Consider the following 57671-nt stretch of genomic DNA (forward strand, 5'->3'; position numbering starts at 1 on the left):
CCGCGCGCTGCCCCCGCCCGGGGGCGGACGGATACTCCTCGCCCGGCTCTCGGTGCTGCGTCAGTAGGCGCGCGCCCGCCGTCCCGTGCCCGCGGGCGCTCCGAAGCGCTCGCGCCCGCGCGGGCAACGGCTGACGCGACGTCCTGCACGCCCACACCACCACCGCACGAGGTGCACTCCGTCATGCGTACACCCACCCGTCGTACCGTCCTCGGCGCCGCGCTCGCCGCCGCCGGGACCGGCCTGCTCACCGCCTGCTCGTCCGACTCGATGAAGGGCATGGACCACGCGTCCATGAACCACGGCGCCACCGGCGCCACGGCCGGTGCGAGCGCCCCGGCCTCCGCCGCCCCCGCCGGATTCGTCGCCCCGAACGGTCCCGAGGTCGCCGCCGCCGAGGCGAAGCGCAACCCCGGCCCGGAGCGGAAGATCATGCTCACCGCCACCGAGACCACCCTCGACCTCGGCGGCCGCACCGTCCGCAGCTGGGCGTACGGCGACCGTCTGCCGGGCCAGGAGGTCCGCGCCACCGTCGGCGACACGCTCGCCGTCACCCTCGCCAACCACCTGCCGCAGCCCACCTCGCTGCACTGGCACGGCCTCGCGCTGCGCAACGACATGGACGGCGTGCCGGGCTTGACCCAGGCCGCCGTCAAGGCCGGCGCCTCCTTCGACTACCGCTTCGCGCTCGCCCAGCCGGGCACGTACTGGTTCCACCCGCACTCCGGCGTCCAGCAGGACCGCGGACTGTACGCGCCGCTGATCGTCGAGGACCCGAAGGAGCCGTTGCGCTACGACAAGGAGTGGGTCGTCGTCCTGGACGACTGGGTGGACGGCATCGACGGCAGCACCCCGGACGCGGTCCTCGCCGAACTCGCCAAGGGCATGGGCGGGATGGACCACTCGGGCGGCTCGGGCAACTCCGGCCACGACATGTCGGGGATGACGGGAATGCCGACGATGCCCGGGACGGACGCGGGCGGTACGGCGGGCGCAGCCGCCGGCCCCGCCCGGATGCTGATGGGCGCCCGGAGCCCCCTGCTCGGCGGCGACGCCGGCGACGTCGCCTACCCGTTCCACCTGGTCAACGGCCGCCTCGCCACCGCGCCCGAGACCTTCACCGCCAAGCCCGGTGACCGGATCCGGATCCGGCTGATCAACGCGGGCGGCGACACCGCCTACCGGGTCGCCCTCGGCGGCCACGAGCTGACCGTCACCCACACCGACGGCTTCCCGGTCGAACCGGCCACCACCCAGGCGCTGCTGCTCGGCATGGGCGAACGCTACGACGTCCTGGTCACCGCCAAGGACGGCGTCTTCCCGCTGACCGCGCTCGCCGAGGGCAAGAACGCCACCGCGCTGGCCGTGCTGCGCACCGGCGGTGGCGCCGCGCCCGACGCCTCGGTGCGCCCGGCCGAGCTGGACGGCCGGCTGGTCACCGCCGGGCAGCTCAAGGCCGACCCGAGTGTCCGACTGCCCGCCAAGTCCCCTGACCGCGCGGTGCAGTTGGAGCTCACCGGCGGCATGGCGAAGGCCGACTGGGCGTTCAACGGCCGCCGGTACGACCCGGCGCAGCGCTACCCGGTGGCCGCGGGCGAGCGGGTGCGGCTGGAGTTCCGCAACAGCACGAGCATGTGGCACCCCGTCCACCTGCACGGACACAGCTTCGCGCTGCCCGGCGACGGCCCGCGCAAGGACACCGCGATCGTGCTGCCGGGCACGACCCTGGCCGTCGACTTCGACGCCGACAACCCGGGGCTGTGGATGGTGCACTGCCACAACGTGTACCACGCGGAGGCGGGCATGATGACCGTCCTCGGCTACCGGGCCTGAGCGCGGGGTCCGCCGGCGCCCCCGCGCCCCGAGCCGCCCCGGCGGACCCCGAGCTGCCCCGATGGACCCCGAGCTGCCCCGATGGACCCCGAGCCGCCCGGCGACTCGGGGTCCGCCCGCTGCGCCGCCGGGTCCCGCACCCGGACCACTGCACCGTGCCACCCACGCCGACCTGCGCCTTCATGACGTTTTCTTAACGCGGGCCGATGACATCTCCTTAACGGTGGTCGCATAGCCTGGCGCACTGCCGTCGCCCGACGGCGCTTTTACGGGGTCTTTAAACAAGAGGTGCAAGGTGGTTTCGTCGGGTTCGACGGGGTCGACTGAGAAGCCGGTGGCGGCGTCTCCGTCGGCGCGAATACGGTTGCGCAGCTGGCTGCTGGAGGACGTGAGCGCGGAGAAGCCCGCGCAGCGGTCCGAGGCGGCCGGCGGCCCGGAGGCGTCGCACGAGGGCGCGGCGGCGGGGGAATCCGCCGCGCACGGTGCGCACGCCGGCCAGCGCTGGTGGCGGGTGATGTGCCTGACCGGCCTGGACTACTTCTCGACGCTCGGCTACCAGCCGGGCATCGCCGCCCTCGCCGCGGGTGTGCTGTCGCCGATCGCCACCATCGTGCTGGTGGTCGTCACCCTGCTGGGCGCGCTGCCGGTCTACCGGCGGGTGGCCCAGGAGAGCCCGCGCGGTGAGGGTTCGATCGCGATGCTGGAGCGGCTGCTGTCGTTCTGGAAGGGCAAGCTGTTCGTCCTCGCGCTGCTCGGCTTCGCGGCGACGGACTTCCTGATCACCATCACGCTGTCCGCCGCCGACGCGAGCGCGCACCTGGTGGAGAACCCGCACCTGACCGGCATGCTCGGCGGCAAGCAGGTGCTGATCACGCTGGTCCTGGTGGCGCTGCTCGGCGCGGTCTTCCTCAAGGGCTTCAGTGAGGCGATCGGCCTGGCGGTGGCCCTGGTCGGGGTGTACCTGGCGCTGAACGTGGTCGTGGTGGCCGTCGGCCTCTGGAAGATCATCGAGGCGCCGCACGTGGTCACCGACTGGACGGACGCGCTGACCGTCCAGCACGGCAACCCGATCGTGATGGTCGGCGTGGCTCTGGTGACCTTCCCGAAGCTGGCGCTCGGCCTGTCCGGCTTCGAGACCGGCGTCGCGGTGATGCCGCACATCGAGGGCGACCCCGACGACACCGAGGAGAAGCCCACCGGCCGGATCCGGGGTGCCCGCAAGCTGCTCACCACGTCTGCCGTGATCATGAGCTGCTTCCTGATCGCCACCAGCTTCATCACCACGCTGCTCATCCCCGCCGACCAGTTCAAGCCCGGCGGCGACGCCAACGGCCGCGCCCTGGCCTACCTGGCGCACCAGTACCTCGGCGGCGCCTTCGGCAGCGTCTACGACCTCTCCACCATCGCGATCCTCTGGTTCGCCGGCGCCTCCGCGATGGCGGGCATGCTCAACCTGCTGCCCCGCTACCTCCCGCGCTACGGCATGGCGCCGCACTGGGCGCGCGCGGTGCGGCCGATGGTGATGGTGCTGACCCTGATCGGCTTCCTGGTCACCTGGATCTTCGACGCCGACGTCGACGCCCAGGGCGGCGCGTACGCGACCGGTGTGCTGGTGCTGATCAGCTCGGCGGCCATCGCCGTCACCATCGCCGCGCACAAGAAGCGCGAGCGGGGCTGGACCGTCGCCTTCGCGGCGATCTCCGCGATCTTCCTCTACACCACCGTGCTGAACTGCATGGAGCGGCCGGACGGTCTGAAGATCGGCGCCTGCTTCATCGCCGGCATCATCCTGGTCTCGCTGCTCTCCCGGCTGCGCCGGGCCTTCGAGCTGCGGGTCACGAACGTGGAGCTGGACGATGTGGCGGAACGTTTCATCAGGGACTACGCGCACCGTCCGCTGCGGCTGATCGCCAACGAGCCGAGCCACCGCGACAACGCCGAGTACCGCGACAAGATCCGCCAGATCCGCGCCGACAACGACATCCCCGGCGAGGACGACCTGGTCTTCGTCGAGGTGACCGTCCGCGACGCCTCCGACTTCGAGTCCGCGCTGACCGTCCGGGGCGAGGTCCTGCACGGGCGCTACCGGGTGCTCACCCTGGAGAGCTCCAGCATCTCCAACGCGATCGCCGCGCTGGCGCTCACCGTCCGGGACCGCACCGGGCAGCGGCCGCACCTCTACTTCGAGTGGACCGAGGGCAACCCCTTCGCCCAGTTCCTGCGGTTCTTCCTGTTCGGACAGGGCGAGGTCGCGCCGGTCACCCGCGAGGTGCTGCGCGAGGCCGAGCCGGACCGCTCGCGCCGCCCGCGCGTACACGTCGGCTGACCGGCAGCCCCTGACCCCCTCGGCCCCCCGGCGCCTGCACCACGGCCCGTCCGCTCCCGGTGAGCGGGCGGGCCGCCGTCGTTCCCGGGGTCGCCGCGGTGCTCGCGGTGGTGCTCCCGGCCGTCTGACGGCGTGACGCCGCCCACGCCCGGGAGGGGAGGGCGTGGGCGGCGGGTCAGGAGGGGTGGGTCAGGACGGGGTCAGGTCAGGACGGGGGCAGGACGGGTCAGGACGGGAGGTCGAGGACCATGCCGGGCTGGATGAGGTCCGGGTCCTCGCCGACGGTGCGGCGGTTCAGGGCGTAGAGGGCGGGCCAGCCGCCGGGCACGTGGAGGCTCTCGGCGAGGTCGGCGAGGTTGTCGTTCTCGCGGACGGTCCAGGTGCCGTCCGTGGAACCGGAACCGGAACCGGAACCGGAGGCGGAGACAGCGGGGGCGGAATGGGAAGGCCGGGCGGCTGCGGGCGGCGGGGTGGTGGCCGGGGGCGGCAGGGCGCCGTCGCGGTCGTGGCGGCGGGTGGCGCGGGCGCCGCAGACCGGCCAGGGGGAGAGGCCGCGGCGGCCGGCGAGGTGCTGGGCGACGGCGATCTGCTGGTCGCGGGTGGCGAGGTCGGGGCGCGGGGCGTAGGCGAGGCCGCCGTTCTCGCGCCAGGTGGGCTGGTCGAACTGGAGGCCGCCGTAGTAGCCGTTGCCGGTGTTGACGCGCCAGTTGCCGCTGCTCTCGCAGGCCGCCACCCTGTCCCAGTCGTACCGGTCGCCGCCCGGCCGGCCGGGGTCGGACCCGGTGGCGCGGCCCGGTGGTGCGGCGTGGGCCGCAGGGGCGGCGAGGGCCACGGTGAGGGCGCAGAGCGCGGTGGGGACGAGGCGACGGAGACAGGCGGTGGCAGGCATCGGCGGCTCTCAGGTTCGGGGACAGGACGTGCGCCGTCCGGAGGCGGCGCACTTCCACCGACGCACGACTGAGGGCGCCGCGCCGCCGACACGTCCGGCAAGTCACCCGCACGGCCGCCCGGGACCACCCCGCCGGCCCGCGGCCAACCGGCCGTACCCCCCTTCACCCGCCGACCCCAGAGTGACCGGGACGTTCCTCGAAGAAGAGTACGAACGATGACGATCGATCAGGGCACCGTACGGGCCGAGTTGGGCGTGATCGGCGGCTCGGGGCTCTACGCGCTGGGTGATCGAGGGGCCGCGCTTCTCCACCCGCGCTGAATCCCGCTGGTCCACCGCCGACGGCTGGTCGGTGGTCGGCATGACCGGACACCCGGAGGCCGTGCCGGCCCGTGAACTCGGCCTCTGCTACACCTCGTTCGCGCTGGTCACCGACCTCGACGCGGGCGTGGAGAGCGGCGAGGGCGTCACCCACGCGGAGGCGCTGAAGGTCTTCTCCGGGAACGTCGACCGGCTGCGCACCGTGCTCTTCAAGGCGCTGGAGAGACTGCCCGCCGAGCGGGACTGCGTCTGCTCGCACGCCCTGGACGGGGTCGCCACCGGCCTGCCGGGCGTGGTCGCCGGCTGAGCGCCGCGTTCGTCGGTCGGTTCGCCGGTCAGTCCGCCTGCCAGTTCGCCCGTGAGGTCGCCCGGCAGGTTGTGTACCGAGGTTTTCCGGCCGACCGGTGTTCAGCTGCCGTTCGCCGTCCGCACGGTCGGGTGTGGTCCGGCCGTGCGGTTCGGCTGGGAGCCTCCTGGGCGATTCCCGGAGCCCTGGAGGCGGCAGTGGTGGCACACTCTTCGACACGTCCTTCCCGTAGAACGGTCCTTCGGACGGGGACGGCGGTCGGCGCGCTCGCCGCGCTGCCCGCGTCCACGCTGCTGTGGACGCAGCCGGCGGTCGCCGGCACCCCCGGTCCGGAGCAGATCCACCTGCAGTGGGGCGCCGAGCCGTCCCGCGAGATGACGGTCTCCTGGGCGACGGCCGTCTCCGTACAGCGCCCCCGGGTGCGGATCGGGACCCCGCGCGAAGGCGCCGGCCGTACGGTGGACGCGCGCACCCGCAGCTACGTCGACGGGCTCAACAAGGTCGAGACCTTCACCCACCACGCCCGACTGACCGGCCTGCGGCCCGACACCACGTACGTCTACGAGGTGCTGCACGACGGCGCCCAGCCGGTGCGCGGCACCTTCCGCACCGCGCCCGCGCGCGGCCGGGCCGCGTTCCGCTTCACCAGCTTCGGCGACCTGGGCACCGGCGACAACGTGTTCAGCAAGTCCTCGATCCACGGCGCGGCCGCCGTCCGGCAGGTCGAGCAGTTCGCACCGCTGTTCCACCTGCTCAACGGCGACCTCGCGTACGCCAACAACAACCCGCAGCGCCAACCGCAGGCGTGGAACGCCTTCATGAACAACATGGCGACGTCGGCCGCCAACCGCCCGTGGATGCCCACGCCCGGCAACCACGAAGTGGAGGCAGGCGGCGGCGACCTCGGGTACGCCTCCTACCTGACCCGCTTCGAACTGCCGGACAACGGCACCCGCGACCACTGCGGCAACTGGTACGGCTTCCAGGTCGGCTCGGTGCTCTTCGTGAGCCTGGACGGCAACGAGATCGCGGTCGAGGACGACGCCAGCATCGACCCGGCCACCGGGCAGTCCATCTACATCAGCGACTACAGCGAGGGCGCCCAACTCCGCTGGCTGGACCGGCTGTTGTCACGCGCCCGGGGCGGGCGCTCGGTGGACTGGATCGTCGTCTACCTGCACCAGTTCGCGATGTCCTCGTCGGCCGCCAGCCACGGCGGCGACATGGGCATCCGCGAGAAGCTGCTGCCGCTGCTCGACCGCCACTGCGTCGACCTCGTCCTCGCCGGCCACGACCACGACTACGAGCGCACCCACCCGGTGCGCGGCACCGAACCGGGCGGCCTGCTCACCCCGGCCGTCGCCGACGACGACCAACGGCAGATCGACACCTCGCAGGGCACCGTCCACCTCATCCTGGGCGGCGGCGGCACCGCCGGCCACGACGACGTCTACCTGCCCGCCGACGAGAACGGCGTCCGCGAGGCGAGCGTGCGCACCCAGCGGCTCACCTTCAAGGCCGACCCGGACGCCAAGGAGAAGGCCCACTGGTCGGCCGTCACCGACCCGGACACCCAATTCCCGTACGGCGTCGCCGTCTTCGACGTCGACCCCGGGCTGGTCCCGGGCGGCCGGACGACCATCACGGTGTCCTACTACCACTCGGTGCCGGCCACCGTCGCGAACCCGGCCCCGACGCCGGTGCTGTTCGACCGCTTCACCCTGTACCGCGACCGCAGCGACGGCTGGGACGGCTGGGACGAGGACGACCAGGGCGAGGACGGGAACGCCCGGGGCGAGCGCGCCGCCGCCCGGCGGTAGCCGTTCTTCCAGGAGGGCCCGCCGCTCAGCCCCGGGGCTGAGCGGCGGGCCCTGTCACGTGCCGGTGGCCCGGACGTAGACGTCGGCGGGCCCCGTCGCCGCCTCCGCCAGTGGACGCGCTGTTCGTCAACACCGGCGTCACTGCGTCCGCGCCGTTCGACTCGACGACGGAGGAGATGTAGGACGAGCTGTTCGGCATCAACGCCGAGGGCCCGTACTTCACGGTGCAGGCGTTGGCGCCGCTGTTGCGCGAGGGAAGCGGTGTGGTTCTCACCACGTCGGTGGTGAACGTCCTGGGCCTCGACGCGCTCAGTGTCCACTCGGCGAGCAAAAAGCAGCCCTGCGGTCGATGTGAGGCAACCTCAGCTACCTGCTGTCATGAGCTCGCAATTCAGCCCTTGTAGGCACTCTGCGGGTACGAAATGATCACCCGATTGGTGCTCTTCGCCCCTCAGGCGGTGCGGAGTGCCCGAAACACCGCCCCGGCACGTGACTTCGCGTTCCGGGATCCTTTGCTGTTGAGGAGTGATGGGCAGCATGCCCGGATCAGGAATGGCGAGAACACGTCCCGGCGGGCGCAGGCGGCAGAGGCGCCTGCGCGGCAATTGCCTCATTGCGTTCACCTTGACGGTGGCGCTGCTGATGGTCGGGTCCGCAGGACCCGCCGTGGCGCAGGGGCCCAGCAAGGGACCTGTCGAGGCGTGCGGCGCGCACGCCACGTCCTTCGCCGTCGAACAGGACGCGCCCGTGACGCTCCGCATGGGCTGCGCCCGTGACGCCGGGACGCTCCGGGAGTTGGGGCAGGCCGATGACGACTTGATCATCGCCCTCGATTTCCACGTTCCCCCCGAGGGCCAGGAGCAGTTGGACAAGGTCAAGTCGAGCTGGGCCGGCTCGATACGTGCCGACCAGGACGCGGGCATGAGCGTGGGCGAGTCGGTGGCCAAGCGGCTCCAGCAGAACAGCGTGGGTATCTACCCCCCGAAGGACTGGAGCCCCACCACCGAACACGACGGGCGGGTGGTCTCCGTTGCGGACAGCCTCGTGTTCGTGGTGGCCAAGGCGGAGGTCGGTACCACGGCGAACTGGTGGCAGAAATTTATCGCCGGTGGTGTCGCCCTCGGTGTCACCATCGTCTCCGGAGCCGTGTGCCTGCTCGCGTTCAACGTGGGGGCTCCGGCGGCGGCCCCGGTGTGCGGAGCGGTGAGCGGGGCGATGGGCGCACTCGTCGGTGAGCTGATGAACGCCTATTACGACAACCGTTCGCTGGGTGATGCCGACGTGTGGAAGGAGGCGCTGTCCGTCGCGATGTGGGGCGGCGTCAGCGGCGGCCTCGGCGGCCAGCTGCTGAAATGGGCTGCCACGGGCACGTCCTCCCTGGTGACGAATGCTCAGAAGAGCCTGCGAGGCTTCGCGACGAAGCTGGGGAACATGGGCAATGTCCTCGGATTCATGGCCGACAGCCTCCACGGTATGGGGCCGAATCTGTACGAGGCCCTGCAAAGGATTTCCCGCGGTGTCGGCCAGTCCACGGTGCCGTTGAAGGTCATGGTGGTGGGCGATTCGATGACTCAGGGCTATGAAGGCGACTGGACCTGGCGCTACCGCCTGTGGGAATGGTTCAAGCAGGAGCACATCGACGTCGATCTCGTCGGCCCGTACGAGGGAACCCGGCCGCAGGCGTCCCCCCAGGCCCCGCCCGTGCCGCCCCTGCAGGGGCAAGCCCCGCAACCGGCTGACAGCGCTCCCGTCACCTCGGGCGGGTACGCCGACGGAGTCGCGGCGGACTTCGACACCGACCACTTCGCGGTCTGGGGACGGCAGGCGGCGCAGGACCAGAAACTGATCGCCGAACAGGTGGCGAAGTACCAGCCCGACCTGCTGCTGGTGGGGCTCGGGTTCAACGACATGGGCTGGTTCGTCAGTGGCCCGGAAGGCACTCTGGACAGCATGCGGGCGCTGGTCGACCGGGCCCGCGCCGTCAAACCGGACCTCAACTTCGCCCTGGCCAACGTTCCGCAGCGGACGTTCATCGGCGGCCGGGACGACCTGCCCGCCAACACCACGACGTACAACAGCATGCTCGCGGACGCGATCCCGTCGTGGAGTACCGGCAAGTCCCGCGTGGCCCTGGTCGACTGGGCGGGAAACTACGGCTGCGACAGGAACAGCTGTCCTGCCGGCTACGACGGGCTGCACCCCAACGCCCTGGGCGAATACCAGATCGCCCAGGCATTCGTGCGCACCTTGCACGACAGCTACGGTCTCGGCAGCCAACTGATCAGCATCCCCGCGCATGTCCCCGACCGGCCGACGCTCGCACCGGGCACGATCCGGGTCGACTCCGGACCGAGCGGAATCACCCTGAAGTGGAAACCGGTCTACGGTGCCCGCGGTTACACCGTCCGGCACCGGATCAAGGGCTCCGGCACCTGGACCGAGACGCCGGTCAAAGCGGCCCGCTTCGACACCACCTGGACCCTCGACGGCTGGGAGTGGGAATACCAGGTCCGCACCGACAACGCCGATGACGGGAAGTCCGGGTGGTCCGAAACGCTCAGTGCTACCGCGCACCCGCAGACCGCCGCGGCGCCTACGGGGATCGTCACCCGCGCCACCGCCACCGGCGTAGACGTGTCCTGGGACACGCCGACCGGCCCGTACACCGACACGATCGACCGGTACGAGATCACCACCTGGGACCGGGACACCCCCGGAGCGTTCATCAACAGCACCGCGGTCAAGGGAAACTCGGTGCACGTCGACGGGTTGAACCCGGGCCACCACTACCTCGTCGCGGTGGCCACGTGGAATGCCGCCGGTGGCGGAATGCCGGGCGTCGCCCGTTCCGTCACCGTCGGCGCCGGGACACCACCGGCCCCCAGCGGCTTGCAGGTCACCTCCACCGACGCCACCACCGTGCAGTTGACCTGGACCGGGTCCAGCCAGGCCGCCGGCTACCGTGTCTGGATCCGTAACATCAACGACGGCAGCCCGTCCAAGGCCGACGAATACGTCACCAACGAAGCCGGCCGGGGCATCGCCTACCTGGCCCCCGGCGTCTGGAACTACGAATTCTGTGTCACCGCCGTCAACGGTGAAGCCGAATCCGGTAAGTCCACCTGCGTGGTCGCCTTGCGGCCTCCGTCGAAAGCCGCGGGCGCGGCTTCGCCGACGGACGCCACGCAGCAGGGCAGCCCGCTTTCTGCCCTGATCCGGGCTCCCCTGGCACCGGCCGCGTCGGCCGGATAGCCCCACCTGACGAGACGGCGGCAGGGAACACGCCCTGCCGCCCCTCGCCTGCCGTGCCTGGGGTTCCCCCGGCGGGCGGGAGGTGCTGATCAGCTGAGGGTCTCCCGGCGACCCGCCCTGAGCGAGGACGAACGCTTGGAGGCGCTCGGCCGACTGCTGACCGACGCGGACACACACCGATGCGCCTCAGTGTCGCCGGCCTCATCGTCCTCCTCTACGCGCAACCCCTTGCCCGGATCGTCCAGTTGACGGTCGAGTGACACCGAGCCGCAGCTGATCAAGGGCGCCCAGGAGGAGCCGGCCCGTGTGGCCCAGTGCCGGTACCGCCCCGGTCAGGATCACCGGTGTGAGGGCCTGGCCTGCGTCGAAGCCGATGCCGAGGAGGCCCTGGTACTGCCGTTGGGCGTTGGGGGCCGGCCGGGGGCAGCCGGTCAGGTGCCATCGGCGACCCGATCGCGAAACAGCGGGTGGCGAAGTCGTCACCACGACCCTCACCGGCCTTACCTGCCTCGCCGCACCCGCCCAGGCCGCCGCACCCGCCCAGGCCGCCGGCCCGGTCCCGGTCACCGGCCCGGTCCCGGCCGCCTCGGGGTCGTCACGCTCGGCGACGCCAAGATCGACGCGAAACTCCCCGGCCGCGTCCGGGTCGACGTCGGCTACCTCTGCTCCGTCGCCACCGAAGCCCGCTCGCTCACCGTCTCCGTCGAACAGAAGGACCCGCAGGACTCCTCCTCGATCGCCTTCGGCTCCAGCCGCACCGCCGAAGCCGACGTCATCTGCGACGGGACGCAGCAGCAACGGCAGATCGTCGTCCAGTCCAAGACCTTCAACTGGATCCCCGGCGCCGATGCCGTCCTCACCGCCACCGTCTCCAACCTCGGCGCCACCCCGCCCGCCGCCGCCGACGCCAAACGCGCCACCCTCACCACCCTCGCCACCACGACCTGAGCCCGGACTGCCCTACGCTCGTTCCCTGCGTGGCCCGATCGAGTTGTCGGAGTTGACGGGGAGCTTGCCCGGAGGATCGGCGACGCCCTGGCCCGGGTGCCCCTGGCCGACCCCTCGTAGGTGTGACCCCGCCGGTGATCAGGGCTGCTGTGGTGCGCCGTGATGTTCTACAGTGCTGTAGAAATAAACGACCGGTGAACGGGGACGCACCATGTACAAGCCGCTTCGGCTGCCGCAGCAGGATCGGGCCGACTTCGAGACGGAGCTCGGGCGGGCGCTCGCCGCGCCGCAGGTGCGGGAGGCGCTGCGGGATGCCGTGGGTGGCGCGCGCGGGGTGGAGTGGTTGCGGGGGGTGGCGCGGGAGAACGCGGAGTTCGTGCTGGCCGCGGCGGCGCCGGAGTACGAGCGTTATGCGGCCCTGCGCGCGGATGTGGACGCGGTGGCGCGGCTGCCGGTGGACGTGCCGGCGCGGGAGCGGGCGTCGGGGTGGTGGGGGGTGCTGGGGGTGATCGTGCCGATCATCGGGGTGGCGGCGGCCCTGGCGTTCCTGCTGCTCGGGTACGCGCTGGGGCTGTCCGAGGACTTGGAGGTGCCGGCCCACGGGCTGCTGACCGCGGGGTGGGTCGCGGCCGGCGTGGCGGCGGTGAGTCTGCTGGTCGGCGGGCTGGGGTTGCTGGGTGCGGCGGCCCGGTCGGCGGAGGCGGCGGACGGGGAGGAGGAAGGGCCGGGGGAAGGGCCGGGGGAGTTGCTGCGGGCGCGCAACGCCTGGCGGGTGGCGTTGGCGGAGCGCGGGCTGGTGCCGTACCTGGTGGCGCAGGCGAATGCCGTGCCCGGTCAGTGACGCCGGTCGAGTTTCGGTGAGCGGGCGGCGTCGACGAGGAGGTGGACGGTGTCGAGGGGGATGCCGAGGCGGCGGGCGATCCAGGGGGCGGGGCGGCCGGCCTTGGCGAGCATCCAGGCGGAGTACAACTGACCGAGCTGGGGCGCGTCTTCGGCGAGCAGGAGGGGGCGGATGGCCTCCATGGGGAAGCCTTCGAGGGCGCGGGCGCTGTACTCGCGCCCGTTGGGTCCGACCGGGGGCAGGGGGAGCGGGCGGCGGGCATCGAGCCAGCGGCTGAAGAGTACGGCGCCGACGACCAGCAGGCCGGCGCCGGAGGCACCGATGAGGATGCCGCCGATGACGGGCCGGTCGTCCTCCTCGGCCATGCCGAGGGCGATCTCCTCCAGAATGAGCAGGCCGAGCACGGCGAGCAGGGCCGCGGTCTCGCCGGGGCGCGGGTGGAGCCGGGACGTCGTCATGCGGAACCTCTTCCTCGGCGGGGTGGCCGGGGCGTTCGGGCGGGCGCGGCGATTCACCTTCCGTACAACGGCGGCGGGCGGCGCGGGGCACGCCCCGACAGGCCTGGTGGTGAACGCCGGATAGATGTTGACGTACCGTCAGAGAGCGTGCACAAGAGGCTGGTTGGCTGAAATCCGGAGGCCGCCTCGGGCCAGAATAGCCCGGACATGACAACTTCGACAGAGTTGTCGAAGTTGCGGAACCCGACCGTACGGCAAGGCGTCGACCCACGTCGGCCTGACCGCCCCGCGTGTGGACCTCCGGTTTCGCGACCGGCACTCCACAGCGCGAGGGGAGGCCGGTACTGATGGGACTCACCGGTCACGCGACGGCGGCAGCGGACCGGCCTCAGCGGGCCAGGAGGGGGAGGGGTGCGCCGGTGCGGGCCGGGAGTTCGAGGCGGGTGAGGAGGGCTGAGGGTGAGACCTCGACGACGCGGCAGCCGGCCCGGTGGCGGCAGTGGCGGGCGACGGAGCCGTGGCGCAGGCGGTCGAAGCGGCGGCGGGTGGCGGCGCCGAGGACGAGCAGGTCGTCGGGGCCGGTGACGGTGCCGATCAGGGCGGCCCCGGGGCCGGCGTTGATCACCAGCGGGCGGATGACCAGGCCGGACGGGTAGCCGCCGTAGGCCTGCTCGAAGGCGACGTCGAGGCGGCGGCGGGCGGCGTGTTCCGGTTCGGAGCGCGGTCGCAGCCCGTCGCGCTCGCCGGCCGTCCACGCGGCGACGGGCACCAGCACAGCTTCGTTCCGGGCCGCCTCGCCGACGGCGTGGTAGAGGGCGGCCAGACTGCTGAGTGATCCGCTCAGGCCGACGATCACTCGGGTGGTCCCGGTCATGGCCGTTCGCCTCCGTCTCTCCGGATCCGCTCTCTGGGGTTCGCTCCAGTGGGGCCGTCCGGTGGGGTTCTCCGGGTTGGTGCTCCTCGCTTCGGACGACTCCAGTGAACCCCGGAACGGCCTCCTCCGTACCGGCGCTGACACGACCATGACGCCGGTCACACGCATCTTGACGACCTCCTGACGACCTTCTGGCGACCTTCTGGCGACCTTTTGCCGGGGCGACGCCGACGTCTGCCTGGGCGAGCGGGGGGCGTTGGTGCCGTCGCCGGTGACCGTCACCGCGCGGATGCCCATCCTGCGCACCACCTCCCTGACAGTGCGTTCGAAGGAGCGTCAGAAGAGTGTCAAGGTCGGCGGCGACGGCGTAGGCGCTGCGTCAATGACGGGTGCGGTCGGTGTGCGGAGGGTCTCCACTGGAGAGGTCCGGCCGTACGGCCACCGCTTGAAGGGATCCCGCCATGACCGACGCCACCCTCGCCGTCGAGCCGCCGCTACGGCGCGTGGTGCGGCTGATCGACCGCCCGGCCGATCCGGAACCGCCGGCCCGGAGGCCGGAACCCGGGCCCGGGGCCGAGCCTGCCCACGACCGTAGCCGCCCGGCCCACTGCCGCATCGCGATGCAGTTCGAAGACTGACCGAGGAGCGCCGCCATGACCCAGCTCATCGCCCCACCCGTTGTCGGTGACGCCCGCGCCGCCGGGCACGCCGCACCCGCCGCCGATGCGCTCGGCGCCCCCTGGCCGGCCTCGGCGCGGCCCGGCCGGGGAGCCGATCTGCTGGTCGGCGGGGTCGGGCTGGCCGAGGCCGCCGAGCGGTTCGCCACCCCGCTGTACGTGCTGGACGAGGGCGAGGTCCGGGCCCGAGCCCGGGCGTACCGGCGGGCGCTGCCGCACGCCGAGGTGCTGTACGCGGCGAAGGCCTTCCTGTGCAGCGCGATGGCCGACTGGGTCGCCGACGAGGGCCTGGGCCTGGACGTGTGCTCCGCCGGTGAGCTGTGGCTGGCGGTCGCGGCCGGATTCCCGGCGCAGCGGATCCTGCTGCACGGCAACGCGAAGTCCCCGGAGGAGCTGCGGCTGGCGCGTCGGCTGCGGGTGGGGCGGATCGTCATCGACGGCCCGGCGGAGATTGCGAGGCTGGCCGCGCTGGTGGCCGCCGACACCCCGCAGAGGGTGCTGGTCCGGGTCGTCCCGGGGATCGCGGCCGGGCACCACGCGGCGGTGCGGACCGGCGTCGGCGGGCAGAAGTTCGGCTTCCCGATCGAGGGCGGTGAGGCGGCCGACGCGATCGCCCGGGTGCTCGATCAGCCGGGGCTCGAACTCGCGGGCCTGCACTGCCACTTGGGCTCGCAGATCACCGAGGTGCAGCCGTACCTGCGGGCGGTGGACGCGCTGGTGCGGCTGCTGGCCGAGGTCCGGGAGCGGCATGGTGGTGTGGAACTGCCCGAGCTGGACCTGGGCGGCGGCCACGGCATCCGCTACCGGTCGGGGGACACGGAGTTGGACCTGGCCGAGTTCGCCGTACGGGTGACCGACCGGCTGGCGGTGCGCTGCGCCGAGGCGGGCCTGGAGGTGCCACGGCTGCTGGTCGAACCCGGTCGCGCGATCGCCGGGCCGGCGGCGGTGGCGGTGTACCGGGTGCTGTCCGTCAAGCACGGAGCGGACGGCCGCTGCTTCGTCGCGGTGGACGGCGGGATGAGCGACAACCCGCGCCCGGCCCTGTACGGATCGCCGTACGCGGTGCGGTTGGTCGGCCGCCGCTCGGAGGCGGGAGAGGCGACGGTGGACGTGGTCGGCCGCCACTGCGAGGCCGGTGACGTGCTGGTCCGGGATGCGGTGTTGCCCGCCGACCTGCGCCCGGGCGACCTGCTGGCGATGCCCGCCGCCGGCGCGTACCAGCTGTCGATGGCGTCCGGCTACAACCTGGTCGGCCGCCCGGCGGTGGTAGCGGTGCGCGACGGCCGGGCCCGCCTGCTGATCCGCCGGGAGACGGTCGAGGACTTCCGCCTGCGCGAAGTCGGCCGCTGAGGAGGCCGGGTGCGCGAGAAGTCGGCCCTGCCGACTTCTCGCGACACGGCACCCGTGTGGGCTTGGATTTCCGGCGGCAGCGCTCGCGAGCTCAGGCGGCGGGCCCTCGGCGGAGCGCGGTCAGGCGGTCTTGAGGGTGCCGCCGTCGATGACGTGGTCGGCGCCGTGGATGTTGGCGGCGCGGGCCGACAGCAGGAAGGCGACCAGGTCCGCCACCTCCTCGGGGGCGGTGAGGCGGCCCGAGGCGATGCCGAACTGCCCGGGCAGGGCCGCGAGCAGGTCGTCGTGGTCCACGCCGGACGCTGCGGCCACCTTGCCGCCGAACCCGGCCGGGTCGGTCCACAGCGGACTGGCGGTGAGGCCCGGAGTGACGGTGTTCACGCGGACACCGCGCGGCGCCAGTTCCTCGCTGAGCCGCTTCCCGAAGTGGGTCAGCGCTGCCTTGGCCTCCCCGTAGCCGACCGGCGAGCCGGTGGGCATGCGGGCGTTGATCGAGGAGATGTTCACGACCGCGCCCTTGCGCTCCAGGATGCTCGGCAGCGCCGCCTTGGTGGTCCACACCGCGCTGAACAGGTTGAGATCGAACATCCGCTGCCACTGTTCGTCGTCGGTGTCCAGGAACCCGCCGAGGGACAGCGAATTCGCGTCGCCCGCGCCGACGTTGTTGACGAGGAAGTCGATCCCGCCGACCGCGGTGAGCGCCTGGTCGACGATCGACCGCGCCCCCTCGCGGGTGCTCAGGTCGACGGACACCGCCGCGGCGGCGACCTTCTCCAACTCGGGTGTGACGGTGCGGGCGGCACCCACCACCCGGACACCCTCCGCAGCCAGGGTCCGAGCGATCGCGAGGCCGATGCCGCGACTCGCGCCGGTGACCAGAGCGGTCCTGCCGTTGATACCGAGGTCCATGACTTCCCCGTTCGTGGATGACGAATTCTTGAACTGCAGGTCTAAAATCAGGGCGCAAAAAAGCGCCGTTGCTTGAGGCGGCGTGGTTCAGAGGCCTTGAGGTGGTGTGCCTCAGAGGCCTGCCAGGGTCGTGTCGATGATCTGGTGCAGGACCGGCCGGTCGAACGTCTTGGCCATGACCCGGAGCCCGGCAAGGGCGGTCTGGAGGAACAGCGCCTGCGCCCTGGCGTCCAGGGCCCGGTCGATGTCACCGTCCCGCTGCCCCTGCTGGAGGCGGGCGGTGAACAGCCCGATCATGCGCTCCTCCATGCGCCGCACCGCGCGGGTGGCCTCCTCGTCCCGTCGGCCGAGCTCCGAAACGGTGTTCTGGGCGAGGCATCCGCGGCGGACCGGGCCGTCCAGGTCCATGTCCACGAGCAGGACGAAGTACGCGCGGATGCGTTCCTTGGTGGTGCCGGGCCGCGCCAGGAACTCCTCGGTCACCTCTGCCGCGGTTCGGTCGTAGAGGTCCAGAGCCCTGGCGAACAGCTCACGCTTGGAACCGAAGGAGTGGTACAGGCTGCCCTTGCCGATGCCGGTCGCCTCGGCGAGGTCGGCGGGGGAGGTGTCGGCGTAGCCCTTGGTCCAGAACGTCTCCATCGCCTGTGCGATGACCACGTCCGGTTCGAAGCTCTTCGGCCTGCCCATGGCACTACCGTAGCGAGTACTTGACCTCCAGGACAAGTACTCGGCGTCGGCGGGACCGCGGGGCGGGGTCGTCGTTATGCGAGAAGTCGGGCCGGCCGACTTCTCGCGCAAGGGCGTTCGGGAGTTGGGAACTCCGCCGCGCTTGATGGCAGTGACGAACCCGCGCCGACCCGTAGCGACGCCATTCGGGTGAACGGTCGCCAGGTTCCTTCGTTCACGCCCGACGGGCACGCCAAGCTGGGCGGCGCAGTTTCCGAACTGCCGATTCCGAACTTCCGAGGAAAGGCCGGCCGATGACCCGTGCGCTGATCGTGGTGGACGTACAGAAGGACTTCTGCGAGGGCGGAAGTGTGCCGGTCGGGGGTGGTGCCGACCGGGCGCGGGCGATCGCCGACCTCGTTCAGGGGCCGGACCGCAACGGGTGGAGTCGGGTGGTCGCCACCCGGGACCACCACATCGACCCGGGCGGTCACTTCTCCCCGAACCCCGACTTCCGCGACTCCTTCCCGGTGCACTGTGTGGCGGGGAGCGAGGGCGGCGAGTTCCATCCGCTGTTCGCGCCGGCCGTCGAGTCCGGCGCCGTGGACGAGGTGTTCTTCAAGGGTGCGCACTCGGCCTCCAAGAGCGGCTTCGAGGGTTTCACCGCCGACGGCACGCCGATGGCCGACTGGTTGCACGACCAGGGCGTGGACGCGGTGGACGTGGTCGGCATCGCCACCGACCACTGTGTGAAGGCCACCGCACTGGACGCCGTCAAGGCCGGGTTCGCCACCCGTGTCCTGCTGGACTACACGGCGGGCGTCGCCGCCGACACCACGGACGCCGCGCTCGGGGAGCTGGGTCGTGCGGGGGTGGACCTGGCGGGCACTCCGGTCGTCCTGGCCGGGTAGTCGCCCTGGCCGGCCGGTCGTGCCGGCCGGATAACAGAACGGTTGCGGAGCCCACCCTTCACGCGTCCAGGGGTTGACGGCGCGGGGAGGGTGGGCGTTTGCTGTGTCCCGCTCGTTGGAACCTGTTTGGTTCTGGTTTGTTTTGTGTGTTTGAACGTTCAAAACGTTGCAAAGCATCACATGGCGAGCGCCACCCACTCCCCTCCCTGCTCTCCAGCGCCGCCCCACCGAGAGGAATGCAATGTCACACCTTTCCCGACGCGACCTGTTCCGCGCCTCCGGAGCCGGCCTGCTGGCCCTCACCGCCGGAGGCGCCCTCACGGCCTGCGGCGGCGGCTCCGGCTCGGGCGGTGCCTCGGGCGGGGACGCCGACACCGGCACCATCACCGTCTGGTCCTGGGCCACCGCCGCCGACGCCCTGCGCGGCATCGTCCCGGCCTTCGAGAAGGACAACCCCGGGATCAAGGTCGACGTCCAGGACATCGGCGAACCCGCCATCTGGGACAAGATCACCGTCGGCCTGGCGGCCGGCGGCCAGGGCCTCGGCGACGTCCTGCACATCGGCTGCGACTACCTGCCGGGGTACATGGAGAAGTTCCCCGGCGGCCTCGCCAACCTCTCCGAGTTCGGCGCCGACGCCCACAAGGACAAGTTCGCCAAGGGCCTGTGGCCGGTCGTCACCGGCAAGGACGGCCACGCCTACGCGCTGCCCTGGGAGGTCAACCCGCTCGGGTTCTACTACCGCAAGGACTACTTCGACCGGGCCGGCATCGACCCCGAGTCCCTCGCCACCTGGGACGACCTGATAGCCGTCGCCGACCGCTTCAAGGCCGCCAACCCCGGCATCGCCATGATCGGCCTCAACAAGGCCGCCAACCCCACCCCCGACCTGGACTTCCTCCAGGGCCTGATGCAGCTCCAGGGCGCCTTCTACTTCGACCTCCAGGGGAAGATCACCGTCGGGTCCGAGCCGGCCGTGCGCGCCCTGACCATCATCAAGCGGCTGGAGGAGGCCGGGATGATCGGCGACACCCCCGGCGTCCAGAGCTGGCCGCCCGTGATGAAGACCGGCAAGCTCGCGGTGGCCGCGATGCCCGCCTGGGCCGCGCACTACCTGGAGAAGAAGTTCCCCGACCAGAGCGGCAACTGGCGCCTCACCAAGCCCCCGGCGGTCACCCCGGGCGGCAAGCGCACCGCCCTGGTGAACTCCACCCACCTGGCCGTCGCCGCCTCCAGCCCGCGCCGCCGCGCCGCCTGGAAGTTCGTCGAGTACGCGCTCACCCGCCCCGTCTCGCTGAACGCCATGTTCAACGCGGGCGGCGTCTTCCCCGCCCTCACCGAGGCCTACACCGACCCGCTGTACTCCGCGCCGAGCGCCTTCTACGGCGGCCAGCCGGTGCTCAAGACCTTCGCCGACCTCGCCACCGACGGCGGCGACCCCACCAACTACTCCGGCGACTACGCCCGCGCCCTCAAGCTCGTCAGCGACGCCCAGACCAAGATCCTGCTCAAGGGCGGCGACCCGGCCGCCGTCCTCCAGGACGCCGCCAAGCAGCTCGCCCAGCAGACCGGGCGCGGTATCGCATGACCGCCGCCACCCCGTCCGTCGCCCTCGCCAAGGAGGCCGCGCGGGCGCACCGCACCTTCCGGTGGCGCCGCACCGCCCTGCCGTACCTGCTGCTCGCCCCCGCCCTGCTCACCTTCGGCGTGTTCAAGGCCTACCCGGTCATCGACTCGCTGCTGCTCTCCTTCACCACCGGCTCCGGGGCCGCCACCCGCAACGCCGGCGTCGCCAACTACCGGCGCCTGCTGGACGATCCGCTGTTCTGGACGGCGCTGCGCAACACCGCCGAGATCCTGATCGTGCAGGTCCCGCTGATGCTCGGCCTGGCCCTGCTGATGGCCGTCGGCATCAACTCCGTCGTGGTGCGCTGGCGCGCCGTGTGGCGGCTCGGCGTCTTCATGCCCTCCGTCACCGGCCTGGTCGCCACGGGCGTGATCTTCGCCTTCCTGCTCAACACCGACAACGGCGCGGTCAACTGGCTGCTGAACGCCGTCGGCCTGCCCGCCGTCGACTGGCTGGGCGACCCGTTCTGGGCCCGGATGTCCGTCGTCCTGGTGCTCACCTGGCACTACACCGGCTACAACGCGGTCATCTACCTGGCCGGCCTGCAGGGCATTCCCAAGGAGCTGTACGAGGCCGCGATGGTCGACGGCGCCGGACCGATCCGTCGCTTCACCGCCATCACCGTCCCCGCGCTGCGCCCGGTGCTGCTGTTCACCGTCGTGCTGTCCACCATCGGCACGCTCCAACTCTTCGACGAGCCCTACGTGCTGACCGGCGGCGGCCCGGACAACGCGACCCTCACCGTCTCGATGTACCTGTACCAGAACGGCTTCCGGTACTTCGACTTCGGCTACGCCTCCGCCATCGCCTACGCGCTCACCCTGCTCGTGTCGGTGCTCGGAGCGGTCCAGATGCGCCTGATGGGAGAGCGTGACCGGTGAACCTCAAGAAACTGCGGGGCTGGCCGCTCACCTTCGCCCTGGCCGCCGTCACGGGCCTGTCCATCGGACCGTTCTACTGGCTGGTGATCTCCTCGACCCGCCAGGACACGGAGATCTTCGACTGGCCGCCCAAGCTGCTGCCCGGCGGCCACCTGGGCGAGAACCTCGACCACCTCCAGCAGAAGATCGGCCTGCTCCGGGTGGTCGGCAACTCGCTGCTGGTGGCCGGGATCCAGACGATCGGCGCGCTGATCGTCGCACTGCTCGCCGGGTACGCCTTCGCCAAGTTCCGCTTCCGGGGCCGTACCGTGCTCTTCGCGCTGCTGTTCTCCACCCTCGTGGTGCCCGAACAGGTCATGCTGGTACCGCTGTTCAAGATGATGACGTCCTTCGGGCTGCTCGACACCTACCAGGCGCTCATCCTGCCCGGGCTCTGCGTGCCGTTCGCCATCTTCCTGATGCGCCAGTCGCTCTCCAGCATGCCGGACGAACTCCTGGACGCCGCCCGGGTCGACGGCGCGGGCGAGTTCCGGGTGCTGTGGAGCGTCGTCGTGCCGGTCATGCGGCCGGTGCTCGCGGCCCTGTCGATCTTCCTGTTCCTGGGCTCCTGGAACCAGTTCGTCTGGCCGCTGGTGGCTCTACGCAGCCCCGAGATGCACACCCTGCCGGTGGCCCTCGCCACCCTGCACGGCAACAAGAGCAACACCGACTACGGCGCGATCCTCTCCGGCACCGCGCTCTCCACCCTGCCGATGATGGTCCTCTTCCTGGTCCTCCAGCGGCAGTTCATCTCCGGCCTGCTGGCCGGCGCCACGAAGGGTTGATCATGACCGAGATCTGGGAACCGCACGCCCCGACGGTCGCCGGCGGCCTGCGCCCGCTGTACGCCGAGGGCGTGGAGCTGCGGGTCAGCGGTGCGGCGACCGCCCGCTCGGTGGGCGACGGGGTGGTGGAGGTGAGCGCCGAGGGCACGGGCGAGGTGCGGATCGAGTGGCGGGTGCCCTGCGTCGACGCCACCTCCCTCTGGACCCCTGAGCCGCGCGGCACCGGCTGGCTGCCCGCCGCCTGGAGCGCCCCGCGCCGCACCGGCCTGGCCATCGGCGCGCCGATCGCCGCCCTGGTCGGCACCGGCGACGTCACGCTGTGCGCCTTCGCCGCCGGGCGCCCCGACGTGCTGGCCGGGGCCGGAGTGGTCGAGGAGACCGGCGAGTTCCGGTTCTGGGCGCAGGCCACCGACCGGCTCACGGTGCGGATCGACACCTCGCGCCGGCACTACGCCCGCAGCCTGGCCGAACTCGCCGCCTGGTGGGGCGAGGACTTCCCGGCCGACATCCCCGAGCCCGCCCGCCGCCCGGCCTACTCCACCTGGTACTCGATGCACCAGGACGTCTCGCCCAAGGGCGTCGAGACCCAGGCCGCGCTCGGCAAGGAGCTCGGCATGGACGTGATCATCGTGGACGACGGCTGGATGACCGCCGACCGTACCCGCGGCTACGCCCACTGCGGCGACTGGGAGCCGGTCTCGCTGCCCGACACCGCCGCCCACGTGCGGCGCGTCCACGAGCTCGGCGTGCGCTACCTGCTCTGGTACGCGCTGCCGTTCATCGGCAAGGACAGTGCGGCGTACGAGCGGATCGGCCGCTACGCGCTCGCCGACGTCGCCCACATGGGCGCCATCGTCGCCGACCCGCGCTACCCCGAGGTCCGCGACTTCCTCACCGACCGGCTCGCCCGCGCCGTCGAGGAGTGGGGCATGGACGGCCTCAAGGTCGACTTCGTCGACTGGTTCGCCCGCGCCGCCGACAGCGCCGACGCTCCGGAGGCCGGCCCCGAGGCGGACTGCGCGAGCGTGGACGAGGGCGTGCAGCGGCTGCTCGCCGCCATCCGGCGCCGGATCACCGCCGCCGACCCGGAGGCGATGATCGAGCACCGCCAGCCGTACGTCAGCCCGGGTCTGTGGCCGTACGTCACCATGGTCCGCGCCACCGACTGCCCGCTCAGCCCGCAGGAGAACCGGCAGCGGACCATCGACGTACGCCTCGCCGCCGGGCCCGTCCCCGTCCACGCCGACATGCTGATGTGGCACCCGGCCGAACCGCCGGAGCAGATCGCCTGCCACCTGATCAACGTCCTGTTCTCCGTCCCGCAGGTCTCCGTCGACCTCACCACGCTGAGCGACGCGCAGCGCGAGGCCATCGCCTTCTGGCTCGGCGTCTTCCGCGACCACACCGCCACCCTGCAGCTCGGCGAACTGCTCCCCGCCCGGCCCGACCTCGGCTACCCGATGGTCACCGCGCGCGGAACCGACACCGTCGCCGTCGCCCGCTACGCCGCGCTGCCGGTGGACGCCTCCGACGACGGCTGGCGCACCCTGCTGGTGGCCAACGCCGACGCCGACCCGGACGTCCGGCTCACCGGCGGCAGCGGGACCGCCGCGATGACGGTGCGGGACGCCCGAGGGCGTATCGTCCGGCAGGGCGAGGTCGAGCTGGACCGGGCGGACACCATTCCTGTGCCGCGCGGCGGGCTGCTGACCCTGCGCCGCTGACCCCGTGCCGCCGCCGGCCGTGCACTGCCGCTGACCGTGTACTGCCGCCGACCGTGCACCGCCGCCGACCATGCCTGGAGGAGACCGCGTGCCCGAGGGACCGCAGCGACCGCGCCGCGGCGCCACCACGATCGAGGAGGTCGCCCGCGCGGCCGGGGTCTCCCGGCAGACCGTCTCCAACGCGCTCAACGCCCCGCACCGGGTCCGCCCGGCGACCCTGGACCGGGTGACCGCCGCGATCCGCGAACTCGGCTACCAGCCCGACCAGTCGGCCCGCTCACTGCGCAGCGGCGCCCGGCGCACCCTCGGCTACCTCGCCCCGGTCGACGACCCGCTCGACCCCAACCCGCTGATGGCCGGCTTCCTGGAGGCCCTGGTCGACGCGGCCGGGGCCGAGGGCCAGCGGGTGCTGCTGTTCCGGGCCGCCCCGCCGGCCGGGAACCCGGCCGCCGCGATCGACGAACTGGTGGCGGCCCGCCAGGTGGACGGGCTGGTGCTGGCCGACGTGCTGGCCGACGACGCCCGGATCGCGCACGTCGCCCGGCTCGGCGTCCCCTTCGTCAGCTTCGGCCGCACCGGCCCGGGGGAGCCGCAGCACTGGGTGGACATCGCCAACGACGCGGCGATGGCGGCGGTGGTGCGGCACCTCGCGGCGCTGGGCCACCGCCGGATCGGCTACCTCGGCGCCGCCGAGGACCTGCCCTGGATGGCGGCACGGCGGGCGGGCTTCCTCGCCGAGGCAGGGCGGCTGGGGCTGTCCGCGGTGACGGTGGGCGCTCCGGAGACGCCGGTCGGTCCGGCCGGGACAGTCGGTCCGGACGGGGCGGGGGCCGTCGGCGGGGCGGGCGCGGCGGGCTCGGCAGGGGTGGATGCCGCGGAAGGCGCCGCGGGTTCGGGCCCGGCGGAGGGCTCGGGGGCGCCTCGGTCGGCGGTCGCCGCCGTCCGGGCGCTGCTGCGCCGCCCCGACCGGCCGACCGCCTTCGCGGCGGGCAGCGACCTGCTGGCGCTGGACGTGTACGAGGCGGTCCGGGCGGAAGGGCTGGTGGTCGGGCCCGGCGGAGTGGCCGTCACCGGCTTCCACGACACCCCGCTCTGCCGCCACCTGCACCCCGCGCTGACCTCCGTCCGGCTGCCGCTGCGGGCGATCGCCGGCGCCCTGGTGGGCCGACTGCTCGGCCAGGTGCGCGGGGAGGCGGGGCCGGTGGCGGGGCTGGAGCTGCCTGCCGAGCTGGTGGCGCGGGGGAGCAGCGGGTAGGCGGACGAGTCCTACTCGGTGGCCGGTGCGACGATCAGTTCGCCGACCAGCCCGGCGGCCGTCGCCCGCTGCTCGGCGGGCAGGGCGTCGTCGGTGACCAGGACGTCCAGCTGCTCCAGGGTGGCGAAGGAGGCCAGGCCGACCGCGTTCCACTTGGTGTGGTCGGCCACCACGACCACCCGGCGGGCCGACTGCAGGAAGGCGCGGTTGGTCTCCGCCTCGGCCAGGTTGGGCGTGGTCAGCCCGGTCTCGGGGGAGAGGCCGTGGCAGCCCAGGATCAGGAGGTTGACGTGCAGGGAGCGGATCGCCTGGTCGGCCACCGGTCCGACCAGCGCGTCCGAGGGCGTCCGGACGCCGCCGGTGAGGATCACCGTCGTGGTGGCGGGGGTGCCGTCCTCGTCGGGCTGTTCGAGGAGGTCGGCGATCCGCAGCGAGTTGGTGACCACGGTGAGGCCCTCGACCGCCCGCAGGTGCCGGGCGACCGCGAAGGTGGTCGTTCCGGCGGCCAGCCCGACCGCCGAGCCGGGCGGCACCAGCGCGGCGGCCGCCCGGGCGATCGCCTCCTTGGCGGGCATTTCCCAGTGCGCCTTGGTCTCGAACCCGGGCTCGCCGCTGGCCGGCGCCTCGATCCGCACCGCGCCGCCGTGCACCTTCTGCACCAGGCCGCGGCGGGCCAGTGCGTCCAGGTCGCGGCGGATCGTCATGTCGGACACCCCGAGGTCCCGGACCAGCTCGGTCACCCGGACCCCGCCACGCGCGCGGACCTGCTCCAGGATCTGCACGCGACGCTGCCCGGCGAGCGGTTGGGCGCTGTCAGCCATCGGGAGGCCTCCTTCGACCACTTCCGGTGAGTGGTCCTGGTGGATAATGTTTGGGAGTGTAGCTTTCTGTTGATTCCAACGGCTTCACTCAGAGGAAGAAGGCCATGCCCGGGACGACCCTGGCTCAGCCCACCGTCAGGACCGCGACCACCCTCGCGGACGGTCGGCAGCTGATCTACTACGACCGCGGCACCGCCGCCCCCCGAACCGCCCCCGACCGGCGCCCGCTGGACCCCCAGGCCCCCGGGTCCGAGGTCCGGCTCGACCCGGCCACCGGCGACTGGGTCACCATCGCCGCCCACCGTCAGGCCCGCACCTACCAGCCACCGGCCGAGGAATGCCCGCTCTGCCCGTCCCGGGACGGGCGGCTCAGCGAGATCCCGGCCGAGGACTACCAGGTGGCCGTCTTCGAGAACCGCTTCCCCTCGCTCGCCGGCCCGCCGGCCGACCCCTCCCCGGACGCCGACGGCCTGTGGACCGGCGGTCCCGGCGCCGGCCGCTGCGAGGTGGTCTGCTTCACCGCCGACCACGACGCCTCCTTCGCCGACCTCACCCCCGAGCGGGCCCGCCTGGTCCTCGACGCGTGGACCGACCGCACCGCCGAACTCTCCGCCCTGCCGGGCGTCCAGCAGGTGTACTGCTTCGAGAACCGCGGCGCCGAGATCGGCGTCACCCTCGCCCACCCGCACGGCCAGATCTACGCCTTCCCCTTCACCACCCCGCGCACCGCCCGGATCGCCGCCCGCGCCGCCGAACACCGCGCCGCCACCGGCCGCAACCTCTTCGACGACCTCCTCGCCGCCGAACGCGCCCACCCCGAAGGCGCCCACCCCGAAGGCGCCCACCCCGAAGGCGCCCACCCCGAAGGCGCCCACGGCGACCGGGTGGTCCTGGCCGGCGAGCACTGGACGGCCTTCGTCCCCTTCGCCGCCCGCTGGCCCTACGAAGTCCACCTCTACCCGCACCGCCGGGTGCCCGACCTGACCGCCCTGGACGAGCCACAGCGCGCCGAGTTCCCCGGCCTCTACCTGGAGCTGCTGCGACGCTTCGACCGCCTCTTCGGAGGCGGCCGCACCCCGTACATCTCCGCCTGGCACCAGGCCCCCGCCGGCCACCGGGACGAACTCGCCCTGCACCTGGAGCTCTTCACCATCCGGCGCACCGCCGACAAGCTCAAGTACCTGGCCGGCGTGGAATCCGGCATGGACGCCTTCGTCAACGACGTCACCCCCGAGGACGCGGCCCGCCGGCTGCGGGAGGTCGCCCCGTGAACACCTTCGCCCAGCCCGACACCTTCACCGAGCCCGACACCTTCACCGAGCTCTACGGCCGCCCCGCCGAAGGGGAGTGGGCCGCCCCCGGCCGGGTCAACCTGATCGGCGAACACACCGACTACAACCTCGGGTTCGTGCTGCCGATCGCCCTCCCGCAGACCGTCCGCGCCCAGGTGGCCCGCCGCGACGACGGACGGCTGCGGCTCTGGTCCGCCCAGGGCCGCGGGCCGGTCACCGTGCTGCGGCTCGCCGACCTCGCCCCCGGCGCGGTGCCCGGCTGGGCCGGCTACCCCGCCGGTGTGGTGTGGGCGCTGCGTGAGGCCGGGCACGAGATCGGCGGCGTGGACCTCCGGCTGGACAGCGACGTCCCCGGCGGCGCCGGACTCTCCTCCTCGGCGGCCCTGGAATGCGCCGTCGCCACCGCGTACAACGACCTGTACGGGCTGGGGCTTTCGGCTGCGGAACTGGCGGTGCTCGCACAGCGCGCCGAGAACGCGTTCGTCGGCGTGCCGTGCGGGATCATGGACCAGATGGCCTCGATGTGCTGCCGCCCGGGTGCCGCGCTGTTCCTGGACAGCCGGGACCTGTCGACGCGTCAGGTGTCCGTCGACCTCGCGGGCGCGGGCCTCGCCCTGCTGGTCCTCGACACCAGGGTCAAGCACGACCTCGGGGACGGCGCGTACGCCGCCCTGCGAGCCGGCTGCGAACGGGCCGCGAAACTGCTCGGGCTGCCCGCACTGCGCTCGCTGCAGCCCTCGGGGCTCGCTGCCGCCCTGGGTGAACTCCCGTCGGAACTGCGCCGGTTGGTGCGCCACGTGGTCACCGAGAACGCGCGGGTGGAGGCCGCCGTCGCCCACCTGGACGCCGGCGACCTCGCCGCGCTCGGCCCGATCCTCACCGCCGGCCACGCCTCGCTGCGCGACGACTACCGGGTCTCCTGCCCGGAGACCGACCTCGCCGTCGAGGCGGCCCTCGCCGCCGGCGCCCACGGCGCCCGGATGACCGGCGGCGGCTTCGGCGGCTCCGTCATCGCCCTGGTCGACGCGGCCGAGGCCCAGCGCGTCGCCGCCCGGGTGACCGCCGCCTTCCGCACCGCCGGGTACGCCGAGCCGCGCACCCTCACCGCCGTCCCGGCCGAGGGGGCGCGCCGGCTCGCCTGACCCCTACTACGGCCGCCCGGTGGGCCTGCTACGCCCGGTGGGCCGCCGGGCGCTCGCGGGGCGCCTCCGCGAGCGCCCGGGTCACGGCCTCGACCCCGCCGCGCAGCCCGTACACCGGCGTGGCCGGCTGCTGGCGCCAGGAATCGTCGATGCCGCCCGCGTCCACCGAGTCGAAGCCCAGCTCGTCGACCAGCGCCCGGACGACCCGCTTGGCCGCCTCGTCGTCCCCCGCGACCGGCACGGCGATCCGCTCCGGGTCGCCCGCCGGAAGCGGCCGCTCCAGCAGGTCCTGCGCGTACGTGCCGTTGAACACCTTCACCACCGGGTGCCCGAGGTGCTGCTCCGTCCACCGGCTCTCGGTGAGCCCGTCGTCCTCGATCGCGTCGATCCGGCCGTCGCGCTCCTTCGGGTAGTAGTTGCCGGTGTCGATCACCGCCACACCCTCGGCCGCCCCGTCGAACAGCCCGGCGGGCAGGTCCGGCACGTTCTTCAGCGGCACGGTCACGACCACGACCTGCGCACCCCGCGCCGCCTCGGCCACCGTCACCGCCTTCGCGCCGGTCTCCTCGACCAGCGCCTTCAGCGTCTCCGGGCCGCGCGAGTTCGCCACCGAGACCTCGTGCCCCAGCGCGGCCAGCCGCCGGGTCAGGTTGCCGCCGATGTTGCCCGCACCGATGATGCCGATCTTCATGGGAAACCCCTCGTCTGCGAGTGCCGCAATTGGCTCGTCGCCCTGCCCCAACCCCACGGTGACCGCGGCGATTCCCCACCCGGGCGCCGGCCACCCGCACCGCCGACCCGGACACCCCGTCCGACGACGCCCCGCGGCTGCTGCTCTCCTCGGCCGCCTCGCGCCGAAGCCACGTGCTCAGCGGCGCTTCCGCTTGCCGTGGGCGGCGGCCGGTGGCACGGGTTCGGGGTCGTTCAGCAAGCGCGACACCGTCCCCCGGAAGGCGGCGGTGGCCGGGTGGTCGGGCCCGAGGACGCGCTCGTGGTCGGTCAGTGTCGCCCGCAGCAGCCACCGCGACTGCGCCCGCCGCCCGGTGTACCAGTAGAGGGTGGCGAGGCCGGCCCGTGCGAGGAGGAGGTGCGGGTGGTCGCGGCCGAGGAGACGCTCGGTCTTCCTGTCGACGTGTTCCAGCACCGTGATCGCGTCCTGGAGGCGTCCGAGGCCGTGGTAGCCGGTGGCGAGGTTGAGCCGGGTGATCAGGGTGTTCGGGTGGTGCGGGCCCAGCACGCGCACGCGGTCGGCCAGGAGCCGCTCCTCGATGGCGACGGCATCGTGGTCGCGTCCCGCGATCCGGTAGCAGTTGGCGAGGTTGCCGAGAGTGCTGAGGGTGGCCGGGTGGTCGCCGCCGAGGAGGCGCTCCTGGTCGGCGAGCACGCGCTCGTGGAGGTCCGTGGCCGCCTCGACGCGTCCTGCGTACAGGTAGCCGTTCGCGAGGTTCGACCGGGTGACGAGGGTCGCGGGGTGCTCGGGGCCGAGCAGGCGTTCGCGGTCGGCGAGGACGCGCTTGTTGAGGCCGATGCCCTCGCGGATGCGGTCCGCCTCCAGATAGGCCTCGCCGAGTTCGGCGCAGATCCGGACGGTCTGGAGGTGGCCGGGACCGAGGACGCGTTCGGCGTCGGCCCGAGTGCGCTCCAGCAGGGTGACGGCCTCCGCGACGCGTCCCGCCGGCCGGTAGGAGGCGGCGAGGATCGTCCGGGCCGTGAGGGTCTGCGGGTGGTCGCTGCCGAGGGCGCGCTCGGTGTCGGCCAGGACCTGCTCCTTGATGCGGACCGCGTCACTGAGGCGTCCGGCCTGTGCGTAGGAGACGGCCAGGTCGGCATGGGTGAGGAGGGTTTCGGGGTGGCCGGGGCCGAGTAGGCGTCCGCGGCCGGCGAGGACGCTCTCGCGCAGCCGGATGGCCTCCTCGGTGCGGCCGGCCTCGTGGTAGGCGCCCGCGAGGTTGGAGCGGGTGGTGAGGGCCTTGCGGCTGTCGGCCCCGAAGAGGCGCTCGGTGTCGGCGAGCACCCCCTCGAGCAGGGTGATGGCCTCCTCGGTGCGTCCCACCTGCGCGTAGTCGACGGCGAGGTTGGCCCGGTACTGCAGGGTGGCCGGGTGGTCGGCACCGAGGACGCGCTGGGAGTCGGCGACGATCCGCTCCAGGAGGTGCAGGGCCTCGAGGTAGCGTCCTTCGGCGTGGTAGCCGACTCCGAGGTTGTTGCGGGCGGCGAGGGTGTCGGAGTGTTCGGTGCCGAGGACGCGTTCACAGGAGGAGACGAGCCGGGTCCAGTGCCGGATGGCGGGCGTGTGGAGCCCCGCCGCGATCAGGCTGAGGCCGATGACGTGCAGCAGGGAGTGGGCCCCGTCGGCCGGTTCCATCAGCTCGTCCCCCGCGTACTCGGCCAGGGTGGCGCCATTGCTGCGGAGCACGGCCGCGAGTTCCCGATCGGTGTGGTCCTCCTCGGGCCACAGCTCGACCAGGGCGTCGGCGGCCGCCCGGTGCGGACGCTCGTCCTCGGGCGTGGCGTCGCGCGCGGCCCGGGAGGTGAGCGCGTGGACGCTCACCTCCCGGTGCGGGGCCTCGCTGAGGGTGAGCAGGTTGTAGGCGTGCAGGACGGCGAGCGCGTCCCGGGCGTCGTCCGCTTCGATCCGCGTGCCGGCCGCGTCGCCGAGGTGGTCCAGCACCGGCTGCGTCGCCCACAGGTCCTGCGGGTGGCCCGCCGGGTCGAGCAGGGCGGCGAGCCGCAGGGCAGGGAGGGCGAGCCCGACCGGCTCCTCCTGCTGGGCGGCGTCCACCGACAGCAGCAGCGCCGCCGTCACCGGGCCCCGGTAGCCGTCGGCGCCGGACCGGGACGGCAGGACCTGGTCCAGGGTGCGGCTGCGGTTACGGAACAGCTGGAGGTAACGGCCGCTGCTGCGCTGCTTGTTGACCATGTAGGCGGCGGCGTGGGCGAGTGCCAGCGGGAGGTGGCCGAGGGCGGCGGCGAGTTCGGCGGCGTGCTCGTCGAGGAAGTGGGCGCAGCCGGCGCGGTCCATCCGCTCCCGCAGGTAGGCGACGGACTCGGCGGGGGAGTAGGTGCCGATGTCGACCAGGGCCCGGTCGCTGCCGGTGGTGGCGGCGCCCCGGTGCCGGGTGGTGGCGATGACCCGCCCGTGCCCGCCCCGGGAGGTGGTCGGCCACAGGACGTCGGGGGTCGCCTCGGTGGTGTTGTCGAGGACGATCAGCCACCGGCGATCGGTGGTCGCCAGCCACTCCAGGAAGCGCTCCGCATCCTGTTCGGCCTCACCGGTCGTTCCCGCGACCCGGACCGCCGCAGCGGCCCTCGCGTAGACGTCCGTCACGGTGGCGGGTTCGGTCGCATCGGCCCACAGCACCAGGTCCGTCCGGGCGTCGACGGCCGCGCGCGCGTAGTCGGCGGCGAGCTGGGACTTCCCGACGCCGCCACCGCCCGCCAGCACCTGGCTGAGCACGACCGTCCCGTGCTGCCCCCGGGCCTCGTCGATGGCCTGCCGCAGCTCCTCCCGAGCCTGGAAGGCACTCGCCTTCGGCGGGATCCGGCCGATCACCATCGGCCACCGCACCTCGACGGCCGGCGCCGCGTACTGGTGGACCGTCAGCTCGCCCGCCTGGAAGGCGTTGCCGTTGACCGTGCCGCCGTCGATGCCGTTCCTGACCTGCCAGCCCTGCACCCGCTCGCCCCCGCCGCCCGGTGTGTCGAATGGCCTCCATTCTCACCGATCCGTGGTGCGGTCGGGGCTCCGCGGTGTGCCCGGGCCGTCACTCGAAGCGCGTGGGGTCACCGGCTCCCCGCCGGGTGATCTCCGGTTCGCCGCCGGAAAAGTCGACGACGGTCGTCGGTTCCGTGCCGCAGTCGCCCGAATCCACCACGGCGTCCAGCACGTGGTCGAGGCGCTCCTTGATCTCCCACCCCTGGGTCATCGGTTCGTCGTCGCCGGGGAGGACCAGGGTGCTGGAGAGCAGGGGCTCTCCGAGCTCGGCGAGCAGCGCCCTGGTGACGGTGTGGTCGGGGATCCTGACGCCCACCGTCTTCTTCTTCGGGTGCATCAGGCGGCGGGGGACCTCCTTGGTGGCAGGGAGGATGAAGGTGTAGCTGCCCGGCGTCGCGGCCTTGATGGCGCGGAAGACGTTGTTGTCGAGTTGGACGAACTGCCCGAGCTGCGCGAAGTCCACGCACATCAGCGTGAAGTGGTGGCGCTCGTCGAGCCGCCGGATCGACCGGATCCGTTCGAGGCCCTCGCGGTTGTCCAGTTGGCAGCCCAGGGCGAAACAGGAGTCGGTCGGGTACGCGATGAGTGACCCGGACCGGAGACTGGCGGCCACGGTGCTGATGGTGCGCGGCTGGGGAGACTCTGAATGCACGTCGAAGTACTTCGCCATTGGCCGACCCTACGGGATTCCGGCGACCGATGGGCGCAACCGCGACATTCCGCTCCGCGAGCGCCCGTGAAAGGCGGGGGCGCGGGCGAATCGGGCCGGACGCTGGTCGGCCGCCGGGTGGTGGCGTACGGTCGGTCGGCATGGGCTTCGACCAGGCGCGGGTGAACCGGATCTTCCTTCCCGAGACCTACGCCGACGGCGTGCCGTACGACCTGTTCCGCGAGTTGCGGGCGGAGGCGCCGGTCTGCTGGGTGGAGGAGCCGGCGGTGGGGGACTGGCCGGGCGGGAGCGGCTACTGGGCGGTGCTGCGGCACGCGGACGTGAAGCACGTGCTGCGCAGTCCCGAGCTGTTCTCCTCCCACCTGGGCGCGACCCAGATCCGCGACCCCGACACCCCGGCCGACCTGGAGTTCGCCCGGGCGATGATGCTCAACCAGGACCCGCCCGACCACTCCCGGCTGCGCCGGGCCGTCGCCGCGGCGTTCACCCCGCGGGCGCTGCGCGAGCTGACCGCCGCCATCGAGCGGCGCGCAGCCGAACTCGTGGCGGCGATGCGCCCGTTGGGCCGGGTCGACTTCGTGCCGGTGGCCGCCGAGCTGCCCGTGTGGACGCTGGCCCGGATCCTGGGGGTGCCGGAGCAGGACCAGCAGCTGCTGGTCGACTGGTCGAATCGGGTGATCGGTTACCAGGATCCCGACTACGCCCGGTCCAGCACCGCCGACCCGTCCCGCCTGACCGAGCTGGGTCGGGCCGCGCTCGCCCACCGCCCCACGGCCCCGACCACCTCGGACGGCCACCCGGTCAACCCGCGTTCGCGTGCGGCCCTCGCCGACATGTTCCGGTACGCGCACGGTCTCGCCGATCGGCCCCCACCGGGCAGCATTGTCGCCCGCCTGCGGGAAGCCGGACTGAGTGCCGCCGAATTCGAAACGATGTTCTTTCTGTTCGGGGTCGCCGGTAACGAGACGCTGCGCAATGGTCTGCCCGGAGGGCTGTATTCCCTGCTCACGCACGCCGACCAGTACCGCCTGCTGTGCCGACGGCCGGACCTGGTCGCTTCGGCCGTGGATGAGCTGCTGAGATTCTGGCCCCCGGTCCTGGAGTTCCGGCGCACTGCCACCCGGGACGTCGTGCTGGCCGGGAAACCGGTCCGCCGCGGTGACAAGGTGGTGGTGTACCACGCCTCCGCCAATCGCGACGAGTCGGTCTTCCCCGATCCGGACCGCCTGGACATCACCCGTACGCCGAACGACCACGTCAGCTTCGGCTACGGCCCGCACTTCTGTGTGGGAGCGCAACTCGCCAGGATCCAGATGTCGGCCGTGCTCCGGCGGATCGTCGGCGAGTTTCCCGATCTGGAACTCGCTCCGGACGGGCCGCCGACGCGGTTGGTCTCCAACTTCCAGAACGGGCTCAAGTCCCTTCCCGTCCAGTGGAGTTGACGCTGCGTCAGAACCTCGCACCGTGCCACGGCGATCCCCGCGCCGAGCGGGACGGTCAGCCCGCGCAGTGCGGGCAGAGCCCCCGGTAGGTGACCTCGGCCTGGGAGACGGTGAACCCGTAGCGCTGTTCCGCCGGGAGGTCGGCCAGCGGGTTGCCGAGGGGGTGGACGTCGCGGATGGCGCCGCAGCCGGTGCAGATCAGGTGCTGGTGGGGGCGGTGCGCGTTGGGGTCGTAGCGCTTGGCGCGCCCGTCGGTGGAGACCTCGATGACCTCGCCGAGGGTGACCAGCTCGCCGAGGGTGTTGTAGACCGTCGCCCGGGAGATCTCCGGGAGGCGCTCCGCCGCCCGGGCGTGCACCTCGTCCGCGGTCAGGTGTACGTGCTCGCCGTCCAGGACCTCGGCCACGACACGCCGCTGGGAGGTCAGGCGCCAGCCGCGCCCGCGCAGCCGCTCCAGCAGGTCACTCATATCGGTTCACCTATTCAGGTCAAGGGGAAGACCGGAGTTTACCAATGCACATCCTGTGCCCTCCGGATCCCGATCGGATATGGGTTTGGTGTCTTTCTTGACTTGGATTCCGTCCATCGTAGGATCGGCTCCGGCGCTAGCCTAGGTACCAGCAGTAGATGCAGCACATGCAGCAGATGCCGTAGGTAGCACAGAAGACACCGTGATCCGCCTTGTGAGGGAAGGATTCCCATGTCTGACATCCACGATGCAACCGGCGTAGAGGCGAACGCGGAGGGCTGCCCGGTGAACCACGGGCGCGCGCCGCACCCCACCCAGGGCGGTGGGAACCGCCAGTGGTGGCCGGAGCGGCTCAATCTGAAGATCCTCGCCAAGAACCCCGCCGTCGCCAACCCGCTCGGAGCGGACTTCGACTACGCGGCGGCCTTCGGCGCGCTCGACCTCCCGGCCGTCAAGCGGGACATCCAGGAGGTGCTCACCACCTCCCAGGACTGGTGGCCGGCCGACTACGGCAACTACGGCCCGTTCATGATCCGCATGGCCTGGCACAGCGCCGGCACCTACCGGATCAGTGACGGCCGCGGCGGCGCCGGTGGCGGCCAGCAGCGCTTCGCCCCGCTGAACAGCTGGCCCGACAACGCGAGCCTGGACAAGGCCCGCCGCCTGCTGTGGCCGGTGAAGAAGAAGTACGGCCGCAGCCTGTCCTGGGCCGACCTGATCGTCCTGGCCGGCAACGTCGCGCTGGAGGGCATGGGCTTCCGGACCTTCGGCTTCGGCGGCGGCCGGGTCGACGAGTGGGAGCCGGACGAGGACGTCTACTGGGGCCCGGAGACCACCTGGCTGGGCGACGAGCGCTACACCGGCGACCGCGAGCTGGAGAACCCGCTGGCCGCCGTCCAGATGGGCCTGATCTACGTCAACCCGGAGGGCCCCAACGGCAACCCGGACCCGATCGCCGCCGCCCGCGACATCCGCGAGACCTTCTACCGGATGGCGATGAACGACGAGGAGACCGTCGCGCTGATCGCCGGCGGCCACACCTTCGGCAAGACCCACGGCGCCGGCCCGGCGGACAACGTCGGCCCGGACCCCGAGGACGCGCCGATGGAGCAGCAGGGACTCGGCTGGAAGAGCGCCTTCGGCACCGGTGTGGGCGGGGACGCGATCACCAGCGGTCTGGAGGGCGCCTGGACGCCCACCCCGGTCACCTGGGACAACAGCTTCTTCGAGACGCTGTTCGGCTACGAGTGGGAGCTCACCAAGAGCCCGGCCGGCGCCCACCAGTGGAAGCCGAAGGACGGAGCCGGCGAGGGCACCGTCCCGGACGCCCACGACCCGGCCAAGCGGCACGTCCCGATCATGCTCACCACCGACCTGTCGCTGCGCTTCGACCCGGTCTACGAGCCGATCTCCCGGCGCTTCCTGGAGAACCCGGCCGCGTTCGCCGACGCCTTCGCCCGTGCCTGGTACAAGCTCACCCACCGCGACATGGGCCCCATCGTCCGCTACGTCGGCGCGGAGGTCCCGAGCGAGCAGCTGCTCTGGCAGGACCCGCTGCCGACGGTCGACTACCAGCAGGTCGGGGCGGCCGACGTGGCCGACCTCAAGCGGCGGATCAACGCCACCGGCCTGTCGGTGGCCGAGCTGGTCTCCACCGCCTGGGCGGCGGCCTCCTCCTTCCGCTCCAGCGACAAGCGCGGCGGCGCCAACGGCGGCCGGATCCGGCTGGAGCCGCAGAGCGGCTGGGAGGTCAACGAGCCCGACAAGCTGGCCTCGGTGCTGCGCACCCTGGAGGGCGTGCGGCAGGAGTTCAACGCGCAGGCCGACGGCGGCACGCAGGTCTCGCTGGCCGACGTGCTGGTGCTGGCCGGCGGCGTCGGCGTCGAGCAGGCCGCCAAGGCGGCCGGCCTCGCCGTCGAGGTGCCGTTCGCGCCCGGCCGGGTGGACGCGCCGCAGGAGCTGACCGACACCGAGTCCTTCGCGGCGCTGGAGCCGAAGGCCGACGGGTTCCGCAACTGGGTCGGCAAGGGCAACCGGCTGCCGGCCGAGTACCTGCTGCTCGACAAGGCGAACCTGCTGGGCCTGAGCGCCCCCGAGCTGACCGTGCTGGTCGGCGGCCTGCGCGTGCTGGGCGCCAACCACGGCCAGTCCGCGCACGGCGTGCTCACCGAGACCCCCGGCGTGCTGACGAACGACTTCTTCGTCAACCTGCTGGACCTGGACACCCGTTGGGCGGCCACCTCGGAGGACTCGCACACCTTCGAGGCCCGCGACGCATCGGGCCGGGTCAAGTGGACCGGCACCCGGGCCGATCTGGTCTTCGGCTCGAACGCCGAACTGCGGGCCGTCGCCGAGGTGTACGCGAGCGACGACGCCAAGGAGAAGTTCGTGACGGACTTCGTCGCGGCCTGGGTCAAGGTCATGAACGCGGACCGCTTCGACCTCGTCTGATCCGTGGATCAGCGGATCCGCAGAGCTACGGATCCGCTGTTCCGCTCCGCTGTTCCGCTGACGCAGCACGGCGGGAGCCCGGGGGCCCAATCCCCGGGCTCCCGCCGCGTGTTACCGGGGTTCGCCGGGGGACCCCACACTGACCAGCCCCGTCTCGTACGCCGCGACCACCACCTGCGCCCGGTCCCGCAGGCCCAGCTTGCCGAGGATCCGCGCGACATGGGTCTTCACCGTCGCCTCGGACAGCTGCAGCCGGGCGGCGAGCTCGGCGTTGCTGAGGCCGCGCGCGAGCAGCCCCATCACCTCCAGCTCGCGCGGGGTGAGCGTGCCCAGCTCGCGGTGCGGCGCGGCCGCGGTGGGGGCGTCCGGGCGGGCGGCGAAGCGCTCGACCAGGCGCCGGGTGATGGCGGGGGCGAGCAGCGCGTCCCCGGTGCGGACCAGCCGGACGGCGGCGGCCAAGTGCTCCGGGGTGACGTCCTTGAGCAGGAAGCCGCTCGCCCCGGCGGCCATCGCCGCGTAGACGTAGTGGTCGAGGTCGAAGGTGGTCAGCATGATGATCCGCGGCGGCTCCTGCGCCGGGTCGGCGAGGATGCGCCGGGTGGCCTCCAGGCCGTCCAGAACGGGCATCCGGATGTCCATCAGGACGACGTCGGGCCTGGTCCGGCGGACGGCGGCGACGGCCTGCTCGCCGTCCTCGGCCTCGGCGACCACGTCGATCCCCTCCGACTCCAGGATCAGCCGGAAGCCGGTGCGGACCAGGGCCTGGTCGTCGGCGACGACCACCCGCAAGGACTGCGCGTTCATGAACTCTCCAGCGGTATCAGGGCCGTGACGCGGTAGCCGCCGCGCGGCCGGGGGCCGGTCTGCAGGGTGCCGCCGTAGACGGCGAGGCGTTCGCGCAGGCCCAGCAGGCCGCGTCCGTTGCCGGTGGCGGCGGCGCCGGTGGCGCGCCCGCCGGTGTCGGTGACCTCCACCCGCAGGTGGTCGGGGGCGTACTCGACGGTCACCGTGGCGTCGGCGCCGCCCGCGTGCTTGACGCTGTTGGTGAGCGCCTCCTGGACGACCCGGTAGGCGGCCAGCTCGACCCCGGGCGGGACGGCCCGGCGCTCACCGAGGACGGCCAGCGCCACGGGCAGCCCGGCCCGCCGCACGCCCTCGACCAGCGCGTCCAGGCGGCCGAGACCCGGCTGGGGGCTGAGGTCGGCGCCCTCGGCCGGGGCGTCGCCGGTTTCCGCGTCGATGGTCAACAGGCCCATGACGTGCCGTAGTTCGGTCATCGCCGCGCGTCCGCCGGACTCCACCGCGGCCATCGCCTCGCGGGCCTTGTCCGGGGCGGTGTCCAGGATCTTGCGGGCGGCACCGGCCTGGATCGTCATCATGCTCACGTTGTGCGTCACCACGTCGTGCAACTCCCGGGCGATGCGCGCCCGTTCGAGCTCCACGGCGCGTTGCAGCGCGGCCAGCTGCTCGCGCTCCAGGACGGAGAGCCGCTCACGCCCCTCCTCCACCCGGCGGCGCCACATCCGCAGCTCGTAGGCGACCGCGAACACCGGCACCAGGACCAGCACGGCGATCACCCCGTTGGGGAAGTGCGGCAGCTTGGCCTCGGTGAAGAGCACCACCAGCGCGACGGCCGCGGCCGGCAGGCTCAGCAGCACGGCCCTCGGGCGGCGCCCGTACGCGGCGGCGCTGTACGCGGCGACGATCACCGCCACGCCCGCCGAGTACGCGATGTCCGGCGACTGCCGGCGGACCAGCAGCGCGGCCGGCAGCACCGTCCACAGCACCGCCAGCGGGTAGCGGCGGCGCAGCACCAGCGGCAGCGGGACGAGCGGGACGAGCAGCAGCAGCCCGTGCCGGACGGACTCACCCGCCGTCTCCGTGATGGTGGCGTAGCGGCCGGAGGTGAGGGCGAGGAAGAGGGCCAGGGCCAGGTCGAAGGCCTGGCCGCGCCGGGTCGGCCGGGGCGGGGGAGCGGCGTCGGGGCCGCGGCCCGGCCGGGTGGCCGCCGCGCGCAGCCGTTGCACCGTCGGATGGTTGATCACCGGGACATTGTGGGGGTCGGGCCGCGCCGGGGACAGCCCCGCAGGCGGCGGCAGCCACTACACCCGGCGACTACCCCGGAAGGATGACGACGCGTCGGGTCCGCCGGACGCGGTAGCGAAGTTGCCGCGGGAGACGGACGCGGGCACGCGCCGCCCGTCCGTACCTTCGTCCTCGTCACCAGGCAGGACGAGGCGAGGAGCGGGGATGAACGGCGATCCGGTGATCGAGCTGAGCGGTGTGGGCCGCCACTACGAGGGCGCCCGGGCGGCGCTGGACGGGGTCACGCTGAGCGTACGGCGGGGGGAGTCGGTGGCCGTGCTCGGGCCGTCCGGCAGTGGGAAGTCCACCCTGCTGAACCTGGTGGCCGGGCTGGACCGGCCGAGCGCCGGGACGGTCACCGTGGCCGGCGTCCGGGTGGACCGGCTGGGCGAGGCGGGCTCCGCCCGCTACCGGCGCGGCACGATCGGCATGGTGTTCCAGTTCTTCAACCTGCTGGACGACCTCACGGTGGCCGACAACGTGGTCCTGGCCGGCGAACTGGCCGGCGTCCCGCGCGCGGAGGCCCGGCGCCGGGCCGGCGAGCTGCTGGAGTCGCTCGGCATCGACCGGCACGCCCGCGCCCACCCGGCCCGGCTCTCCGGCGGTGAACGCCAACGCGTCGCGGTGGCGCGGGCGTTGATGAACCAGCCGACGCTGCTGCTGGCGGACGAGCCGACCGGTGCGCTGGACTCGGCCTCGGGCGAGGACGTCAAGGCGCTGTTCCGGGACCTGCACGCGGGCGGCCAGACCCTCCTGATCGTCACCCACGACCTGACGCTCGCCGAGGACTGCGCCACCCGCACGGTCCGGATGCGGGACGGCCGGGTCGAGGCGGACTCGGCGGTGGCGGCATGAGCGAGCGAAGCGAGTTCATCGTCGAAGGGTGTGCGTTGCGCGAAGCGCTCGCCGAGTGCAGCGAGGTGGGTGCATGAGTGCGCTGGGCAGGGTCGTCCGGGCCGGGGTGCGCAGGCGCCGGACACAGTCCGTCGCGATCGGGCTGGCCGCCATGGTGGCCACCACCTGCTCCGTCCTCGGCGGCTCGCTGCTGGTCGCCTCCCAAGCCCCCTTCGACCAGGCCTTCGAGGGCCAGCACGGCGCCCACCTCACCGCACGCTTCGACGGCGCCCGGGCGAGCGCCGACCAGCTCGCCGCCACCGCGCACGCCCCCGGGGTGACGGCCGCGGCCGGCCCCTTCCGCACCGTCACCGTGGACCCCGAACCGGGCCCCGGTACGGACGTCCCGCCCGGGGTCACCATGGAACCGATGACCGTGGCCGGCCGTGCCCGTGCCGCCGAAGGTGTCGACAACGTCACTCTGCTGCAGGGGAGTTGGCCGAGCCGCCCGGGCGAGGTGGTGCTCTCCGCCGACTACGCCGGCCTGCTCGGCGAGGTCGGCCGGACGCTGCGCGTTCCCGGACTGCCCGGCGCGCCGACGCTCACCGTCGTCGGCCTCGCCCGGTCCGTCAGCCGCACCGCCGACGCCTGGGTGACACCCGACGCCATCGCCACCCTCACCGCATCCGGCACCACCCCCGGCTACGAGATGCTCTACCGCTTCACCCAGGCCGGGACCGCCGACGCGATGGCCGCCGACCGGGCCGCAGTGACCGCCGCCGCACCCGCCGACTCGCTGACCGGCGCCCAGTCCTGGCTCACCGCCGAACAGGGCTCGGACCGCGACACCGCGCTGTTCCTGCCCTTCATGGTCGCCTTCGGACTGCTCGGCCTGGCGATGTCGGTGCTGGTGGCCGGGAACGTGGTGGCCGGCGCGGTCGGCACCGCCACCCGGCGGATCGGCGTCCTCAAGGCCCTCGGCTGCACCCCCGCCCAGGTGGTGCGGGCGTACGTCGCCCAGGCACTGATCCCGGCCGGCGCCGGCACCCTGCTCGGCGTCGTCACCGGCAACCTGCTGACCGTCCCGGTGCTCGCCACCACCGGTCGGCTCTACGGCACCGACACCTCCGGCCTCGCCCCCTGGGTCGACATCGCGGTGGCGGGCGGCACCCTCGCCGCCGTCGCCCTCGTCGCCTGGGCCGCCTCCGCCCGCGCCGGACGCCTGCGCACCGTGGACGCGCTGGCCGTCGGCCGCACGGCGGGCGCCACCCGCCGGGACGCCGTCGCCGCCCGCGCCGCCGCGCTGGCCGCCCGGCTACCGCTGCCCCGGCCGCTGAGCCTCGGCCTCGCCCAGCCCTTCGCCCGCCCCGCCCGGGCCTCCGGGATGCTCGCCGCCGTGCTCTTCGGCACGGCCGCGGCGGTCTTCGCAGTCGGCATGGGCGGGACGATGACCTGGGTGCAGGAAGCGAAGACACGCGACACCGCAGACGTCGTGGTGTACCCGGCGCGGCCGGACGGCCCGCCCGGGACGGCGCCCCTGGCCAGGCCGGTCCCGGCCGACCCGGCCGAGGTCACCGCCGCACTGAACGCCCAGCCCGGCACCGCCGCGTACTACGGCGGCGGCAGCGAGGATGTCACGGTCCCCGGGGTGGCGGGCAGCACCTTGGTGACCGCCTTCGACGGCGACTCCTCCTGGGCCGGCTACCGGATGGTCTCCGGACGCTGGTACCAGGGCCCGGGCGAGGCCGTCGCACCCGCCACCTTCCTGACCGAAGCCTCGGTCGCACTCGGCGACCGGGTGACCTTCACGACCCACGGCCGGGCGATCACCGTCCGGATCGTCGGCGAGGTCTTCGACCCGCACATGCAGACCAACGAACTCTTCACCGACGCCGCCACCTACCCGCCGGGAACGGCCCCCCGCCCGGACGTGTGGTTCGTCAAGCTGAAGGCCGGCGCCGACCACGCCGCCTACGCCACCGCCGTCGGCGCCGCCCTCGCCCCGGCCCACATGACCGCCGAGGCCGGCGCGCCGCACAGCTCCAGCGACATGATCCTCGCGATGCGGTCCCTCACCGCGACCCTCACCGCGCTGCTGGTCGCCGTCGCCGGGCTCGGGGTGTTCAACACCGTCGTGCTGGAGATCCGCGAACGCACCCGGGACATGGGCGTCACCAAGGCGCTCGGCATGACCCCGGCACAGACCGTGGGCGCGGTGCTCGCCTCCGTCGTCCTGGCCGGCGCGGTCGGCGGCGCGGCCGGACTGCCGCTGGGACTGCTGCTGCACCGGGCCACGGTGCCCGCCATGGGCCGGGCCTCCGGGCTGAACTTCCCCACCTCGGCGCTGGACGTCTTCGGTACCCCGACGCTCGTGCTGCTCGGACTGGGCGGCGTGCTGATCGCGGTGCTCGGGGCGCTGCTCCCCGCCGTCCGGGCGGCGCGGGCGCGGACCGCGGACGCGCTGCGGGCGGAGTGACGGCGGGGGCGCGGACGGCAGACAGGCTGCGGGGCGGAATGCCGGCGGGGGCGCGGACGGCAGAGACGCTGCGGGCGGGAGTGACGGCGGGGGTTGGTCCGGGAGGGACCGGGTAGGCGGCCGGAGGGGGGCCGTCCACCCGGTTCCACCCGGTCCCGCGCATGGAGCGATCATGCAGTTCGAACTCCTGAAACCGAACCCCAAGTACCCCCGCGCCCGGCTGGCCGACCCGCCGCCGTACGGGTACCTGCACCTGGCCGCCGCCGTGGCGCCGCCCACCGGCCCGCCGTTCGTGCGCGCCGATCCCGCGCGCAGCGCCCTGCTCGACCGGCTGAAGCCCTCCGCCGCCGCGCTCAGGACGCGGCCGGAGGTCCGGCGGGTCACCGTCTACCGCGCGGTGGTCCTGCCGCCGCCCGGCGGGTACGCGGCGCAGCAACGGTTCCACCGGGCCGCCTACGACGTCGCCGTCCTGATCGAGACCGACACCCCGGACGACCTCGGCACGGTCGCCGAGAGCGAGCCGTACCGGAACCTCACCGCTGCCCTCGGCGCCGCCACCGACCTGCACGTGATGCGCGCCCGCTGCGCCCGCTCGCTCGGGGACGTGGACAAGAGCCGGGCCGGGCTGTTCCTGTTCAACCACTTCGTCGCCGAGGACCGGGACGTCGCGTTCGAACTCTGGGACCACCTGGCCGGCTGGTACGCCCGGGAGACCGGCCTCGACAACTCCACCCTGCTCGAACCGCTCGGCCCCGCGGACTACGTCTTCGTCAACCACGCCCGGTGGGACACCGGCGCGTTGCGGCTGCTGCTGCGGCAGGTGACCAAACCCAGCTTCCACAGCTACGTGCTGCAGAACCTGCTGGTCAACCGGACGGGCGCGATGCCGGTGCTGTACCGGATGTCGTGAGGGTCAGGGCCGGTCGGGCGTCTCGTCGGCCTTCTGCTCCTCGGCTCTCTGCTCCTCGGCCTTCTGCTCCGCCGCCCGGACCTGCTCGGTGAAGGTGTGCGTGTCGATCCGCTCGACCGTCGCCCCGTGACGGGCGGCCAGGTCGTCGGCCGGGCCGGGGGAGGCCTCCCGCACCTCCAGGGCGAGCAGCGCGCCACCGTCCGGCACCCGAGCCGAGAGCACGATCAGCGCGGCGCCGGCCTCGGTGGCGTAGCGCTCCTCCGCCGCGTTGCCGAGCGCCGCGCCCGCCGCGAAGCCCAGCAGCACGCCGATCGGCCCGCCGAGCAGCCCGACCAGCCCGCCCACCAGCCCCGAGCCGACGGTGGCCAGGCCCGCGCCCCGGGTGAAGGTGTCCTTGATCTCGAGCATCCCGTCGGCGCTGCGTTCCAGCGCGGCGGCCACTCGCAGGCCCGGCAGGTGCTGTGTCTCGTCGAAGGCTGGGCGCCAGCCGGCGGCGTCGGGGAAGGTCAGCAGGACGACGTTGTGCTGCTCGCTCATCGCACTCCGATCGGGCCGGGCCCGGCGGGTGGCCGGGCCTCCATCGTGACCCTCGGTGCAGGGCGTTGCCACAGGAACGAGGCCGTTGCCACGGGAGCGGGGCGTTCAAACCTCGGCCGGGGTTCACCCCGCCGCAACCGCCCGGATTTTGGACAGGTGTACAGGGGCCTGTGGGGCCGGGCGGTGCGAGGGGGCGGCGCGTGGCCTGGGGGAACGGGGCGGGGTGGCCGCGCGTGCACTATTTCGATCCTGGCCGAATTCGGGACCGGTGAGGCGGCGCCCCTGGTGTGACGCGTGGGGCGCTGTCAGGATCCCGACCCGGCACACCTGTGCCAGACCCGAACGCTTGGAGGAGGCACCATGCAGCCCACGGCTGAGCAGGTTCGCGCACTCAAGGACGAGGACTTCCGGCTCACCCTCGGCCAGGGCCACCAGGTCCACCCGGCCGGCGATCTGTCGGACGAGCTCTACGTGACCGCCGCGGTGCAGGCGAGCACCTGTGGCGGCTGGTCGAGCTGCGGGCACGTCTGCAGCTTCTGACGCCAGGGGCCGGCGCGGACCCCGGTCGTACCGACGGGGCCGCGTCGGCCCGCTCGCCCCGCACCGGCTCCCCGGCCGCCCGGTCGTATTTCGATCGTGGCCGGAAAATGGCACCGGGCTCCCCACGGCCCTGGTGCGTCCGCAGGGGCACTGACAGGATCCGGACAACCGGCGCGACTGTCGCCGGACCGGACCCCTTCGAGGAGGCACCCATGCTGCCCGTCGCAGACCAGCTCCGCGCGCTCAAGGACGAGGACTACCGGCTCACCCTCGACCCGGCCAAGCGCCCCCACCCGGCCGGCGACCTGGCGAGCGAGCTGTACGTCACGGCCGCCGTGCAGCTCAACACCTGTGAGTACCCGTCGAGTTGCTGGCGCATGTGCAGCATGTGAGCCGACTTCACGGGAGGCGCCCCGGCGAGGAGTGCCTCCCGCCCGCCGTCGCGAGACGTCAAGAGACGTTGAGGGACGTTGAGGGACGTTGAGAGAACAGAGCCGAGCAGACGAGAGAGGCAGCACCGCCCCGTGGTCGACGCGTCCGAATTCCTGCGGGCTGCCGCCCGAGCCGTCCCGCTGCACGCCCGTGGCCAGGCGTCGGATCACCCAGGGTCTGCTGAGTGCGTCGAACGCGGCGAACGGGCCGAGCGCGGCGAACGGGCCGAACGCGCCGGCCGGAAGCTGGAGCGCTGGCGGGCCCAGGCGCCCTTCGACCGGGACGGCTGGTTCGAGCGGCGCCTCGCCGCCGACGGCCTCGACCCGGAGGCCCTGCGCGCCCTCCTCGCCGAGCACCCGGACGCGCTCGCCGACCGCCTCGGGCTCGGGGCGCACCCGTGGGCCGAGCGCCTCACCGACGCGTTCCGCCGTGAAGCCGTCCTGGCGGCGCCCGACATCCCCGAGGAGCACGCCTTCGCCCGGCTCGCCGCTCCGCTGCTCGCCGACGCCCGCGACCGCCTGCGCGCCGGGATCGAGGCCCTGGACGCCCCCGCGCTCGGCACCCCCGAGGACCTGACCGCGCTCGCGCTCCCCGCGCTCACCGCCGCCGCTCACGGAGCGGCCATCAGGACCGTCATCACCGAACTCCATGTCGCCCGCCTCACCGGCGATTTGACCGGCGACACCCCCGAACTGCGCTACCTGGACTTCCTCGACCGGCTGACCCGCCCCGAGCGGGCGCTGCGACTCCTCGCCGAGTACCCGGTCCTGGCGTTCCGCCTCGCCACCACTGCCCGGCAGTGGACGGAAACCACCCTCACCCTGTTCCGCCGCCTCGCCGCCGACCTGCCCGCCCTCTCCGCCGGGTTCGCGGACGGCCGCCCGCTCGGCCGGCTCACCGAACTCGCCACCGGTCTCGGCGACCCGCACCGGGACGGCGCCACGGTCAGCTCGCTGCGCTTCGAACACGGCGTCCGGATCGTCTACAAGCCGCGCCCGCTCGGCGCCGAGACCCACTTCCAGCAACTCCTGCACTGGCTCAACCCCCGGCTCCGACTGCCCCTGCACGACCTCGCCCACCTGGCCGGCGACGGCTACGGCTGGGTCGCCCACATCACCGCCGAACCCGCCTCCAACGAAGCCGAGTTGAGCGCCTTCTACCACCGCGCGGGCACCCTCGCGGCGCTGATGTACGTCCTCGACGCGGTCGACTGCCACGCCCAGAACCTGATCGCCGTCCGCGACCAGCCCGTCCTCATCGACCTCGAGGCACTCCTCCACCCCGACCTGCACGAGCCCGCCAAGGACCTGTCCGAGTCCGAGCGCCTCGCCCGCCACCACGCCCGCCACTCGGTGCTCCGCTCCGGCCTGCTCCCCGAACGGATGTGGGACGAGGGCAACGGCGGCACCGACCTCTCCGCCCTCGGCTGGGACCCGGCCAGCCTCCCGCCCCGGCCCGCCCCCGTCCTGGTCGGCCAGGGCACGGACGAACTCCGGCTGGAATACCGGCGGTTGCCCGTCGAGGCACCCGGCAGCAGGCCCGTACCGGCCGGGCAGCCACTGCGGCCGGCCGATCACCTCGGCGAGTTGGAAGCCGGCTTCACCGAGGCCTACCGGCTGCTCGCCGCCGACAGGGAGCAACTCCGTGTACTGCTGCGCGCGTTCGCGGCCGACGAGACGCGGATGCTGCGTCGCGACACCTTCGAGTACCGCAGCCTCCTCAACACCGCCTGCCACCCTGACCTGCTCCGCGACGCCCTCGACCAGGACCGCCACCTCGACCGGCTCTGGGCGCTCGCCGCCTGGGAGGAGCACGCGCTCGCCTTCGTCGAACACGAACGCGCCGACCTGTGGCGCGGCGACGTGCCCGTCTTCACCATCCGCCCGGACAGTGTCGACGCCCGTTCCGCCACCGGTGCCGTCATCCCCGGCGTCACCGACCGGCCCGCCCTCGACCTCGCGCTCGCCAAGGCGGACGGCCTGGGTGAGGACGACCTCGCCCGTCAACTCCAGCTCCTGCGGCTGTCGGTGACGACGGCCGACGGGGCGCGCGAGCCGCGTCGGGCGGCTTCGGCGGTGACAGCGGCCGGGGCGGCCACGGCCGTGACCGGCGACGCATCAGCCGACGCACCGGTCGACGCGTCGGCCGACGCGGGGGAGGGCCTCGCCGACCGCGCGCTCGCCAAGGCCGTCGAGGCGGGCGAGCAACTGCTCCGCGAGGCCTACCGGGGCAGCGCCGACCTCGCTTTCGTAGGCCCCAACTGGACCCCGCCCGGCCGCTGGGCCCCCGCCGAACTCGGCCCTGACCTGTACAGCGGCACCGCCGGCATCACGCTCTTCCTGCACCAGCTCGCCGTCGTCACCGGCGACCGCTCGCACGAGGACTACGCCCGGGCAGCCGAACTGACACTCCGTCGCCAGATCCGTCGGCGCGCCGACCGGCTCGGCGGCGGACTGTCCGGGACCGGCGGAGTGCTCTACGCCCTTGCCCAGCTCGCCGCCCACCACCCCGACGCCGAACTCGACGCCCTGGCCGGGCTGGTGATCGACCGCGTCGCCGCCACCGCACCCGAGGACTCCCTCCACGACCTCCTCTCCGGCAATGCGGGCACCATCGGCGGACTGCTCGCCTGGGAGACCGTCCGGCCGGGCAGAGCCGTCACCGCCGCCCTGGCCGCGTGCACCGAACGCCTCGCCCGGGCCGCCGCCCCGCATCCCGAAGGCGGCGTCGGCTGGCTCCCCGCCTCCCTCGCCGAGGCCGCGAGCCGCCCGCCGGCCGGCTTCGCCCACGGCGGCTCCGGCATCGCCTGGGCCCTCGCCCGCGCCGGCCACCGCCTCGGCGACCCGAAGCTGCCCGAACTCGCCCTCGCCGCCCTCGACTACGAACGCACCCTGTTCGATCCGTCCGCCGCCAACTGGCGCGACGTCCGCGAGGACGGCGGCCCCGACGCCCCGTCCTTCCCCACCCTCTGGTGCCACGGCGCCTCCGGCATCGCCCTCGCCCGGGTCGAACTCGCCGAACTCCTGCCAGCGGGAAGGGAGTTGCTTCGAAAGGAGCGGGACACCGCGCTCGACACGGTGCGCCGCGAGGGCTTCGGCCTCAACTTCTCCCTCTGCCACGGCGACCTCGGCAACATCGAACCCCTCCACCTCGCAGGCGCCCCCTGGCACGCCCAGGCCCGTGCCACCCTCGACGCCCTCGACACCAGGGGCTGGATCTGCGGCCTCCCCCACGGCGTCCACAGCCCCTCCCTCATGGTCGGCCTCGCCGGCATCGGCCACGGCCTCCTCCGCCTCGCCGCCCCGACCCGCGTCCCGTCCCTGCTCGCCCTCCATCCGCCGGTAGCCCCCTGACGCTCACGGCTTCCCGCCCCCGGGCCGGTTGAACACCGGCCCGAGCCCCGGGGGGAGATGCTCGACCACCAGGGCGACGGCCCTCCTCGGGGCCGGTCGGGCCGCCGAGCACGTCGAGGCCGAACCGGCGGCGGACGCGGTGGATCCCGTTCCCCGTCGGGTCGGTGAACGGGATCCCCTTCTGAGCCGACAGGGGCGGGACGTCCCGCTGATTGTCGGATCGCATGCTGAACAGCCTGCCTCGGCGTCCTGTGGAACCGAACATCGCGAACCTTCCGAGTGATCGATTGCCACCAACTCGCCGTCGTCGACACGGAATCGCCCGGATCGAGTGAGACCGGCCGGGACACGCCGGACACCCCCGCGGGCCGCTGCCAGGATCGGGGTCCGCACCGGCAGCCGCCCCTCGCAGAGTGCCCACCGGCACCGCTGCCGACCCTCCACGCCCACCAGGCGACGAGGGCTGCCCGCGTGCGGAACCGCCGCGGCCGCAGGCCGCCGTACCAGGGAACAGGGAGCGCTGTGTCCGACCAGGTCGTGAAACCCGAGCAGCCCGCAACCACCCCCGACGACGACCACCACGACGACCAGTACGAGTCGCATCACGACGAGCACCCCGACAAGGCGCACGACAGGGAGCACGACGAGGAGCTGCGGCTCCGCTTCCCCGGCGACCGCCGCGCCCAGGCCGGCGCGTCGATGTCGGCGGGCGCCATGCTGCGCCGCCTGCCGCACCTGGTGCGCCGGGCGATGACGCTGGCCTGGGCGGCGGACCGGACGTCCACCGTCCTGCTGCTGGTCTGCCAGGCGCTGGCGGGCGTGTTCGGGGCGCTGGCGCTGTACGCCACCACCGGCACGCTGGGCGCGCTGCTGGTCCCCGGTCCGGTGACCGACCACCTGCGCGCCGCCGCGCCGTCGCTGGTCCTGCTGACCGTCTCGGCGGCCCTGCGCGCCGTGCTGGGCATCGCCGTGGTGGGCCTGTCCGGCCGGGTGTCGCCGCGGATCACCCGGGAGGCGGAGCTGGCGCTGATCGCGGCCGGGTGCGCCGCCGAGCTGGAGGCGTACGACGAGCCCGCGTACAACGAGCAGTGGGAGGCCGCCGACCGGGGCGCCTCGACCACGCCCGACCTGCTCTCCAACGCCCAGGACGTGATCGCCTCCACCGTCTCGTTGGCCGCCGCCGCGGGCGTCCTGGCGACGCTGCACCCCTGGCTGGTGCCGCTGCTGCTGCTCGGCTCGGTGCCGACCGGGGTGGCGGCCGTCCGCACTGCCCGGATCCACTACCTGGCGGCGGTGATCACCAACGAGGACCGCGGGGCGCTGCGCGTCTACCGGTGGTTCCTGATCGACAAGACCCGCGCCGACCAGGTCCGTTCGGACCAGGTCACCCCGTTCCTGATGGCCAAGTACCGCCGCGCCGAGGCGAAGATCGTCGCGGCCACCGACCGGGCGACCCGGGAGGCGGCCAAGGTGTCGCTGCTGGCCGCGCTCGGCCCACCGGGGCCGGCAGCGCGCTGATCTGGGGCACCCTGCTCTACCTGGTGGCGAGCGGCCGGATCGACCTGGCCGCCGCCGGCACCGCCACCTTCGCGCTGCGGACGGCCTCCTCCGGGCTGCAGGGCCTGGTCGGCAACGGCGCCCGGCTGTACCGGATGGGCCTCTACCTGGACGACTACTTCACCTTCCTGGACGAGGCCGGCGGCCACCGCATCCGGCGCGGCCACCTCGTCCCCGGAGCCCCGCAGCTGGTTGAGGTGAGCGACCTGAGGCACGCCTACCCGGGCGAGCAGCAGGAGCCCGCGCTGGACGGCGTCAGCATGACACTGCGGGCGGGCGAAGTGGTGGCCGTCATCGGGCAGAACGGCAGCGGCAAGTCGACCCTGCTGAAGCTGCTCTCCGGCCTCTACCTGCCGCAGTCGGGCCGGATCACCTGGGACGGCGTGCCGGTGGAGGAGCTGGACGCCGACGGCATGTGGTCCCGGGTGGCCCGGGTGCCGCAGGAGTTCGCCCGCTGGCCGCTGGGCGCCGCCGAGAACGTCCACCTGGGCCACCTCACCGACCGGGTGATGGCCGACGTCGAACGGGCGGCGGCGCGGACCGGCTTCGACGAGATCGTCGGCCGGCTGCGCTCCGGCTGGCGCACGCTGCTCGCCCAAGGCTGGTGGGGCGGCGCCGAGTTGTCCGGCGGCGGCTGGCAACGCGCGGCGGTGGCGCGGGCGCTCTACCGTACGGTGCGCAGCCCGGGCCTGCTGATCCTGGACGAGCCGACCTCCGACCTCGACCCGCGCGCCGAGCATCGCATCCTGCACTCCCTGCGCGCCCTCGCCCCGGGGCGGATCACCCTCCTGGTCACCCACAACATCGCCAACGCGGCGGTCGCGGACCGGGTGATCGTGATGGACAAGGGCCGGATCGTCCAGGCCGGCACCTGGGCCGAACTCGCCGCCCGCGACGACGGCCTGTTCCGCGAACTGCTCGACCTCCAGCGGGACCGGACCGTGCCGGCCCAGCGCGCGGCGGGGGAGGAGAGCTGACGCGCGACTGAACCGTCGGCCCCGGTCGAACCGGAGGACTGGTGGACTGGTGGACCGGGAGGCCGGGGGCGGTGGACCAGGGGACCGGGGGCGCTGTGCCCCCGGTCCGGTGGCCCGGCGCCGTGCGTCAGGTCGTGGTGCGGGCCGCGTCGCGCAGCCTGCGCCAGGTGCGGCCGACCGGGCCAAGCCCGGCGTGCCCGGCGTCGGGTCCTCCGGTCTCCCAGGTGCGGGCCGCCTCGGTGAAGGTCTCCGCCCGGGGCGGTCCGACCGGTTGCCGCGCCTCCCCGGCCCGGGTGGCCGCCCGGGCGGCCAGCAGCAGGTCTTCCGGTCCGATCGTGTCGGCCTCGGCCCGGACGTGGCCGAGGAGCGTGGCGCAGGCGTCGGCGATCGCGGCCTGGCCCAGTGGGCGGGCCGGGAGGTCCAGCCCTTCGGTCAGCCGCCGGGCGAGAGCCGTCCGCAGGTCCGGCAGGGAGAGGTCGCGGATCGTCAGCGACAGGTGGGCGGACAGTCCGGCGGCGCCGACCGCGCGGTGGGCGAAGCCGCGCGGGACGTAGAGGACGTCGCCGGGTTCGAGGACGCGGTGCAGGAGGCGCGGCGAGTGCTCGTCGTCGGGGAGTTCGCCCAGCGACCAGTCCGCCACGGTCGGGGCGTCGTGGACGTACCAGGTCTTGCGTCCGGCCGCCTGGAGGACGAACACGTCCGCGTCGTCGCGGTGCACTGCGAGCCCCTGACCGCCGGCCGGGGTGAGGAAGAAGAACGCTTCCACGCGCCGGTCGAGCTCCTCGGACAGCCGGGCCACCAGCTCGCCCGTCGGGCGGTGCCACTGGTCGACGCACCGCAGCAGCAGGGTCGCCCCGGCGTGCAGGCGCGCGAGGACCTTCGCGCGGTCGGCGTAGCCGTCGTACGTCACGCCGTTGACCACGCGTGACGTGGTGTAGGCCTCGGGCGGGACGGTGACCTTGTCGGAGCGGACCATCTCCAGGTACGGGGTGCGCAGCAGCCCTCCGTCGAAGGCGGCGTCCAGCGCGTCGAGGTCGAAGGGCGAGGCGAGGGCCCCCGGGGTGAAGACCGCGGGCTCGCGCTGCCACCGGCGGCCGGCGAAGCTTTCGACGTCGCCGACCCAGTCGGCCAGCGTGGGCGATTCCATGATGTGTCCTGTGGTGTCAGGGTGTTCGGTGCTCGGGGCTGACGGTCTCCGCCCGGAGCCGCCGGATCATGCCGCCGGTCGTGTGCCGGGTCATGCCCCCGCTGTCCCCGCTGCCGCCTCGAAGCGGACGGAGAGCAGGGAGCGCAGGGGGACGGGGGCGTCCTGCCGCGGTCCGCGGATGACGAGTCCGTTGTCGAAGGCGACGGTCAGCAGGCGCTCGGCCAGGGGGACGACCAGGTGCTTGGCCCAGCAGCGGGCGCCGTCGAACCCGAACGGCATGAAACCGGGTGTCTTCTCCGGGTCCGCCACCCCGGTCCACCGTTCGGGGCGGAACTCCAGCGGGTCGGACCAGTAGTCCGGGTGGCGGTGCATCAGGAGCGGGAAGAGCGCGACGTTGTCCTCGGGGCGGATCTCGGGGTGCAGCCGGGTGTACGCGTCCCCGCCGTTGCGCCACAGCATCCACGCGGGCGGGAGCAGTCGCAGCGTCTCCCACAGGACCGCAGTGAGGCCGGGGGTCTCCGCCGCGTGGTCGCGTTCCGGCTCCTGCCGCAGCAGCCACAGGGCGTTGCCGGCCAGTGCGGCCACGCCGTCGCAGAGGGTGGCCGTCGCCCGCCGGTACATGGCGATGGCCTGCTTCCGCTCCAGCGGGTCGGAAGCCGCGCGGATCAGTTGGGCCAGTGCGGTCGACCCGCCCTCGGCCTCGGATCCCGGCCAGATGGTGACGGCGCGGTCGACGAGCCGGGAGAGCGTGTCGGAGCGGGTGACGCCGCGTTTCGACAGCAGGGAGACCGGCAGGGGGTCGGACGAGAAGAGCCAGCCGCGCAGGTAGGAGGTGGGCGCGTAGGGCCAGGCGCCGGACAGCCCGCGCGCCGGGGGCGGCGGCGTCCGGATGCCCGCCATGACGTCCTGCCCCAGTGCGCGGATCGTGCGGGTGGCGCTGTCGTGGGGGATGTCGGCGCCCGCGGCGGGTTTGTAGACCGAGCGCTCCGCGGACAGCACGGGGCGCGCCGCGACGGTTTCGGCCATCAGGTGGCAGTCGGAGACACCGACCGTGGTGGCGTCGATCCGGAATACCCTTTCTTCCCGGGCCAGCAGGTCCCGGATCCGAGGGGCAAACACGAGGGAATGGTCGCGGACCGGTGTCGCCGCAATTTCTTCCACGAGAATCCCGCCTTTATCGGAATGGCGATGGAATGCGTTCGATGCGCGTCGTGGGGGGGGGGGGGGGGGGGGGGGCGCCCGCGCCCCCCCCCCCCCCCCCCCCCCCCCGACGGTGGTGCATCAGATGACGTGCAGGATCCACGCGTGGGCAGCGAGGTCCTCGTTCTTCTTGAACTTCTTGGCGATCGCCTTGATCATCTTCATGGCTGTCTCCATTCTGTGATTGCGGGCGTGGCAAAACAGCCACGCCCTGGCCGTGAGTCCATTCGAATTCCCGTGTGGAATCGGAACGGCTTCATCTGTCTCTGGACCCTAACCGAAGGTGCGGGTTTTTGACACCCCTTCGGTTGATGATGATCGGACCTCTGTGCAACGTTAACGGCCCATTCTTTGGGGAAATTGTTATAACCCTGCTTCGGAAGGGCCACGGGTGGGGGACGATAGCGGTATGGAGCTGAGGATCGAGGCCACCGACCTGCCCGGCCGCGAGCGCGGTGCCGGCCCGGACTTCCCGGGGTACCGGGACATCCACGTCGCCGTCCAACGCCGGGGCAGGCCCGCCGAGTTGCTGGACCCGCAGCCCGGGGACGCGGGGCGGGCGAGGTGGTCGCTGGAGTGCGCGGTGAAGCCGCTGCCGGACGGCCGGGTGGACATCACCGGCCGGTACGTCCAGGGCGGCCCGGGCGGGCGGTTCGTCTACCTGAACTGGGTGGCCGGGGACGACCGGGAGCTGTTCCGCCGGGCGAAGCTGCTGCTGGAGGCGATCGACCGGGAAACCGCCGAGGAGGCCGCCCGGACCGGCCTGCTGGTCGCCCGCCTCGGACTGACGGACGCGAAGGGCCACCCGCTGTGCGCCGCCGTCCGCCCGCCGACGGTCACCTGGTCGGCGGCGTAGGCGAGGCGGCGTGGGCGGGGCGGGGTGAGTGGGAACGGGGGCCCGAGCGGAAACGGGGGAGGGCCCCGCGTCGCCGCGGGGCCCTCCGGTACGTACGGACGTGCTCGGTGCTCGGTGCTCGTTCTCAGCTGCCCAGGTGGTCAGTTGTAGGTCGTGGTGACGGTGACGCCGCCGAAGCCCTGCTGACCGTAGAGGCTGAAGTACACCCAGCCGGCCGGCGGGTTGGTGATGGTGAGGGTCTCGCCGTTGCCGCTGTTGGTGGACTTGGCCTGGTAGGAGCCGGTGGTGGCCCAGGCGCCGCCGTTGTAGTAGAGGTCGGCGTTGCCGGTGCCGCCGCTGGTGGTGATGGTCAGCTGCTTCACGCCGGCGGGCAGGTTCAGGAAGCTGTAGCTGTAGTTCCCGGTGGTGGCGGCCACGCCGTCGCGGCGGCAGTTCTTGTCGAACTGCCGGGCGTCGGCGGCGGTGCACAGCGGAGCCTGGTTGGTGGGCAGGGAGCCGCAGTTGTCGGCGGCGCAGGCCTTGAGCCAGGCGGCGAAGTCGGCGTCGTACGAGGTGCCGATGGTGCTCTTGAGCAGGGTGCGGGCACTGTTCCAGTCACCCACGCGGTACTTGGCGAGCAGCGCGGTCACGTCCTGCGGGTGCGACTGGAGCATGTAACGGACGGCCAGGTAGCCCCAGTTGTAGATCCGGGTGGAGTCCGCGTTGTCGTAGGTGCTGTCGAACAGGGTGCTCAGCGCGTAGGTGCCCTTGCCGGCCTGGGTGACCGCGTCGTCGTAGTGGACGCCCCGGTAGCTGTAGGAGATGTACTCGGCCAGGCCCTCGACCCACCAGACGGTCGGGGTGGTCATGCCGGCGTCGAAGTTGCCGTAGAAGTCGTAGCGGCCGTCGAGGTAGTGGGTGTACTCGTGGTTGAGGTTCCAGATCTGGAACTGGGGCCGCAGCCAGGAGGCCTCGTGGGCGATGAAGCGGGCCTGGTTGCCGGCCTTGGCCGGGTCGCCCTCCTCGTACATGCCGCCGTTGTCCACGGCGATGTGGTACATCAGCCAGGCGTAGAGGCTGTAGTTGTAGTAGTCGTCGAAGACGACGACCTCGAGGCTGTTGTTGTTGTCGTTCGCGACCGGGCCGTTGTCCTTGACCACGGAGTGGAAGTAGGCGTCCTGGTTGATCAGGCTGGTGCAGGTGTCGGTGAGCTGCTGCGCGGTCATGTCCTGGGCGCGGATGCGCAGGTTGGCGTTGCAGGTGTGGTCGATGGTGAGCACGAGCGGGACGAGCCGGGTGGGCAGGTCGCAGGTGCCGTAGTAGGCGCAGTTGCCCGCGTCCTTGTTCTCCTCGAACCAGACCAGGTTCATGGTGAGCGGACCGGTGGCGCCGACCAGCGGGTAGCGGTTGATCAGGTCCTTGACGATCGGCCGGCCCTGGGCCTTGGTGGCGTCATGGGCGAGCAGGTTGCCGATCTGGATGCCGACGCTCGTCACCGTGTCGCCGCCGGTGAGCTGCGAGCTGTTGCGGGTGACGAAGGACGACATGCTGGTGGCGAAGGAGGGGTCGGCCTGGAGCGCGGCGACGAAGTCCGTCCGGTCGAAGCCACGGGAGATGAGGGTCTCGGTGTTGGCGACGGCGGTGGCCATCGAGCCGGTCCAGGCGCTGGAGTAGCTGTCGAGCAGGCGCTTGATGACGCCGGTGTAGCGGGCGTTCTCCTGGGCACTGTCGATCAGGGTGACGGCCTCGGCGAGGGTCTGGCCGTTGGCCTCGGTGACGTCCTTGCTGTGCGGGGCCGCGAAGAAGGCGTCCAGCGCGCCGCGGATCGCGGTCTGCAGGCTGGTGCCGTAGGTGCCGACGACGTCGGCGTGGTTCCACTGCACGTAGTAGCCGGCGCGCAGGAAGAGCACCAGCTGGCCGGCCGCGGTGGAGTCGTCCCCGGGGTAGGCGGCGGAGACGTCGCGCAGGGCGTTGGCGACGGTGGCCATCTGGGCCTCGTTGAAGGCGCCCTTCGCGTCGTTGCCGGTGAGCGTGAACAGCGAGTTGACGCAGTCGAGCCCGGCCGACTTGACCTGCTGGACCAGCGCGGCACCGGAGTTGCCGGTGAAGGCGGAGACGTCACAGGCGTTGACGGCGGCGGAGAACTGCTTCGCCGCCTTCGCGGTGCCGACGGTGCTGCCCCCCGTCGGAGCGTTCGGCTTGGCCTGTGCGTCGGAGGCCAGCGGGCGGGCGTCCTTGGGGGTGTCGGGCGACTTGGGCACGGGGATCGCACGGGGCGCGGCCGCCTTGCCCGTGGGGGCGGGGGCCGACGGCTTGTCGGCGGCGTGGGCCTGCGGCGCGAAGAGTCCGAGGGCGAGGAAGAAGGCGGCGCCGAGCGCAGGGAGTCTGCGCGCGTTCGCCTTCGCTATCCGGAAGGGACGCATGGGGTGGGGGCCTCCGGGCCAGTGAGGGTTGTGCGGTGTGGGGGCGCACGGTCCTGATGTGTGACATGTAAAATGGCACATGGTTCAACGCGGAGGGAAGTCCCGGGGGCGGAATTTCGACCGGCTTGACCGAACCGTTGCCCGACCGGACACGCTGTCAACTGGACGCGCAGTCAACCGGACATGCTGTCAGGCGACGGAACCCGCACTCGGCGTGAGAACCGCGACCCCGCCGGCCGCCACCAGCGTGCCGATCCCGTGATCGATGCAGGCCCTGGTCGCCTTCCGGGGCAGCACGTCCGCGATCGCCTCCTGCAACGCGGCCGCCGCGTCCGGCGCGTGCGGCTCCCGCTGCGCCTCCATCCGGCGGGCGGCGGCCGACCGTCACGGTCACTCACCCTCGTCGCCCGTCACGTCCGTTGGCGACCGTTCTGCCTGAGGCGGCGTGAGGAATAAGCAGGAGCCCATGCTGTGTTCTTGCAACTCATACGCAATAGTGTTGTCCCGGCACGATCATCACCATCCGTCGAAAGGGCTGTGTCCCACCATGGGCGCCTACACGCTTCCCGACCTGCCGTACGACTACTCCGCGCTCGAGCGGGCCATGTCGGCCGAGATCCTGGAGCTGCACCACTCCAAGCACCACGCCGCCTACGTCAAGGGCGCGAACGACACCCTGGACCAGCTCGCCGAGGCCCGCGACAAGGAGCAGTTCGGCGGCCTCGTCGGCCTGCAGAAGACCTTCGCGTTCCACCTGTCCGGCCACGTCCTGCACTCGCTGTTCTGGCAGAACCTCTCCCCGGAGGGCGGCGACCGCCCCGAGGGCGAGCTGGCCGACGCCATCACCGAGCACTTCGGCAGCTTCGACGCCTTCAAGAAGCAGCTCACCACCGCCACCACCGGCGTCCAGGGTTCCGGCTGGGGCATCCTCTCCTGGGAGCCGCTCGGGCAGCGCCTGATCGTCGAGCAGGTCTACGACCACCACGGCAACGTGGGCCAGAACACCACCCCGCTGCTCGCCTTCGACGCCTGGGAGCACGCCTACTACCTGCAGTACCGCAACGTCCGCCCGGACTACGTCACCCGCCTGTGGGACGTCGTCAACTGGCAGGACGTCTCGGCCCGCTTCGCGGCCGTCCAGAGCGCCTGACGCCCGTCAAGCGAACGGCCCCGGACCGGTCGACCGGTCCGGGGCCGTTCGCCCTGCGTTCCCACCGTGCTTGCCCGTCACGGCCGTTGACACCCTTTGCACCGGGTGCACCGGGCACACCCTGCCACCCGCCGGGCCGCCCAGGCCGCCCGCCGCCGCTGAACCCGGCCGCGTCGGCGGGCCGTTCGCGGCTGCTCAGTCGCTCGCGGGCCTCGTCAGGCGACGGACGAAGGTGACCACGGCCTCCCGGTCCGTCGCGTGGTCCGCCTGGCCGGAGAGCAGTAGGCGGACCATCTGCGGCAGCGTGAACCAGGAGTTCACCAGCCCGATCACCGCGAACATCAGCCGTGCCGGATCCACCTCACCGGCCACCTCGCCGCTGCGCTGGGCAGCGGCGACGGCCGCGATCTTCTCGCCGTAGTGCGCGGTGCGTTCCGGGCCGGCCGCCAACCCCTCGGCCTCCGTGCCGCGTTGCAGGCCCTCCCAGGCCAGCAGGCGGGAGAAGTGCGGGTTGGCCGAG

46 protein-coding genes and 3 pseudogenes (2 of these 49 cut by a window edge) are annotated in these 57671 nt (G+C 72.9%); 31 read left to right on the forward strand and 18 right to left on the reverse strand.

Annotated elements, in window-relative coordinates; genetic code table 11:
* The 3 genes from ACZ51D_RS11320 to ACZ51D_RS11330 all read left to right on the forward strand — a co-directional run.
* Positions 1-67 carry the final stretch of a hypothetical protein gene (locus ACZ51D_RS11320; protein WP_465617373.1) on the forward strand. It extends 419 nt beyond the left edge of the window, so only the last 67 of its 486 coding nucleotides appear in the window; its start codon lies beyond the left edge, outside the window; it ends in the stop codon at positions 65-67.
* A gap of 116 nt (positions 68-183) precedes the next feature.
* On the forward strand, positions 184-1833 hold the full coding sequence (locus tag ACZ51D_RS11325; RefSeq protein WP_465661974.1) for a multicopper oxidase family protein: 1650 nt from the start codon (positions 184-186) through the stop codon (positions 1831-1833).
* Between the two features lie 358 nt (positions 1834-2191).
* A complete protein-coding gene (locus tag ACZ51D_RS11330) occupies positions 2192-4159 on the forward strand; it encodes an APC family permease (protein ID WP_465617433.1) in 1968 nt (655 codons plus the stop codon).
* Positions 4160-4385: 226 nt separating this feature from the next.
* Here ACZ51D_RS11330 and ACZ51D_RS11335 read toward each other — a convergent pair whose 3' ends face one another.
* Positions 4386-5048 carry a transglycosylase family protein gene (locus ACZ51D_RS11335; protein ID WP_465617377.1) on the reverse strand — a complete coding sequence of 221 codons (663 nt, stop codon included), beginning with the start codon at positions 5046-5048 and terminating at the stop codon, positions 4386-4388.
* Between the two features lie 271 nt (positions 5049-5319).
* Here ACZ51D_RS11335 and ACZ51D_RS11340 point away from each other — a divergent pair.
* The 6 genes and pseudogenes from ACZ51D_RS11340 to ACZ51D_RS11365 form a co-directional block, all read left to right on the forward strand.
* A pseudogene (locus ACZ51D_RS11340) lies at positions 5320-5676 on the forward strand (phosphorylase family protein); the annotation flags it as partial.
* A 200-nt stretch (positions 5677-5876) separates the two neighbouring features.
* Positions 5877-7496 (forward strand): purple acid phosphatase family protein, encoded by a 1620-nt coding sequence (locus ACZ51D_RS11345; protein WP_465617379.1) that lies wholly within the window; start codon positions 5877-5879, stop codon positions 7494-7496.
* 110 nt (positions 7497-7606) lie between these two features.
* Positions 7607-7848: pseudogene (locus ACZ51D_RS11350) on the forward strand (SDR family NAD(P)-dependent oxidoreductase); the annotation flags it as partial.
* 278 nt (positions 7849-8126) lie between these two features.
* Positions 8127-10748, forward strand: a complete 2622-nt coding sequence (locus ACZ51D_RS11355; RefSeq protein ID WP_465617381.1) for a fibronectin type III domain-containing protein — start codon at positions 8127-8129, stop codon at positions 10746-10748.
* Between the two features lie 435 nt (positions 10749-11183).
* Complete coding sequence (locus ACZ51D_RS11360) at positions 11184-11696, forward strand: hypothetical protein (RefSeq protein WP_465617383.1); 513 nt, start codon at positions 11184-11186, stop codon at positions 11694-11696.
* A gap of 211 nt (positions 11697-11907) precedes the next feature.
* Positions 11908-12537: a hypothetical protein gene (locus tag ACZ51D_RS11365; RefSeq protein WP_465617385.1), complete on the forward strand. Its 630-nt coding sequence runs from the start codon at positions 11908-11910 to the stop codon at positions 12535-12537.
* On the opposite strand, the gene ACZ51D_RS11370 is transcribed toward ACZ51D_RS11365, so the two are convergent.
* On the reverse strand, positions 12531-12995 hold the full coding sequence (locus ACZ51D_RS11370) for a hypothetical protein (RefSeq protein ID WP_465617387.1): 465 nt from the start codon (positions 12993-12995) through the stop codon (positions 12531-12533). The two genes, ACZ51D_RS11365 and ACZ51D_RS11370, sit on opposite strands and share 7 nt — an antisense overlap.
* Positions 12996-13383: 388 nt before the next feature.
* Entirely contained in the window at positions 13384-13869 is a 486-nt protein-coding gene (locus tag ACZ51D_RS11375) for a universal stress protein (RefSeq protein ID WP_465617389.1), read from the reverse strand.
* 461 nt (positions 13870-14330) lie between these two features.
* Between ACZ51D_RS11375 and ACZ51D_RS11380 the strand changes: the two genes are divergently transcribed.
* Together ACZ51D_RS11380 and lysA are read left to right on the forward strand one after the other, a co-directional pair.
* Complete coding sequence (locus ACZ51D_RS11380; protein WP_465617391.1) at positions 14331-14507, forward strand: hypothetical protein; 177 nt, start codon at positions 14331-14333, stop codon at positions 14505-14507.
* Between the two features lie 15 nt (positions 14508-14522).
* The gene (gene lysA / locus ACZ51D_RS11385; RefSeq protein WP_465661976.1) at positions 14523-15896 is read left to right on the forward strand and encodes a diaminopimelate decarboxylase; all 1374 of its coding nucleotides are present in this window, start codon (positions 14523-14525) and stop codon (positions 15894-15896) included.
* 120 nt (positions 15897-16016) lie between these two features.
* Here lysA and ACZ51D_RS11390 read toward each other — a convergent pair whose 3' ends face one another.
* Positions 16017-16805, reverse strand: coding sequence for an SDR family oxidoreductase (locus tag ACZ51D_RS11390; protein ID WP_465617395.1), 789 nt, complete (start codon positions 16803-16805; stop codon positions 16017-16019).
* A gap of 111 nt (positions 16806-16916) precedes the next feature.
* Complete coding sequence (locus ACZ51D_RS11395) at positions 16917-17492, reverse strand: TetR/AcrR family transcriptional regulator (protein ID WP_465617397.1); 576 nt, start codon at positions 17490-17492, stop codon at positions 16917-16919.
* A 293-nt stretch (positions 17493-17785) separates the two neighbouring features.
* On the opposite strand from ACZ51D_RS11395, the gene ACZ51D_RS11400 reads away from it, so the two are divergent.
* The 6 genes from ACZ51D_RS11400 (at position 17786) to ACZ51D_RS11425 (ending at position 24693) form a co-directional block, all read left to right on the forward strand.
* Entirely contained in the window at positions 17786-18382 is a 597-nt protein-coding gene (locus tag ACZ51D_RS11400) for an isochorismatase family protein (protein ID WP_465617399.1), read from the forward strand.
* A gap of 241 nt (positions 18383-18623) precedes the next feature.
* Complete coding sequence (locus tag ACZ51D_RS11405; RefSeq protein WP_360491949.1) at positions 18624-19970, forward strand: ABC transporter substrate-binding protein; 1347 nt, start codon at positions 18624-18626, stop codon at positions 19968-19970.
* Positions 19967-20890, forward strand: coding sequence for a carbohydrate ABC transporter permease (locus tag ACZ51D_RS11410; RefSeq protein ID WP_465617403.1), 924 nt, complete (start codon positions 19967-19969; stop codon positions 20888-20890). The genes ACZ51D_RS11405 and ACZ51D_RS11410 overlap by 4 nt, the downstream gene beginning before the upstream one ends.
* The gene (locus tag ACZ51D_RS11415) at positions 20887-21714 is read left to right on the forward strand and encodes a carbohydrate ABC transporter permease (RefSeq protein WP_465617405.1); all 828 of its coding nucleotides are present in this window, start codon (positions 20887-20889) and stop codon (positions 21712-21714) included. Before ACZ51D_RS11410 ends, ACZ51D_RS11415 begins: the two co-directional genes overlap by 4 nt.
* A gap of 2 nt (positions 21715-21716) precedes the next feature.
* Complete coding sequence (locus ACZ51D_RS11420) at positions 21717-23438, forward strand: glycoside hydrolase family 36 protein (RefSeq protein ID WP_465661977.1); 1722 nt, start codon at positions 21717-21719, stop codon at positions 23436-23438.
* 88 nt (positions 23439-23526) lie between these two features.
* A complete protein-coding gene (locus ACZ51D_RS11425) occupies positions 23527-24693 on the forward strand; it encodes a LacI family DNA-binding transcriptional regulator (protein ID WP_465617409.1) in 1167 nt (388 codons plus the stop codon).
* An 11-nt stretch (positions 24694-24704) separates the two neighbouring features.
* Here the strand turns inward: ACZ51D_RS11425 and ACZ51D_RS11430 are convergent, their stop codons facing one another.
* Positions 24705-25514: a DeoR/GlpR family DNA-binding transcription regulator gene (locus ACZ51D_RS11430; protein ID WP_465617411.1), complete on the reverse strand. Its 810-nt coding sequence runs from the start codon at positions 25512-25514 to the stop codon at positions 24705-24707.
* 104 nt (positions 25515-25618) lie between these two features.
* Between ACZ51D_RS11430 and ACZ51D_RS11435 the strand changes: the two genes are divergently transcribed.
* Positions 25619-26785 (forward strand): galactose-1-phosphate uridylyltransferase, encoded by a 1167-nt coding sequence (locus ACZ51D_RS11435; RefSeq protein WP_465661979.1) that lies wholly within the window; start codon positions 25619-25621, stop codon positions 26783-26785.
* The gene (galK, locus tag ACZ51D_RS11440) at positions 26782-27948 is read left to right on the forward strand and encodes a galactokinase (protein ID WP_465661980.1); all 1167 of its coding nucleotides are present in this window, start codon (positions 26782-26784) and stop codon (positions 27946-27948) included. The genes ACZ51D_RS11435 and galK overlap by 4 nt, the downstream gene beginning before the upstream one ends.
* Before the next feature lie 28 nt (positions 27949-27976).
* On the opposite strand, the gene ACZ51D_RS11445 is transcribed toward galK, so the two are convergent.
* The 3 genes from ACZ51D_RS11445 to ACZ51D_RS11455 form a co-directional block, all read right to left on the reverse strand.
* Positions 27977-28639 carry an NADPH-dependent F420 reductase gene (locus tag ACZ51D_RS11445; RefSeq protein WP_465626789.1) on the reverse strand — a complete coding sequence of 221 codons (663 nt, stop codon included), beginning with the start codon at positions 28637-28639 and terminating at the stop codon, positions 27977-27979.
* A gap of 177 nt (positions 28640-28816) precedes the next feature.
* Positions 28817-31624, reverse strand: coding sequence for a tetratricopeptide repeat protein (locus ACZ51D_RS11450; protein ID WP_465661981.1), 2808 nt, complete (start codon positions 31622-31624; stop codon positions 28817-28819).
* 88 nt (positions 31625-31712) lie between these two features.
* A complete protein-coding gene (locus tag ACZ51D_RS11455) occupies positions 31713-32333 on the reverse strand; it encodes an L-threonylcarbamoyladenylate synthase (protein WP_465661983.1) in 621 nt (206 codons plus the stop codon).
* A 140-nt stretch (positions 32334-32473) separates the two neighbouring features.
* On the opposite strand from ACZ51D_RS11455, the gene ACZ51D_RS11460 reads away from it, so the two are divergent.
* Positions 32474-33775 (forward strand): cytochrome P450, encoded by a 1302-nt coding sequence (locus tag ACZ51D_RS11460; RefSeq protein WP_465661984.1) that lies wholly within the window; start codon positions 32474-32476, stop codon positions 33773-33775.
* A gap of 55 nt (positions 33776-33830) precedes the next feature.
* Here ACZ51D_RS11460 and ACZ51D_RS11465 read toward each other — a convergent pair whose 3' ends face one another.
* A complete protein-coding gene (locus ACZ51D_RS11465) occupies positions 33831-34244 on the reverse strand; it encodes a Fur family transcriptional regulator (protein WP_360491914.1) in 414 nt (137 codons plus the stop codon).
* Between the two features lie 231 nt (positions 34245-34475).
* Between ACZ51D_RS11465 and katG the strand changes: the two genes are divergently transcribed.
* On the forward strand, positions 34476-36695 hold the full coding sequence (katG, locus tag ACZ51D_RS11470) for a catalase/peroxidase HPI (RefSeq protein WP_465626082.1): 2220 nt from the start codon (positions 34476-34478) through the stop codon (positions 36693-36695).
* 111 nt (positions 36696-36806) lie between these two features.
* Here katG and ACZ51D_RS11475 read toward each other — a convergent pair whose 3' ends face one another.
* Together ACZ51D_RS11475 and ACZ51D_RS11480 are read right to left on the reverse strand one after the other, a co-directional pair.
* A complete protein-coding gene (locus ACZ51D_RS11475; RefSeq protein WP_360491908.1) occupies positions 36807-37499 on the reverse strand; it encodes a response regulator transcription factor in 693 nt (230 codons plus the stop codon).
* Entirely contained in the window at positions 37496-38740 is a 1245-nt protein-coding gene (locus ACZ51D_RS11480) for a sensor histidine kinase (protein ID WP_465661985.1), read from the reverse strand. The genes ACZ51D_RS11475 and ACZ51D_RS11480 overlap by 4 nt, the downstream gene beginning before the upstream one ends.
* 205 nt (positions 38741-38945) lie before the next feature.
* On the opposite strand from ACZ51D_RS11480, the gene ACZ51D_RS11485 reads away from it, so the two are divergent.
* The 3 genes from ACZ51D_RS11485 (at position 38946) to ACZ51D_RS11495 (ending at position 43000) form a co-directional block, all read left to right on the forward strand.
* Positions 38946-39635 carry an ABC transporter ATP-binding protein gene (locus ACZ51D_RS11485; RefSeq protein WP_465661987.1) on the forward strand — a complete coding sequence of 230 codons (690 nt, stop codon included), beginning with the start codon at positions 38946-38948 and terminating at the stop codon, positions 39633-39635.
* Positions 39636-39708: 73 nt separating this feature from the next.
* Entirely contained in the window at positions 39709-42090 is a 2382-nt protein-coding gene (locus ACZ51D_RS11490) for an FtsX-like permease family protein (RefSeq protein ID WP_465661989.1), read from the forward strand.
* Between the two features lie 172 nt (positions 42091-42262).
* On the forward strand, positions 42263-43000 hold the full coding sequence (locus ACZ51D_RS11495; protein WP_465661990.1) for a hypothetical protein: 738 nt from the start codon (positions 42263-42265) through the stop codon (positions 42998-43000).
* 3 nt (positions 43001-43003) lie between these two features.
* Here ACZ51D_RS11495 and ACZ51D_RS11500 read toward each other — a convergent pair whose 3' ends face one another.
* Positions 43004-43537, reverse strand: a complete 534-nt coding sequence (locus ACZ51D_RS11500; protein ID WP_465661991.1) for a histidine kinase — start codon at positions 43535-43537, stop codon at positions 43004-43006.
* Between the two features lie 360 nt (positions 43538-43897).
* On the opposite strand from ACZ51D_RS11500, the gene ACZ51D_RS11505 reads away from it, so the two are divergent.
* From ACZ51D_RS11505 to ACZ51D_RS11525, 5 genes are all read left to right on the forward strand, one after another.
* Positions 43898-44077, forward strand: a complete 180-nt coding sequence (locus ACZ51D_RS11505) for a hypothetical protein (protein ID WP_360491890.1) — start codon at positions 43898-43900, stop codon at positions 44075-44077.
* 212 nt (positions 44078-44289) lie between these two features.
* Positions 44290-44469 carry a hypothetical protein gene (locus tag ACZ51D_RS11510; RefSeq protein ID WP_360491887.1) on the forward strand — a complete coding sequence of 60 codons (180 nt, stop codon included), beginning with the start codon at positions 44290-44292 and terminating at the stop codon, positions 44467-44469.
* Between the two features lie 132 nt (positions 44470-44601).
* Positions 44602-47862, forward strand: a complete 3261-nt coding sequence (locus ACZ51D_RS11515; protein ID WP_465661993.1) for a type 2 lanthipeptide synthetase LanM family protein — start codon at positions 44602-44604, stop codon at positions 47860-47862.
* Positions 47863-48384: 522 nt separating this feature from the next.
* Positions 48385-49380: a hypothetical protein gene (locus ACZ51D_RS11520; RefSeq protein ID WP_465661994.1), complete on the forward strand. Its 996-nt coding sequence runs from the start codon at positions 48385-48387 to the stop codon at positions 49378-49380.
* A 23-nt stretch (positions 49381-49403) separates the two neighbouring features.
* Complete coding sequence (locus tag ACZ51D_RS11525) at positions 49404-50396, forward strand: ATP-binding cassette domain-containing protein (protein ID WP_465661995.1); 993 nt, start codon at positions 49404-49406, stop codon at positions 50394-50396.
* A gap of 127 nt (positions 50397-50523) precedes the next feature.
* On the opposite strand, the gene ACZ51D_RS11530 is transcribed toward ACZ51D_RS11525, so the two are convergent.
* Both ACZ51D_RS11530 and ACZ51D_RS11535 read right to left on the reverse strand, forming a co-directional pair.
* Positions 50524-51543, reverse strand: coding sequence for a JmjC domain-containing protein (locus ACZ51D_RS11530; protein WP_465661997.1), 1020 nt, complete (start codon positions 51541-51543; stop codon positions 50524-50526).
* A 90-nt stretch (positions 51544-51633) separates the two neighbouring features.
* The gene (locus tag ACZ51D_RS11535) at positions 51634-52662 is read right to left on the reverse strand and encodes a cytochrome P450 (protein WP_465626101.1); all 1029 of its coding nucleotides are present in this window, start codon (positions 52660-52662) and stop codon (positions 51634-51636) included.
* A gap of 490 nt (positions 52663-53152) precedes the next feature.
* Between ACZ51D_RS11535 and ACZ51D_RS11540 the strand changes: the two genes are divergently transcribed.
* Positions 53153-53599 (forward strand): DUF5990 family protein, encoded by a 447-nt coding sequence (locus tag ACZ51D_RS11540; RefSeq protein WP_465661998.1) that lies wholly within the window; start codon positions 53153-53155, stop codon positions 53597-53599.
* 140 nt (positions 53600-53739) lie between these two features.
* Here the strand turns inward: ACZ51D_RS11540 and ACZ51D_RS11545 are convergent, their stop codons facing one another.
* Both ACZ51D_RS11545 and ACZ51D_RS11550 read right to left on the reverse strand, forming a co-directional pair.
* Positions 53740-56001: a M9 family metallopeptidase gene (locus ACZ51D_RS11545; protein ID WP_465626105.1), complete on the reverse strand. Its 2262-nt coding sequence runs from the start codon at positions 55999-56001 to the stop codon at positions 53740-53742.
* A gap of 222 nt (positions 56002-56223) precedes the next feature.
* A pseudogene (locus ACZ51D_RS11550) lies at positions 56224-56385 on the reverse strand (tRNA (adenosine(37)-N6)-threonylcarbamoyltransferase complex transferase subunit TsaD); the annotation flags it as partial.
* A 163-nt stretch (positions 56386-56548) separates the two neighbouring features.
* On the opposite strand from ACZ51D_RS11550, the gene ACZ51D_RS11555 reads away from it, so the two are divergent.
* Positions 56549-57151 (forward strand): superoxide dismutase, encoded by a 603-nt coding sequence (locus ACZ51D_RS11555; protein WP_465626107.1) that lies wholly within the window; start codon positions 56549-56551, stop codon positions 57149-57151.
* 195 nt (positions 57152-57346) lie between these two features.
* Here the strand turns inward: ACZ51D_RS11555 and ACZ51D_RS11560 are convergent, their stop codons facing one another.
* Positions 57347-57671: the 3' portion of a TetR/AcrR family transcriptional regulator gene (locus ACZ51D_RS11560; protein WP_465626109.1), read on the reverse strand. Its footprint extends 272 nt past the window's final position; only the last 325 of its 597 coding nucleotides appear in the window; its start codon lies off the right edge, out of view; its stop codon occupies positions 57347-57349.

The sequence above is a fragment of the Kitasatospora sp. NPDC033851 genome (assembly GCF_055576085.1).

What these genes read in the sequence shown, in the direction of transcription:
- ACZ51D_RS11485 (WP_465661987.1), top strand. Translation starts at nt 38,946, where the DNA reads ATGAACGGCGATCCGGTGATCGAGCTGAGCGGTGTGGGCCGCCACTAC.
- ACZ51D_RS11405 (WP_360491949.1), top strand. Translation starts at nt 18,624, where the DNA reads ATGTCACACCTTTCCCGACGCGACCTGTTCCGCGCCTCCGGAGCCGGC.
- ACZ51D_RS11365 (WP_465617385.1), top strand. Translation starts at nt 11,908, where the DNA reads ATGTACAAGCCGCTTCGGCTGCCGCAGCAGGATCGGGCCGACTTCGAG.
- ACZ51D_RS11370 (WP_465617387.1), bottom strand. Translation starts at nt 12,995, where the DNA reads ATGACGACGTCCCGGCTCCACCCGCGCCCCGGCGAGACCGCGGCCCTG.
- ACZ51D_RS11465 (WP_360491914.1), bottom strand. Translation starts at nt 34,244, where the DNA reads ATGAGTGACCTGCTGGAGCGGCTGCGCGGGCGCGGCTGGCGCCTGACC.
- ACZ51D_RS11490 (WP_465661989.1), top strand. Translation starts at nt 39,709, where the DNA reads ATGAGTGCGCTGGGCAGGGTCGTCCGGGCCGGGGTGCGCAGGCGCCGG.
- ACZ51D_RS11460 (WP_465661984.1), top strand. Translation starts at nt 32,474, where the DNA reads ATGGGCTTCGACCAGGCGCGGGTGAACCGGATCTTCCTTCCCGAGACC.
- katG (WP_465626082.1), top strand. Translation starts at nt 34,476, where the DNA reads ATGTCTGACATCCACGATGCAACCGGCGTAGAGGCGAACGCGGAGGGC.
- ACZ51D_RS11505 (WP_360491890.1), top strand. Translation starts at nt 43,898, where the DNA reads ATGCAGCCCACGGCTGAGCAGGTTCGCGCACTCAAGGACGAGGACTTC.
- ACZ51D_RS11500 (WP_465661991.1), bottom strand. Translation starts at nt 43,537, where the DNA reads ATGAGCGAGCAGCACAACGTCGTCCTGCTGACCTTCCCCGACGCCGCC.
- ACZ51D_RS11390 (WP_465617395.1), bottom strand. Translation starts at nt 16,805, where the DNA reads ATGGACCTCGGTATCAACGGCAGGACCGCTCTGGTCACCGGCGCGAGT.
- ACZ51D_RS11375 (WP_465617389.1), bottom strand. Translation starts at nt 13,869, where the DNA reads ATGACCGGGACCACCCGAGTGATCGTCGGCCTGAGCGGATCACTCAGC.
- ACZ51D_RS11555 (WP_465626107.1), top strand. Translation starts at nt 56,549, where the DNA reads ATGGGCGCCTACACGCTTCCCGACCTGCCGTACGACTACTCCGCGCTC.
- ACZ51D_RS11455 (WP_465661983.1), bottom strand. Translation starts at nt 32,333, where the DNA reads ATGGCGAAGTACTTCGACGTGCATTCAGAGTCTCCCCAGCCGCGCACC.
- ACZ51D_RS11445 (WP_465626789.1), bottom strand. Translation starts at nt 28,639, where the DNA reads ATGAAGATCGGCATCATCGGTGCGGGCAACATCGGCGGCAACCTGACC.
- ACZ51D_RS11335 (WP_465617377.1), bottom strand. Translation starts at nt 5,048, where the DNA reads ATGCCTGCCACCGCCTGTCTCCGTCGCCTCGTCCCCACCGCGCTCTGC.
- lysA (WP_465661976.1), top strand. Translation starts at nt 14,523, where the DNA reads ATGACCCAGCTCATCGCCCCACCCGTTGTCGGTGACGCCCGCGCCGCC.
- ACZ51D_RS11430 (WP_465617411.1), bottom strand. Translation starts at nt 25,514, where the DNA reads ATGGCTGACAGCGCCCAACCGCTCGCCGGGCAGCGTCGCGTGCAGATC.
- ACZ51D_RS11510 (WP_360491887.1), top strand. Translation starts at nt 44,290, where the DNA reads ATGCTGCCCGTCGCAGACCAGCTCCGCGCGCTCAAGGACGAGGACTAC.
- ACZ51D_RS11325 (WP_465661974.1), top strand. Translation starts at nt 184, where the DNA reads ATGCGTACACCCACCCGTCGTACCGTCCTCGGCGCCGCGCTCGCCGCC.
- ACZ51D_RS11545 (WP_465626105.1), bottom strand. Translation starts at nt 56,001, where the DNA reads ATGCGTCCCTTCCGGATAGCGAAGGCGAACGCGCGCAGACTCCCTGCG.
- ACZ51D_RS11475 (WP_360491908.1), bottom strand. Translation starts at nt 37,499, where the DNA reads ATGAACGCGCAGTCCTTGCGGGTGGTCGTCGCCGACGACCAGGCCCTG.
- ACZ51D_RS11435 (WP_465661979.1), top strand. Translation starts at nt 25,619, where the DNA reads ATGCCCGGGACGACCCTGGCTCAGCCCACCGTCAGGACCGCGACCACC.
- ACZ51D_RS11495 (WP_465661990.1), top strand. Translation starts at nt 42,263, where the DNA reads ATGCAGTTCGAACTCCTGAAACCGAACCCCAAGTACCCCCGCGCCCGG.
- ACZ51D_RS11400 (WP_465617399.1), top strand. Translation starts at nt 17,786, where the DNA reads ATGACCCGTGCGCTGATCGTGGTGGACGTACAGAAGGACTTCTGCGAG.
- ACZ51D_RS11395 (WP_465617397.1), bottom strand. Translation starts at nt 17,492, where the DNA reads ATGGGCAGGCCGAAGAGCTTCGAACCGGACGTGGTCATCGCACAGGCG.
- ACZ51D_RS11530 (WP_465661997.1), bottom strand. Translation starts at nt 51,543, where the DNA reads ATGGAATCGCCCACGCTGGCCGACTGGGTCGGCGACGTCGAAAGCTTC.
- ACZ51D_RS11540 (WP_465661998.1), top strand. Translation starts at nt 53,153, where the DNA reads ATGGAGCTGAGGATCGAGGCCACCGACCTGCCCGGCCGCGAGCGCGGT.
- ACZ51D_RS11420 (WP_465661977.1), top strand. Translation starts at nt 21,717, where the DNA reads ATGACCGAGATCTGGGAACCGCACGCCCCGACGGTCGCCGGCGGCCTG.
- ACZ51D_RS11380 (WP_465617391.1), top strand. Translation starts at nt 14,331, where the DNA reads ATGACCGACGCCACCCTCGCCGTCGAGCCGCCGCTACGGCGCGTGGTG.
- ACZ51D_RS11410 (WP_465617403.1), top strand. Translation starts at nt 19,967, where the DNA reads ATGACCGCCGCCACCCCGTCCGTCGCCCTCGCCAAGGAGGCCGCGCGG.